The sequence below is a fragment of the Pantoea sp. RCC30.1 genome (assembly GCF_058148845.1).
Genome location: NZ_JBXUHX010000007.1, coordinates 113,882 through 171,552, shown reverse-complemented (window position 1 = coordinate 171,552; position 57,671 = coordinate 113,882). Strand labels below are relative to the sequence as shown.

The 57,671-nt window shown below is 53.0% G+C and carries 51 protein-coding genes (2 of these 51 running past the window's edge); 39 read left to right on the top strand and 12 right to left on the bottom strand.

The features are described from left to right. Positions 1-395 carry the 5' portion of a type VI secretion system baseplate subunit TssG gene (tssG, locus tag AC2LB6_RS09030; RefSeq protein ID WP_490093247.1) on the bottom strand. Its footprint begins 619 nt before the window's first position, so 395 of the gene's 1,014 nt are visible here — the first part of the coding sequence; its start codon is at positions 393-395; its stop codon lies off the left edge, out of view. Next, positions 392-2,272, bottom strand: a complete 1,881-nt coding sequence (tssF, locus tag AC2LB6_RS09025; RefSeq protein ID WP_490093246.1) for a type VI secretion system baseplate subunit TssF — start codon at positions 2,270-2,272, stop codon at positions 392-394. Before tssF ends, tssG begins: the two co-directional genes overlap by 4 nt. 356 nt (positions 2,273-2,628) lie before the next feature. On the opposite strand from tssF, the gene tssH reads away from it, so the two are divergent. The 20 genes from tssH to AC2LB6_RS08925 all read left to right on the top strand — a co-directional run bounded on the left by tssH (position 2,629) and on the right by AC2LB6_RS08925 (position 29,702). After that, positions 2,629-5,292, top strand: coding sequence for a type VI secretion system ATPase TssH (tssH, locus tag AC2LB6_RS09020; RefSeq protein ID WP_490093245.1), 2,664 nt, complete (start codon positions 2,629-2,631; stop codon positions 5,290-5,292). 103 nt (positions 5,293-5,395) lie between these two features. Continuing rightward, entirely contained in the window at positions 5,396-5,941 is a 546-nt protein-coding gene (locus tag AC2LB6_RS09015; RefSeq protein WP_490093244.1) for a fimbrial protein, read from the top strand. A 102-nt stretch (positions 5,942-6,043) separates the two neighbouring features. Beyond that, on the top strand, positions 6,044-6,811 hold the full coding sequence (locus tag AC2LB6_RS09010; protein ID WP_490093243.1) for a fimbrial biogenesis chaperone: 768 nt from the start codon (positions 6,044-6,046) through the stop codon (positions 6,809-6,811). Between the two features lie 77 nt (positions 6,812-6,888). Then, positions 6,889-9,513: a fimbria/pilus outer membrane usher protein gene (locus AC2LB6_RS09005; protein ID WP_490093242.1), complete on the top strand. Its 2,625-nt coding sequence runs from the start codon at positions 6,889-6,891 to the stop codon at positions 9,511-9,513. Beyond that, entirely contained in the window at positions 9,504-10,091 is a 588-nt protein-coding gene (locus AC2LB6_RS09000; protein ID WP_490093241.1) for a fimbrial protein, read from the top strand. Before AC2LB6_RS09005 ends, AC2LB6_RS09000 begins: the two co-directional genes overlap by 10 nt. 86 nt (positions 10,092-10,177) lie before the next feature. After that, positions 10,178-10,705 carry a type VI secretion system contractile sheath small subunit gene (tssB, locus tag AC2LB6_RS08995; protein WP_490093261.1) on the top strand — a complete coding sequence of 176 codons (528 nt, stop codon included), beginning with the start codon at positions 10,178-10,180 and terminating at the stop codon, positions 10,703-10,705. A 15-nt stretch (positions 10,706-10,720) separates the two neighbouring features. Beyond that, a complete protein-coding gene (gene tssC, locus AC2LB6_RS08990; RefSeq protein WP_490093240.1) occupies positions 10,721-12,220 on the top strand; it encodes a type VI secretion system contractile sheath large subunit in 1,500 nt (499 codons plus the stop codon). A gap of 192 nt (positions 12,221-12,412) precedes the next feature. Beyond that, positions 12,413-12,898 carry an Hcp family type VI secretion system effector gene (locus AC2LB6_RS08985; RefSeq protein ID WP_490093239.1) on the top strand — a complete coding sequence of 162 codons (486 nt, stop codon included), beginning with the start codon at positions 12,413-12,415 and terminating at the stop codon, positions 12,896-12,898. 143 nt (positions 12,899-13,041) lie between these two features. Beyond that, entirely contained in the window at positions 13,042-13,539 is a 498-nt protein-coding gene (gene tssJ, locus AC2LB6_RS08980; protein ID WP_490093238.1) for a type VI secretion system lipoprotein TssJ, read from the top strand. A 3-nt stretch (positions 13,540-13,542) separates the two neighbouring features. After that, on the top strand, positions 13,543-14,889 hold the full coding sequence (gene tssK, locus AC2LB6_RS08975; protein WP_490093237.1) for a type VI secretion system baseplate subunit TssK: 1,347 nt from the start codon (positions 13,543-13,545) through the stop codon (positions 14,887-14,889). Beyond that, positions 14,889-16,256, top strand: a complete 1,368-nt coding sequence (gene tssL, locus AC2LB6_RS08970; RefSeq protein WP_490093236.1) for a type VI secretion system protein TssL, long form — start codon at positions 14,889-14,891, stop codon at positions 16,254-16,256. The genes tssK and tssL overlap by 1 nt, the downstream gene beginning before the upstream one ends. A 47-nt stretch (positions 16,257-16,303) precedes the next feature. Further along, complete coding sequence (gene tssM, locus AC2LB6_RS08965) at positions 16,304-20,098, top strand: type VI secretion system membrane subunit TssM (RefSeq protein ID WP_490093235.1); 3,795 nt, start codon at positions 16,304-16,306, stop codon at positions 20,096-20,098. 30 nt (positions 20,099-20,128) lie between these two features. After that, positions 20,129-20,818 (top strand): T6SS protein Cts1T, encoded by a 690-nt coding sequence (locus tag AC2LB6_RS08960; protein ID WP_490093234.1) that lies wholly within the window; start codon positions 20,129-20,131, stop codon positions 20,816-20,818. Between the two features lie 59 nt (positions 20,819-20,877). Next, on the top strand, positions 20,878-23,175 hold the full coding sequence (locus AC2LB6_RS08955; RefSeq protein ID WP_490093260.1) for a type VI secretion system Vgr family protein: 2,298 nt from the start codon (positions 20,878-20,880) through the stop codon (positions 23,173-23,175). A gap of 65 nt (positions 23,176-23,240) precedes the next feature. Beyond that, on the top strand, positions 23,241-23,507 hold the full coding sequence (locus AC2LB6_RS08950; protein ID WP_031590415.1) for a PAAR domain-containing protein: 267 nt from the start codon (positions 23,241-23,243) through the stop codon (positions 23,505-23,507). Next, complete coding sequence (locus AC2LB6_RS08945; RefSeq protein WP_490093233.1) at positions 23,446-24,351, top strand: TagK domain-containing protein; 906 nt, start codon at positions 23,446-23,448, stop codon at positions 24,349-24,351. Before AC2LB6_RS08950 ends, AC2LB6_RS08945 begins: the two co-directional genes overlap by 62 nt. A gap of 17 nt (positions 24,352-24,368) precedes the next feature. After that, a complete protein-coding gene (locus AC2LB6_RS08940) occupies positions 24,369-25,166 on the top strand; it encodes a type VI secretion system accessory protein TagJ (RefSeq protein ID WP_490093232.1) in 798 nt (265 codons plus the stop codon). A 10-nt stretch (positions 25,167-25,176) separates the two neighbouring features. Continuing rightward, complete coding sequence (locus tag AC2LB6_RS08935; protein WP_490093231.1) at positions 25,177-25,656, top strand: type VI secretion system baseplate subunit TssE; 480 nt, start codon at positions 25,177-25,179, stop codon at positions 25,654-25,656. Positions 25,657-26,122: 466 nt separating this feature from the next. After that, a complete protein-coding gene (locus AC2LB6_RS08930) occupies positions 26,123-26,731 on the top strand; it encodes a helix-turn-helix domain-containing protein (RefSeq protein ID WP_490093230.1) in 609 nt (202 codons plus the stop codon). Positions 26,732-26,756: 25 nt separating this feature from the next. Then, complete coding sequence (locus AC2LB6_RS08925) at positions 26,757-29,702, top strand: autotransporter outer membrane beta-barrel domain-containing protein (protein ID WP_490093229.1); 2,946 nt, start codon at positions 26,757-26,759, stop codon at positions 29,700-29,702. A 98-nt stretch (positions 29,703-29,800) separates the two neighbouring features. Here the strand turns inward: AC2LB6_RS08925 and AC2LB6_RS08920 are convergent, their stop codons facing one another. Then, positions 29,801-31,309 (bottom strand): NCS1 family nucleobase:cation symporter-1, encoded by a 1,509-nt coding sequence (locus AC2LB6_RS08920; protein WP_490093228.1) that lies wholly within the window; start codon positions 31,307-31,309, stop codon positions 29,801-29,803. Between the two features lie 143 nt (positions 31,310-31,452). Here AC2LB6_RS08920 and AC2LB6_RS08915 point away from each other — a divergent pair, with 143 nt between their 5' ends. From AC2LB6_RS08915 to puuE, 3 genes are read left to right on the top strand one after another with little or no spacing between them, the layout of a single operon-like run. Further along, positions 31,453-32,175 (top strand): GntR family transcriptional regulator, encoded by a 723-nt coding sequence (locus AC2LB6_RS08915; RefSeq protein WP_490093227.1) that lies wholly within the window; start codon positions 31,453-31,455, stop codon positions 32,173-32,175. Next, a complete protein-coding gene (gene hpxA / locus AC2LB6_RS08910) occupies positions 32,172-32,903 on the top strand; it encodes an allantoin racemase (RefSeq protein WP_490093226.1) in 732 nt (243 codons plus the stop codon). The genes AC2LB6_RS08915 and hpxA overlap by 4 nt, the downstream gene beginning before the upstream one ends. Positions 32,904-32,935: 32 nt before the next feature. Beyond that, positions 32,936-33,889, top strand: a complete 954-nt coding sequence (gene puuE / locus AC2LB6_RS08905; RefSeq protein WP_490093225.1) for an allantoinase PuuE — start codon at positions 32,936-32,938, stop codon at positions 33,887-33,889. A 49-nt stretch (positions 33,890-33,938) separates the two neighbouring features. Here puuE and hpxZ read toward each other — a convergent pair whose 3' ends face one another. Genes hpxZ through AC2LB6_RS08885 form a run of 4 tightly spaced genes read right to left on the bottom strand, consistent with a single transcriptional unit; the run spans position 33,939 to position 37,494 of the window. Then, positions 33,939-34,319, bottom strand: a complete 381-nt coding sequence (hpxZ, locus tag AC2LB6_RS08900; protein WP_490093224.1) for an oxalurate catabolism protein HpxZ — start codon at positions 34,317-34,319, stop codon at positions 33,939-33,941. Continuing rightward, positions 34,319-35,716 (bottom strand): AtzE family amidohydrolase, encoded by a 1,398-nt coding sequence (locus tag AC2LB6_RS08895; RefSeq protein WP_490093223.1) that lies wholly within the window; start codon positions 35,714-35,716, stop codon positions 34,319-34,321. The genes hpxZ and AC2LB6_RS08895 overlap by 1 nt, the downstream gene beginning before the upstream one ends. Next, positions 35,713-35,895, bottom strand: a complete 183-nt coding sequence (gene hpxX, locus AC2LB6_RS08890; RefSeq protein ID WP_003852562.1) for an oxalurate catabolism protein HpxX — start codon at positions 35,893-35,895, stop codon at positions 35,713-35,715. The genes AC2LB6_RS08895 and hpxX overlap by 4 nt, the downstream gene beginning before the upstream one ends. Positions 35,896-35,907: 12 nt before the next feature. Further along, entirely contained in the window at positions 35,908-37,494 is a 1,587-nt protein-coding gene (locus AC2LB6_RS08885) for a gamma-glutamyltransferase family protein (protein WP_490093222.1), read from the bottom strand. Positions 37,495-37,632: 138 nt separating this feature from the next. Here AC2LB6_RS08885 and hpxU point away from each other — a divergent pair, with 138 nt between their 5' ends. From hpxU to uraH, 9 genes are all read left to right on the top strand, one after another. Continuing rightward, on the top strand, positions 37,633-38,472 hold the full coding sequence (gene hpxU, locus AC2LB6_RS08880; protein ID WP_490093221.1) for a MurR/RpiR family transcriptional regulator HpxU: 840 nt from the start codon (positions 37,633-37,635) through the stop codon (positions 38,470-38,472). Positions 38,473-38,663: 191 nt separating this feature from the next. Then, positions 38,664-39,449 carry a transporter substrate-binding domain-containing protein gene (locus AC2LB6_RS08875; RefSeq protein WP_490093220.1) on the top strand — a complete coding sequence of 262 codons (786 nt, stop codon included), beginning with the start codon at positions 38,664-38,666 and terminating at the stop codon, positions 39,447-39,449. A gap of 10 nt (positions 39,450-39,459) precedes the next feature. Continuing rightward, positions 39,460-40,128, top strand: a complete 669-nt coding sequence (locus AC2LB6_RS08870; protein WP_490093219.1) for an amino acid ABC transporter permease — start codon at positions 39,460-39,462, stop codon at positions 40,126-40,128. Continuing rightward, entirely contained in the window at positions 40,128-40,784 is a 657-nt protein-coding gene (locus AC2LB6_RS08865) for an amino acid ABC transporter permease (RefSeq protein WP_436371289.1), read from the top strand. The genes AC2LB6_RS08870 and AC2LB6_RS08865 overlap by 1 nt, the downstream gene beginning before the upstream one ends. Beyond that, a complete protein-coding gene (locus AC2LB6_RS08860; RefSeq protein WP_490093218.1) occupies positions 40,765-41,496 on the top strand; it encodes an amino acid ABC transporter ATP-binding protein in 732 nt (243 codons plus the stop codon). The genes AC2LB6_RS08865 and AC2LB6_RS08860 overlap by 20 nt, the downstream gene beginning before the upstream one ends. A 20-nt stretch (positions 41,497-41,516) precedes the next feature. Continuing rightward, positions 41,517-42,752 (top strand): pyridoxal-phosphate-dependent aminotransferase family protein, encoded by a 1,236-nt coding sequence (locus AC2LB6_RS08855; protein ID WP_490093217.1) that lies wholly within the window; start codon positions 41,517-41,519, stop codon positions 42,750-42,752. Then, positions 42,749-44,002, top strand: a complete 1,254-nt coding sequence (gene hpxK / locus AC2LB6_RS08850) for an allantoate amidohydrolase (RefSeq protein ID WP_490093216.1) — start codon at positions 42,749-42,751, stop codon at positions 44,000-44,002. The genes AC2LB6_RS08855 and hpxK overlap by 4 nt, the downstream gene beginning before the upstream one ends. A 2-nt stretch (positions 44,003-44,004) precedes the next feature. Continuing rightward, positions 44,005-44,499, top strand: a complete 495-nt coding sequence (gene uraD, locus AC2LB6_RS08845) for a 2-oxo-4-hydroxy-4-carboxy-5-ureidoimidazoline decarboxylase (protein ID WP_490093215.1) — start codon at positions 44,005-44,007, stop codon at positions 44,497-44,499. Next, on the top strand, positions 44,496-44,831 hold the full coding sequence (uraH, locus tag AC2LB6_RS08840; RefSeq protein WP_161734521.1) for a hydroxyisourate hydrolase: 336 nt from the start codon (positions 44,496-44,498) through the stop codon (positions 44,829-44,831). The genes uraD and uraH overlap by 4 nt, the downstream gene beginning before the upstream one ends. Before the next feature lie 11 nt (positions 44,832-44,842). Here uraH and AC2LB6_RS08835 read toward each other — a convergent pair whose 3' ends face one another. Together AC2LB6_RS08835 and AC2LB6_RS08830 are read right to left on the bottom strand one after the other, a co-directional pair. Continuing rightward, positions 44,843-45,610: an amidohydrolase gene (locus AC2LB6_RS08835; protein WP_490093214.1), complete on the bottom strand. Its 768-nt coding sequence runs from the start codon at positions 45,608-45,610 to the stop codon at positions 44,843-44,845. Then, positions 45,598-46,758, bottom strand: coding sequence for a pyridoxal phosphate-dependent aminotransferase (locus AC2LB6_RS08830; RefSeq protein ID WP_490093213.1), 1,161 nt, complete (start codon positions 46,756-46,758; stop codon positions 45,598-45,600). Before AC2LB6_RS08830 ends, AC2LB6_RS08835 begins: the two co-directional genes overlap by 13 nt. A gap of 180 nt (positions 46,759-46,938) precedes the next feature. Between AC2LB6_RS08830 and AC2LB6_RS08825 the strand changes: the two genes are divergently transcribed. Genes AC2LB6_RS08825 through AC2LB6_RS08815 form a run of 3 tightly spaced genes read left to right on the top strand, consistent with a single transcriptional unit; the run spans position 46,939 to position 48,777 of the window. Beyond that, entirely contained in the window at positions 46,939-47,553 is a 615-nt protein-coding gene (locus tag AC2LB6_RS08825; RefSeq protein ID WP_490093212.1) for a methylthioribulose 1-phosphate dehydratase, read from the top strand. After that, positions 47,550-48,233, top strand: coding sequence for an acireductone synthase (mtnC, locus tag AC2LB6_RS08820; protein WP_490093211.1), 684 nt, complete (start codon positions 47,550-47,552; stop codon positions 48,231-48,233). The genes AC2LB6_RS08825 and mtnC overlap by 4 nt, the downstream gene beginning before the upstream one ends. A gap of 1 nt (position 48,234) precedes the next feature. Continuing rightward, a complete protein-coding gene (locus AC2LB6_RS08815; protein ID WP_490093210.1) occupies positions 48,235-48,777 on the top strand; it encodes a 1,2-dihydroxy-3-keto-5-methylthiopentene dioxygenase in 543 nt (180 codons plus the stop codon). Between the two features lie 56 nt (positions 48,778-48,833). Here AC2LB6_RS08815 and mtnA read toward each other — a convergent pair whose 3' ends face one another. After that, positions 48,834-49,856, bottom strand: coding sequence for an S-methyl-5-thioribose-1-phosphate isomerase (gene mtnA, locus AC2LB6_RS08810; protein ID WP_490093209.1), 1,023 nt, complete (start codon positions 49,854-49,856; stop codon positions 48,834-48,836). Between the two features lie 121 nt (positions 49,857-49,977). Between mtnA and mtnK the strand changes: the two genes are divergently transcribed. Further along, on the top strand, positions 49,978-51,177 hold the full coding sequence (gene mtnK, locus AC2LB6_RS08805) for an S-methyl-5-thioribose kinase (RefSeq protein ID WP_490093208.1): 1,200 nt from the start codon (positions 49,978-49,980) through the stop codon (positions 51,175-51,177). A gap of 461 nt (positions 51,178-51,638) precedes the next feature. Here mtnK and fadE read toward each other — a convergent pair whose 3' ends face one another. After that, complete coding sequence (gene fadE, locus AC2LB6_RS08800; RefSeq protein ID WP_490093207.1) at positions 51,639-54,089, bottom strand: acyl-CoA dehydrogenase FadE; 2,451 nt, start codon at positions 54,087-54,089, stop codon at positions 51,639-51,641. A gap of 253 nt (positions 54,090-54,342) precedes the next feature. Between fadE and lpcA the strand changes: the two genes are divergently transcribed. Continuing rightward, on the top strand, positions 54,343-54,921 hold the full coding sequence (gene lpcA, locus AC2LB6_RS08795; RefSeq protein WP_031374980.1) for a D-sedoheptulose 7-phosphate isomerase: 579 nt from the start codon (positions 54,343-54,345) through the stop codon (positions 54,919-54,921). A gap of 51 nt (positions 54,922-54,972) precedes the next feature. Next, the gene (locus AC2LB6_RS08790; RefSeq protein ID WP_136197263.1) at positions 54,973-55,740 is read left to right on the top strand and encodes a class II glutamine amidotransferase; all 768 of its coding nucleotides are present in this window, start codon (positions 54,973-54,975) and stop codon (positions 55,738-55,740) included. Here the strand turns inward: AC2LB6_RS08790 and dpaA are convergent. After that, positions 55,711-56,454 carry a peptidoglycan meso-diaminopimelic acid protein amidase gene (dpaA, locus tag AC2LB6_RS08785; RefSeq protein ID WP_490093206.1) on the bottom strand — a complete coding sequence of 248 codons (744 nt, stop codon included), beginning with the start codon at positions 56,452-56,454 and terminating at the stop codon, positions 55,711-55,713. The genes AC2LB6_RS08790 and dpaA overlap by 30 nt on opposite strands. 244 nt (positions 56,455-56,698) lie before the next feature. Between dpaA and dinB the strand changes: the two genes are divergently transcribed. Further along, positions 56,699-57,671, top strand: partial view of a DNA polymerase IV gene (dinB, locus tag AC2LB6_RS08780; protein ID WP_490093205.1) — the 5' portion only. It continues 83 nt past the right edge of the window; only the first 973 of its 1,056 coding nucleotides appear in the window; it begins with the start codon at positions 56,699-56,701; its stop codon lies off the right edge, out of view.

Here is a 57,671-nt window from a genome sequence, read left to right as displayed (position 1 = left end):
TGTGATAAAAACCAGGCACGATAAAACTGGCTCAGCGCACGATGGTGAAAGATGTCGGTAAAATCAATCAACGTAGGATCGTGCTGTTCATAACGGGAATAAGCGAGCTCTGTCATATGGAGCGGCATGGCTCCCTGCGCGCCCCAGATACCCAGACCAAACAGCTGAACTTTAATTTTGTCGTCTTGCTGGCTGATTGCCGCTACCTCGCGCGGAGAGAAGGCCATGCTTGCCATCTGTCCCAGCCTGAAACGTTCCTGTGAGGGAAGCGTGGCGATGCCTGGCGGGGGTAAATCCGGCGTACGGGCAGCGATAGCCCGCATGAGACTGATAAACCCGGTTTCCCACGGTGCGTCATCATCAAACCAGACCTGTAAACCCTCAGGTATTGTCATAGTGCCCCCCGCCTGCCAGGGCGAGCCTTCCAGCGTGTAATCAGTCCGCGCTGCATGGAATGTAACTCGGTTTCAGTAAAGATATTGATAGCGGCATGACGCGCCAGATAGTTTTCCATCACCAGACCAAAGAGATAAGGACTCTTGCCGGAGAAGCCCTCTTCGTCGACGGTCAGGCTACAGTTAACCCCACGTCCATAGACCAGCAGACCTTCTTCAGAAAGCCGACGGATTACTGGTTTGGTCTGGCAACCGACCAGACTATTGATCTGTGCAACGGCATCAAGATCGGCTGCGGTCGTAAACATCCGCAGCATGTTGCGTAATGATTCGCCGCCCTGCGTATGCTCCATGTCTGAGAGAGGCAGGTAATTAAAACTCAGCTGGCGGATAAGCCGCCATGCCGACTCACCGGTATTGAACGGAGGGCGTGGTGCACTCGGCGAACTGACAAAACGAGCCCTCTCAATGGGAACCGAATCGGACATGGTAAGATCAAAACTTCCACTATTAGACAAGAGACGAGGCAAATCACGATTGGTGACCATGGCATCAACCAGCAGGTAGCGAATATGCTCTCCGTAGGGTGCCTCTTGCTGATCAACCAGCGAGATGAAGATTTCAGTGCTGGTGTAGGGTGTCCGGGTAGTATATTTACGGCTACTGTTCTCCTCCCCACGCACTTCTCGCCTGACGGAAAAATAGCGTCCGAAATTACCTCCATCTTTGTGGCGCGTTTGATAAAGCGGGTTAAACGTGAGCTCTTCGCTGGTTTCAGCCTGTAAACCAAATACCTGATTGACTGAAAATATCTCGTAATCCAGGGGGCGACTGCGATCGGGAACGATGTGGAAACTGTTGAGCGCCCTGTTAACCTCAATGCGATCAACCCGCTTTGGAAACAGGTTAATCACTGGCGTACAAAACAGGAGGAAACGCGTGGCATCGATGTGCGGAATGAGCTCCTGCGGGAGCCTGCTGAGCAGGATAATGAGCTCAACTTCATTACTGTGATTCTCCGTAAGGGCAGCAGAAAGTTGTGTGAGAGAGAAAAAGTAAAAACGCTGGCTACAGGAAATATATTCCTGAATTAAAGTATGGCCATGAAACATATTCCATTGCAGCGGCAGCAGACTTTGATCCGGGTTCAGCCCTTCAAATTTTAATGGCTGCTGGCTGATGATGATATGTTGTGACTTATCCTGCACGTGACTGCGGACTATAGTGGCAACATGATGGCCATGCAGCAGTTCAAAGATATGAGAGACAATACGTTCATCTCCCTGAATGTAAAAAGGAAGTTCATCCAGCCCCTTCAGTTCTGAAAAATTCAAATCGCCCTGCAGTTTCAGTTTGATGCGTAAAGCACCTTTCAACTGATTGTGCTTGATACGATGGTGTTCCAGATTGGGAATATCAGGTGGTACGGACGTTAAGCGGGCTTCAGTAATCTCCAGCGGCCAAAGAGTAACATTTTGATTATTTCTGAACTCGCATCGGCTCATCTCACCCGGTAATAGCCGGCTAAAGAAAGCGCTTTGTTTTGGAATGTTATAGCCGCTGGTTAAATCACCTTCATTAACATTGGGTGTCAACTGAATAACACCCATTGAAGGAATGGGTGAGTTATAGTTGGGATAAACGATATCCATTAACCGCTGAGTGAAGTTCGGGAATTCGGCATCAAGCTTAATTTGTGTTCTGGCTGATAAAAAGCAAAATGCCTCAATAAGTCGTTCCACGTAGGGATCGGCAATTTCAATTCCGTTCATACCAAGACGCCCGGCTATCTTGGGATGGCGGCTGGCAAATTCCTGTGCCATTTCTCTGATAAAGATGAGTTCCCGATTGTAGTAATCCAGAAAATTGTGTTCCACTTGGCACCCTGTTAGGTAAAAATCGACTCAGCAAGAAAAGCTAACTTCAGAATCATAAACGTTCACCAGCATAGAAATAGTAGGATTTACGCTGTGGTTATCACATCTATAGTGCCGTTATTGTAAAAGTAAATGTTGCCTGAACGGCAACCCTAATTGTCCTCGCATGACTATTTAGGAGAAAGGATCGGGCTATTTTCTTAAAAGTATTTCAAATTATAAATAAGAATATGCGTTTTTATTTTATGCGTTTAAAGTGTGTGGAAAGCAGCAGGGAAGTATAGAAATTTTCTATCAGTTTTTGTTAACCATAAATAAGATTCCAATATTCTAATTAAAACGAGATAGGTTATACCGTGGCGATATCAAGAAAGAACCTTTTCGGGAAGTTAAATAGCAATTTATTTAAAAGCGTTGAGAGTGCAACAACGCTCTGTAAGCTACGCGGTAACCACTACGTTGAACTGGTGCATTGGCTAAATCAGCTCTACCAGCAGCAAGATAGCGATTTCCGCCATGTAATTCGGCATTTTGAAATTGATGCTGAAATGCTGGAACGTGATTTTTCACAGGCATTGACCCGGCTGCCTGCTGGCGCCAGTACTATCGCTGATTTTTCTTACCATATAGAACTGGCTATTGAACGTGCATGGGTCATGGCCAGCCTGGAATGCCATGATAGAGCCATTCGCAGTGGTCATTTGTTGATGGCGCTTCTGACTACTATGGAGCTGCGTCGTGCATTATTCGCCATTTCGCCGCTCTTTGAAAAGATTCCGCTGGAACATTTAAATAAAGAGTTTGGCTATATCATTCGCGACTCGGCAGAGCAAAGCGATCTTTCCGGCGGCGCAGCTGTAACAGAAGATGCTGGTGTTCCCGGTGAGGCAAGCCATGCCCTAAGTCATCCGCAAAGCGGCGGGGGGCTAAATCAGTATTCTACTGATCTTACCGCACTTGCTCGTGAGGGTAAGCTCGACCCAGTATTAGGGCGCGACAAAGAGATCAATACCATGGTGGATATTCTGCTGCGTCGTCGTCAGAACAATCCATTGCTTACCGGGGAAGCTGGCGTAGGAAAAACGGCGGTTGTGGAAGGTTTAGCGCTGGCCATTGCTGCGGGTGAAGTACCGCCTTCGCTGCAAAAAGTGCGATTACTGACGCTTGACATCGTCGCACTCTCAGCCGGGGCCAGCATGAAAGGTGAGTTTGAGGCGCGACTTAAATCTGTGCTGGAAGAGGCTGTCAACTCTGCTGAGCCGGTCATTCTGTTCATTGATGAGATTCACACATTGGTAGGTGCTGGCGGTAATGCGGGAACCGGCGATGCCGCTAACCTGATGAAACCCATGCTTGCGCGTGGTCAGCTTCGCACGATAGGTGCCACGACCTGGAGTGAATTTAAACGTCACATAGAAAAGGATCCGGCACTCACTCGTCGCTTTCAGGTACTACAGGTTGATGAACCTTCAGAGGATCTCGCTACAGCTATGATTCGTGGCCTGATTCCCGTACTGGAAAAGCATCACAACGTCTGGATTATGGATGAAGCTGTCAGGGCTGCAGTGCGGCTTTCTCATCGATATATCCCTGCTCGTCAGCTGCCTGACAAGGCGATCAGTTTATTAGATACGGCCTGTGCCAGGGTTGCTGTTGCACAGTACGCACCACCGACAGAGCTGCAAATATTAAATTTCCGCAGGCAGTCTGCTCAGGCTGAGCTGACAGAACTCGAAAAGGCGATCGGCTTCGGCAAAGCGGACAACAAGCAACTTGGCCCGGTGCAGGATGCTATTGCAAGCCATACAGAGGAAGCTGAGATCCTTGATCATCAGTGGGCGAAAGAGTGCAAGCTGGTTGCGGATATTATTGAGACGCGACAGCAACTGCAGGCCGCTACGCGAGAGAAAACGGATACGGCGAGTTTGCAGCATCATTTAAATGAACTGGACGCGACGCTGAGTGAGCTTCGTGGTGAACAGCCTCTGGTTCAGGCTGAGGTCAATGCCGCGGTAATCGCCTCAATTGTGGCGAACTGGACAGGTATACCGGTAGGCCAGGTGCTTAAGGATGACGTTAGCGCGGTGATGGAACTACCGCAACGCCTTTCAGAGCGAGTGATTGGGCAGGAGTATGCACTGACCTGTCTGAGCCAGAATATTCAGACTGCACGCGCGGGGCTTGCTGATCCGCAAAAACCTCATGGCGTCTTTATGCTGGCAGGGCCATCAGGGGTAGGCAAAACAGAGACGGCGCTTGCCATCGCAAGTCAGCTATATGGCGGTGAGCAGAATCTGATCACCATAAATATGAGTGAGTATCAGGAAGCACATACCGTTTCATCGTTGAAAGGGTCACCACCGGGCTATGTTGGTTACGGTGAGGGCGGCGTGTTAACGGAAGCGGTGCGCCGTAAACCTTACAGCGTGATTTTACTGGATGAAATTGAAAAAGCGCATCCGGATGTTCACGAGCTTTTCTTCCAGGTTTTCGATAAGGGATCAATGGAGGATGGTGAGGGCCGGCATATTGACTTCAGAAATACGATTATTTTACTGACCAGTAACACCGGCAGTGAAATTATCAGCATGGCCTGTGCTGATCAGGAAACAATGCCTGATGAAGAGGGGCTGCTGAAAATATTACAGCCTGCGCTGCTGAAAGTATTCCCGGCTGCATTTTTGGGGCGTGTCACTGTTATTCCCTATTTGCCGCTAACACCATCGTCGTTGCAGTATATTGTCAGGATTCACTTAAATCGTATTGCCAAACGCGCTAAGGCGAATTACGGCATTACATTAGATTTCAGTGATGAATTAGTTCAGCACATTGTTGAACAGTGCCCTGTGGCTGAAACAGGGGCAAGGATGCTTATCCGGTTTATTGAGAAAAACATTCTGCCAAAACTGGGTGTGACAGTAATGAATATGACGGCCAATCCGGATGAGTCTGGTGAGCTGACAACGTTATATGTAAGTTTGTCGCAGGAAAAAACGATTGAAGTTTCTGCGATTAAGTAAGGTAGTAAGGAAGTGTTTTTATCCAGGGATTTGGATAAAGAAGTTAGTGTAATAATATTGGAAATGTTAAAAACTTATAAATGGAAACTAAGAGGTTTATTTTATGCGTAATCTAAAAATGTCGCTCTGCGCGATCGCGATGACCATTGCTTCAGGTTCAGCATTAGCAGCTGTAGGACAAGGTACCGTAACCTTTAACGGCAAACTGATCGATGAAACCTGTACTATTGCCAGCGATTCTCTTGATGTTCAGGTCACCCTGCCGACAGTGTCTACTCAGACGCTGACTACAGAGGGTGAAACTGCGGGTTCAAAAGGTTTCGACCTGAATGTTACAGATTGCCCAACTACCATCACTCAGGTTGCCGCGCATTTTGAAGCGATCGGCAGCTCTGGTGTGGACAGCACCACTGGTAACCTGACCAACCAGTTCGTCGGTACGACTGAACTTCCGGCAGCAACAAATGTGCAGGTTCGTCTGTATAACTCTGACGAGCAGCCGCTGAAACTGGGCGAAACGGGTTCTGCCGTGGCAGTGACTGCTGCTGGTACCGCCTCTATGCGCTACTACGGTGGCTACTACGCAACCGCACAAACCGGTGCGGGTACGGTCTATGCTCAGGCTGCTTATACGCTGGCCTACCCATAACAGATCGGTTTTTTTAATCTGCTAAAGGGCGAGAAATCGCCCTTTTAAAAAATGAATTTTTGCGATGTAAGTGAACGAAATGCCAGAAGCGCAGGGCGTAATATGAAATATCAACGTGCAAAATTTTTTACAATAACGACGGCTTTCCTTTCTTTGTTTATCGCACAGAGTGCCTTTGCCGGGATGACGATATCCGGAACGCGTGTTGTGTTTCCGGGAAATGAACGTGAGCATTCAGTACGGACCAATAATAAAAGCAACTCTCCATTACTGGTGCAGGTCTGGGTTGATGACGGTACGACCAATGGCGATATCAACAAATTGCAGGTGCCTTTCACTGTTACGCCGCCGGTTTACCGTGTTGAACCAGGTAAAGGTCAGAGTGTACGTCTTATCTATAATGGGATGACATTGCCTCAGGATCGTGAATCCGTTTTCTGGTTTAACATGCTGGAAATTCCACCGGTTAACGAATCAGCGGCTAAAACAGATCGCCTCGAGCTGGCATTCAGAACGCGGATTAAAATATTTTATCGCCCGAGCGTGTTGAAAAAAAGTGCGCTGGGGGAATTTGACAGCATAAAATGGCAGCTTATCAGTCCGGCGAAAGGCGTCAAAGTGACGAATCCAACGCCTTATTATATCTCTTTTGATTCTGCTTACATTATTTCAGGTAACACTAAATCGCAGCTGAAAAGCGATATGATTCCACCTTTCAGTACAAAAGATATGTTGTTAGATCCTAAAGCACCACGACCCTCATCAGTGGATAGTGTTACGGTTCGGATTATTAATGATTTTGGTAACGCCGTAGATTATCACCTGGTAAAGAGTGGCGGGAATAACCTGTCAGTCAAAGCTGATAAATAACAATGATGTTTTTAAGCTGAAAGGGTGTTTTTTTTATTTGAATTCATAAAGCACATATTGTCATCGGGAGCAGGGAAGTGAAACCGAGAACTAAGAGAAGATATGTTCGGCGAATCATACTCGAATCAAAAATTGCATTTGCAGTTCGTCATGCACTAATAATTTTAGGTGCCGGTTTACCTCTGTTTGCCATCAGCAGCGTTAACACTTTGCCATCTGCTGCCCTTTCCAGTGAGGGGACGAAAAGTGTCAGGTTCAACAGTAATTTTATTCATGGTGCCGGCGTAGATGTTTCGCGGTTTTACCAGGGTAACCCAGCGCCTGAGGGCGAATATGTCATACAGGTTTCAGTCAATGGAAAACGCCGGGGTATGCATAAAGTCGTCTTCAATACCGTCGAAGGGAGTATAGGTGCGCAGCCCTGCTTTACTGAAAAAGAGTTAAGCAGTCTGGGAATTAAACGCCCTGAGCGCGCTCTGCTGGCTAACGACGCTAATAAACAGGCTGAATACAGAACCATTGATCAATGGATTGAGGGGGCAATTGCGAACTATTCCACCGGAGATTTTTTTCTTGAAATAACGGTGCCTCAGGCGAGCCTGTTTCAGTACCCACGCGGCTATACCGACCCCAATACCTGGGATTCCGGAGAGACAGCTGCACTGATTGACTACAACAGCAATATTTATGTCCAGCAAAATTCCAATTTGTTCGACAGTAATGGCCAGCACAGCGCTAGCGGCAATCTCGGGTTGCTAGCGGGATTGAATTTCTATGACTGGCGTTTACGCAAGCGGTTAAATACCAACTGGAGCCGGAGCAATTCAACACACACGCAATCTATTTCTACTTATCTTCAGCGCGATGTTCCGGTACTGAAAAGTGAGTTAACGCTAGGTGATACAACAACCTCAGGCGATTTGTTCGACAGCATGACCGTTCGGGGTATTCAGTTAGCGTCGGAGGATCGCATGCTTCCTGATGGCCTGCGTAACTACAGTCCGCAAGTGGCAGGTATCGCTGAGTCGAACGCCAGAGTTCAGGTCACGCAGCGTGGTCGGATACTTTATGAAACCACGGTGCCACCGGGGCCGTTTGAAATCAATGATATTGGTGGAATGGGCTATGGTGGCGATTTACAGGTAACCGTTATTGAGGCTGACGGTCGCCAGCGTACGCAGATCGTCCCCTTCTCTGCGCCACCAATGTTGCTGCACGAGGGCGTTTCTCGCTTCGGCATCACCGTTGGCAAGCTTCAGGACGACTCACTGAGGGAAAAACCGAACCTGGCTCAGGCTTTTTATCAGTATGGGCTCGGGAATATGTACACGTTATATGGCGGAGGTCAGTTTTCTCCGGACTATGCTGCGGCAGGGATTGGTAACGCCTTCAATACCGCTCTGGGGGGCATATCGATGGACGTTACGCATGCCAGAAGCGATCTGGGCAATGGAAAATCGTCATCTGGTAACAGCGTTAATCTGGGATTCAGTAAGTATCTGGAAACGACACGAACGGATGTCACCCTTGCTGCCTGGCGCTACTCTTCAGATGGCTTCTATAGTCTGAGAGACGCCGCGCTGGAGCGCTATGGCGCAAAAAATGACAATTACAGGGTGGATTATCGCACCCGCCAGCGTTTCACTGTCAGCCTGGGTCAACCATTGTGGAATGATGCCCGGTTGAACCTCTCCGGCAGTTTTTATGACTATTGGAATGCGCGCTCATCCAGCAGCCAGTACATGCTGACTTACAGTAAATCTGAGCGCGATTTTTATTGGTCTGTTTCGGCTTCGCGCGCCTATAACGGTTCCGGAAAGAATGTGAATAGCCTGATGTTTTCCATCAATATTCCGCTGGGGCGCGGCAGTATTACCTCTGATAAGCCGCTGTTTACGTCAGTTTATTCGACGGTTTCTCATGACAATAACGGAAGCAGCATAGTGCAGGCTAACGCGATAGGTAATCAGGGCGAACAGAACGAACTGAGTTATGGCGTTGGAACAATGGTGAGCAGAACGCAGAGTAGCAGCACGCGAAATGCTGTAACTGGCAATGTTAACTACAACTCCTCTGTCGGGCAGTTTGGCTCAACCGCATCGCTGGGTAATCAGTCAAACCAATTGTCGATATCCGCGAATGGAAGTCTGGTCGCGCACCGTGGCGGTATTACTGCTGGCCCAAGGCTGGGTGATTCACCTTTTGCGCTGGTGGAGGCTCCTGGGGCGAAAGGCGCAAGAATGCTGAACGGTTATGGTTCGGAGATTGATGCGAATGGCTTCGCTATCGTGCCATCACTGACACCCTATCGTGAAAATACCGTGGCGGTTAATACAAACGGCCTCCCGGATATCGTTGATGTGCTGGAGAATGAAAGCACAGTCACTCCACGAATGGGTGCAATGGTTAAAGTTAATGTGAAAACACTGATCGGTGAACCGATCATCTTAAAGATTAAAGATAAAGACGGCACTCCATTACCCATTGGTATGGATATTTATGACGATAAAGATAAAAGCCTTAGCATTATTGGTCAGGGTGGAATGGCATTTATAAGAGGATGGCAGGCGGAAAAAAGTAATCTTCATGTGAACCGTTCGAATGGTAAACGTCTGTGCACCATTAATTCAGATGCTGCTATTGCCCGGCAGATGAAAAATGCGCATGGAACCATTACGCAGGTGGAGGTGATATGTCATTAATCAGACTTACAAAAAACAGTGGCGGATGTCTGCGAGCAAAATTACCAGGGGTGTTGGCAGGCATGCTGTTTACCTCTGTTGCGTGGGGGTGCACCACTGATTGTGCCATTACGGTTAATTTTACCGGTGTATATAACGACGAAACCTGTAACGTGCTCATCAATAATGCCAGTGACAATGAAACTGTGACGCTGCCAAAAATATCAACCACAGCCTTGCAGGGTAATGGCAGTGAAGCGGGCAGCGTGCCCTTTGATATTACGCTAAAGGATTGCCCAGCGAGCCGTACAATTACAGTTTCTTTTAATAGTAGCGTTAATGCTGCAGATACAACAACGGGTAATTTGGTCAATGCAACCGGTGAAAACTACAGCAATAATGTACAGATTCGTCTGAGGAAGGAAGATGGTTCTCAGGTAAGTATCGACGACAGTACCTCAGGGCAAAATTATGTCATTCCATCCTCGGCGGAGCAGGTAACACATGGATTTACTGCAAGCTATTATGCGATGGGAAACGCAACTGTTACCGCAGGGTTGGTAATGGCAATAGCCAGCATTGAGCTTGTTTATAAATAAAGGGGGAAAGAGGCTGGCTGAGTATCGAACGTTAACGACACGAGAATAATAGTTTATTCACAAACGCTTATTAAAGAGTATTCATTATTATGAGTAAAAGTAATTCACAAAAATTTATCGCACGAAATCGTGCGCCACGTGTGCAAATTGAGTATGACGTGGAAATTTACGGTAGTGAAAAGAAAATTGAGCTGCCTTTCGTTATGGGTGTTCTGGCTGATCTTTCAGGTAAAGCACTGGAACCATTACCCCCGGTTGCGGACCGGAAGTTTCTCAGCATTGATATTGATAACTTTGATGAACGTATGAAAGCAATGCGTCCACGCGTGGCTTTCGCCGTGCCGAATACCTTAACGGGTGAAGGCCAGCTCATGGTCGATATGACCTTTGACAGTATGGATGATTTTTCACCAGATGCTATCGCCCGCAAGGTCGATTCACTGGCACAGCTGCTTGAAGCCCGAACTCAGCTGGCTAACCTCCAGACCTATATGGATGGTAAAGCCGGGGCAGAGAATCTGGTCATGAAAGTACTGAACGATAAATCGCTGCTGAATACGTTGGCTTCGTCGCCGAAGCCAAAACAGGCTGATGAAGCCGCGTCCCAAAAGTGATGCAGAGAGATAACTATGTCTACCCAACAAGTAACATCTAAACAGGCTGGCGCAAATACCGCCACACAGAACGATTTTAATGCGTTATTAACGCGTGAATTTAAACCGAAGTCTCAACAGGCAAAATCAGCGGTTCAGGCAGCGGTGAAAACGCTAGCTGAGCAGGCGCTGAGTACGTCAATCACCATGGCTGATGACGCCTATAAAAACATCGCGTCCATCATTGCTGAGATCGATCTGAAGCTCTCTGAGCAGGTTAATCTGATCCTGCATCATGAAGAGTTCCAGCAGCTGGAAAGTGCATGGCGTGGTCTTCATTATCTGGTCTATAACACCGAGACGGATGAAAAGCTGAAACTGCGGTTTATGGATATCTCTAAAGACGATCTTCGCCGCAATATGAAGCGCTATAAAGGCATTGCCTGGGATCAAAGTCCGTTATTCAAGCAGATTTATGAAGAAGAGTATGGTCAGTTGGGCGGCGAGCCTTACGGCTGTCTGGTAGCGGATTACCACTTTGACCACAGTCCAGCCGACGTGGATCTGCTTTCCTCGATCGGTAAGGTGGCCGCTTCTTCGCATATGCCATTTATTACCGGTGCGTCACCTTCTGTAATGCAGATGGAGTCATGGCAGGAACTGGCAAATCCACGTGATCTGACCAAAATCTTTACCCAAAACCTGGAATATGCCGCATGGAACTCACTGCGTCAGTCTGAAGACTCTCGTTATATTGGTCTGGCCATGCCGCGTTTCCTGGCTCGTCTTCCCTATGGAATTAACAGCAATCCGGTTGATAACTTCAACTTTGAAGAAACAACAGACGGTGCGGATCACAGTAAATTTGTCTGGGCAAACGCCGCGTATGCGATGGCGGTAAATATTAACCGTTCATTCAAACACTATGGCTGGTGCACCATGATCCGCGGTGTTGAAAGCGGTGGTGTGGTAGAAAATCTGCCTTGCCATACTTTCCCGACCGATGACGGCGGTGTGGACATGAAGTGTCCAACCGAGATCGCGATTTCTGATCGTCGTGAAGCTGAACTGGCTAAAAATGGTTTTATTCCGCTGGTGCATCGCAAGAACACGGATTATGCCGCGTTTATTGGTGCGCAGTCGCTTCAGAAGCCAACGGAATATTACGATCCGGACGCGACCGCGAATGCCAATTTGTCAGCACGCTTACCTTATTTGTTTGCCTGCTCGCGCTTTGCTCATTATCTGAAGTGTATCGTACGCGATAAGATCGGCTCTTTTAAAGAGCGTGAGGATATGCAGCGCTGGCTAAACAACTGGGTAATGAATTACGTGGATGGTGATCCCGCTAACTCTTCTCAGGAAACGAAAGCGCGACGCCCGTTGGCAGCAGCTGAAGTGGTTGTGGAAGATGTTGAAGGTAATCCTGGTTACTACCAGGCGAAATTTTTCCTGCGACCACATTTTCAGTTAGAAGGATTAACCGTATCTTTGCGTATGGTTGCTAAATTACCTTCTTTAAAAGGAGTTGCCTGATCAGGAAATTAACTTTTATTGCCTGATTGAGACAATAAAAAAAGAATGATCATTTTATTCTTGTGGTTTTAATTTATTTTTACATTTAATCTGTTGGATATCATTTCCCACGAATGGGGAGGTGTTTCTGGCTAATCATTGCCGTTACAAAACATGTAACGTTTTTCGTTAAGAGCTGATAAAGGAGATATTATGGCTCAGGATATGTTCATTAAAATTAATGGTATCGAAGGCGAGTCACTGGATGCCACGCATAAGAATGAGATCGAAGTGCTTTCATGGAACTGGGCCACTGCTCAGCATTCTAATATGCACAGTGGTTCTGGCGGCGGTTCCGGTAAGGCAACGGTAGATGATTTCTGCTTTGAGCATTACATCGACAAAGCAAGTACTAATTTACTTAGCTACTGCCTTTCGGGTAAACACATCAAAGATGTTGAGTTTGTGGTGCGTAAGGCCGGTGGTGATCCACTGGAATATCTGACTATCAAATTTACTGATGTCATTATTACCCGGGTTGAAACAGCTGGCTCCAGCGTTGATGAAACGCGTCCACGTGAGCGTATAACTTTCGCCTTTACCAAAGTGACTCAGGATTATGTCATGCAGAATGCTGAAGGCGCTAAATCTGGCGTCATTTCTACCAGCTATGATGTGAAAGCAAACCTGCGCAGTTAATCCTCCTGGTGAGCAATAAGTTTTGCCGCCTCGGCGGCAAAACTTTTATCCAACCGGGTGGTAGTGTCATTGAATTCTAAAAAGTCGACAATGTAGGTAGATTCATGTTTTGCAGATCAGATATAAAAAATAATCAACAGAAAATGCGAAATACATTAGCACTCATTTTGCTGACTCTTTTTTTGATCTCCTGCAGCAATAAAAAAGACAGGGTGCCTGAAGACGGTGAGATAAAAATAAATCTGATTGCAGATAAAGATATCAACCCAAACGAGAAGAGCCATCCTGCTCCGCTGAACATATTCATTTATAACGTTCGCGATACGGATGTTTTTAGTAATGCCGATTTTTTTGAAATCATTGAAGGTAGCAATAAACCTTTAGCATCATCTTCATCAAAAATGTACGAAGCAATATTAAAACCCGGCGAGAAGAGGTCGATTTTCCTGTCGCCAGAAAGTAAAACCCAGGCATTAGGGTTCATTGGAGCATATCGGGATCTTAACGATGCGGTCTGGCTGAAAATTTATGAGTTGCCGCCACCAGTCAGCTCCTGGTGGAAAAGAATGTTTAGCGATGATGCTATTGCGTTGAATGTAAATTTTAAGAAGTCAGCAATAACTATTAGAAAAATGGATTAAACCATGAGAACAAATAAGGTCGTCTGGAGTGAAGGACTGTTTCTTCGCCCGCAACTATTTCAACAGCAAGAGCGTTATTTTGAATATTACGCACATAAGCGGGCAGCCACGCTGAGTCCTTTTTATTGGGGGTTCTCACAATATGAAATTGACCGTGAAGCGCTGACCTACGGCAAACTGGTCCTTCGAAGTGCCCGGGGCGTGCTTCAGGACGGTACGCCTTTTGATGTGCCCGATCACGCCGATCTGCCTGAGCCGCTGACGATACTGCCAGAGCATCTGGACAAGATGATTTATCTGGCGGTGCCGTTACGCCTTGATAATAGCGACGAGACGATTTTCAGCCAGAATGACTCCAGTTCGCTGGCGCGTTTCCGGGCTGAAGAGGCTGAGCTCTGCGACACTAATTCAATCAGGCAGGGACCTAAGCCGGTTCAGCTGGCGATGCTTCGATTGAAACTGGTATCACAAGCTGAGATGACCGAGTCATGGATTGGCCTGCCGCTTACCCGGGTAAAAGCTATTCAGCCAGACGGCAGCGTTCTGTTACATGTGGATGATTATATTCCTCCGGTAACCGGCTATGCCGCAAATCCATTACTTAAAGAGTGGCTGACGCACCTGAATGGTCTGGTCAAAATACGCGCTGAGATGCTGGCTGCGCGTCTTTCAACTTCCGACGGTAAGGCAAGCGCCAGCGCCGAGGTTGTGGATTACCTGCTGCTGCAAATCTTCAATAAATATGAACCCATTCTTGATCATTTGCGGCACATACCTGAACTGCCGCCGATTGTTTTGTATGAAGAGCTGGCAAAACTAGCGGGGGAACTCTCCACCTTTATTCGTGTTAAGACCCGACGTCCGAAAGCGGCGCCGGGATATGATCATTCAGGACTCTATTCCTCTATCCGGCCGTTGGTTGAAGAGGTTAACGATCTCATGAATCAAATTCTGGTACGAGCAGGGCAGCTTATTGATCTCCGCGCGAAAGGTAACGGTGTCTGGTCAGCATCGGTGCTGCCGGGTGAACTGCAGTCATTCTCAAATATTGTCCTGGCCGTCAACGCTCAATTGCCAATGGACGTTTTGCAGCAGCAATTTCATGCTCAGGCCAAAATCAGTGCGCCGCAACAGTTGCACGAACTGGTTCGTTCACACTTGCCTGGACTTACGTTGCAGAGTTTGCCGGTTCCACCGCGGCAGATCCCCTATAGCGCTGGCTATGTCTACTTCGAGCTGCTTAAGAACGGATCTTTTTGGGACAAAATATCGACGACCGGCGCACTGGCGCTACACATCGCGGGTGAATTTCCTGGGCTTAAGATGGAACTGTGGGGTATCAGGAGTTGATGAAAGACGATACCAATTCTCCGGACGCGCGTTCACCAGATCGCGAAGTCGGCGAGAGTCGTTCGCCGCAGGCACTGGGTAAGTTTCTTCTTGATGAGCAGGGCGACTGGATCGAGCAGCCGGAAGCGCCACATGAAAGTCATAACGAAGGGACCAGAAAAGGCGGGCAGGCTTCCAGACAAGAGCGTATGCCAGGAAGTGAGAGCGTACAGCAACGTATTCTGAAGGTCAGAGCTGCGGATAATCCTTTGCTGGAGGCAGCTCAGCCTCTGTTACGGGCGCTGGGCGATATGCCTGACTACGTCAGTGACATGACGCATGTTGAGATACTGAAAAATACGCTTAAGAACCAGATAAATTTATTCAGTGTCGTCTGTGACGAAGTGAATATACCCTGGAAAAAAATGGCGATTGTACGCTATTGCCTCTGTACTGCGCTTGACGAATTTGCGCACACCACAACGTGGGGACTGGCCGCGGGCTGGTCGCAGAGCAACCTGCTAAACCACTTTGAAGGAGATAACGACGGCGGTAATAAGTTTTTCTTACTGGTTGGCCGCTTGTCGATGAACCCCTCCGAATTTGTCGATGTACTGGAGATACTGCTGCGCATTCTCGGCCTTGGTTTTGAAGGCCGTTACAGCATTATTGAGGATGGCGATCGACAGCTGACTAAAATTCGGCAGCGACTGCTGACATTAATTCAGAGTGCACGTAATACGACTCCGCCAGCCCTCTCACCGCATGGTTTATTGCCTGGCGGGCCGATACAGCGTGAAAAGAATATTCTGCCTGTCCGGCTTACGGCTCTGTGCGTAGGTGTGCTAGTCGCCTCAGCGTTTATCGGTTCGAAATACATGTTGCTGACCCGGCTCGACGGCATCACAAGTGATATCAATGCCATGCACAACATCAATGTTGTCATGCCGCAGACTAAAACCCGTCTCAGACTGGCCATTTTGCTGCGTAACGAAATCCAGAAGCAGCTGCTCAGCGTAGATGAAACTCAAACTCAGAGCAAAGTTGTGCTCAAAGGCGACTCGTTGTTCCGTTCAGGTTCCACGTCGCTTGAGCCCGACATGGTCAAAGTTATCCAGCGCATTGCTCGTGAGGTTCAGCGTGTGAAAGGGGAGGTGCTGATTGTCGGTCACACGGATGCGACACCAATCAACCGTCCTTTATTGCCGAATAACGACGTGTTGTCGGAAAAACGTGCGGCAGAAGTTGGCCGCTATTTTATTGCAGCAGGTTTGCCTGGTAACAAAGTAAAAGTCAAAGGTGTAGGCAGCAGCCAGCCGTTGGCTTCCGACGCCACTGCTCAGGGTCGATCAAAGAATCGCCGTGTAGAATTTTTTGTCACGTATTAACGAGAGCAACAATGTCTTATTTAAATAGAGTCTTCGCGGCGCGGTTTATGAAGACGCTGCTAATTGTGTGTTGTATCGGATTGCTCATTGCAGCGATCTGGTTTCTGGGACCTTTTTTTGGTTTTGGCGTGTCACGTCCATTGCAGAGCATTGAGTCACGCGTGATCTTTACTTTGCTGGCCGCACTTTGCCTGGTCTGCTTCTGGTTACGCTGGCCGTTGTTTATCGCGTTAACTGCAACGTTGTGTGTCTTGATCTGGGTCTTTGGCCCCTTTCTGCTGGTGGGCGAAAAATATCCTCTGAATGCTGTGGGTGTCAGGCTGGCGATCATCGGAATAATGCTGGTCTGCGCATTGTTGTATGGTCTTTGGTTACTGCTACTGGCCCTGAAGGATAATCCGGCACTGCTGGATAAATTTACCCAAAACAAAAGTGCAACGAAAGAAAGTGATACATCCGAAATCTCAGCGGCCATTGCTCGTGCAGTTGATTACGTCAACAAACGCCACGGTAATCTCTCTTTTTTCCAGCGTGTCATTCTGGCGCGAAAACCGCTGGACCGATTGCCCTGGTACATGGTTCTGGGTACTCAGAATGCAGGTAAAACTTCAGCTATCCTCGCATCCGGACAAGATTTTCCGCTACCTGATCAGCTTAATCAGGTCAGTAAGCCCGCCAGTGCCACCGAGAATTGCGAATGCTGGCTGGCCAATGATGCTATCTATGTTGATACCGCAGGCAAATATGTCAGCGATCCCGATTCCACTATTAACGAATGGCGAGCGGTCCTTAAGACCCTAAAGAAATATCGCCCGGTTAAAGCGCTGAACGGCGTGATTATTGCCGTCTCCGCGGCAGATTTAGTGGGTCGCAGCCAGGCTGAACTCTTTGAGCTGGCGGCAAGCCTGCGCGCCAGAATTGACGACATTCGTCAAACACTGGGCGTGCGTTTTCCTGTTTATGTGCTGGTCACAAAACTCGATCAACTGCCAGGCTTTGCTGAATACTTCAGAATGCTGACGGAGCAGGAACGGGAGCAGGTATGGGGAGTCACCTTCCCCTATGGCGATACCAACACCCTGGCAGCATCGGGGCTGCAGAGCCAGATAAAAGCAGAGTTTGCGCTGCTTCAGGAGCGTATCGAGCGCGATATTATCGTCCGTCAGCAGGAGGAGTACGCTAATCGCGATCGAAAAAAAATGTACGGATTGCCACAGGATTTTCATCTCTTGTCAGAGCATGTCGCAGAAGTGGTGCACAACATTGTATTCGCTTCCCGCTACGATGAGTCGCAGAACTACACCCTGTTACGTGGTATCTATTTCTGCAGCAGTCATCAGCCCGTTGGGTTCAGCTTACTGAACAATCAGAGCATCATCCGCCAGTGGCAGAACTATGTTGAGAATACATCACCCACGGTGTCAGCTTCACTGACCGCACAGCCTCAGGAGCGTGATTTTCTGGTGGGCGATGTCTCCTACGGGCGTCAGTATTTCCTCAGAGAGCTCTTTAGCGAGGTCATTGTTAAAGATCGCGGCCTGGCGCGCCATAACCTGGCCAATGAATCAAAGTTCCGCCTGCAGCGTTTTCTGGGGCATACCCTTTCCCTCGTGCTGGCTGTGGTTCTGCTGAACGGTTTGTGGCACAGCTATCATCATAATAGTGACTACCTCAGTGTTGTGGAGGAGAAGGTCAGCACACTTGATACAGAAGTAAGAAACTTCGTCAAAAAGCCGACCGATAGTCTGCTTCCTCGTCTGTTAACACTTTCACAATATCTGCCGGAATATGGCTCGCTGGCGTTATTTAATCCACCGCTTGAGTGGCGCTATGGGCTTTATACCGGTGGCGAAGTTGTGGAGTCTTCCGACTCACTCTATCAGTTCTTTTTACAGCGTTTGCTTCTGCCGCAGATAGAGCAGCAAGTTAGCCTTGCTCTTCAGAACGCCATTGATAACGGTCAGTCCGAACCCATTTTCCGCTTACTGAAACTCTACTTGCAGGTTCACGGACAAGGGACGTTCGACAAGCCGTATATGGTCGCTGCCATTACCCGTCTGTGGGAAAGCACCGGAAAGCTACAGCCTTATGAGGAACGCCGGATTTTTGTGGCCCACCTGAATCGACTTTTTGACTCGTCTGAATGGCGACGTTATGGGCAGAGTCTGGATGACGGTCTGGTTAAATATGCGCGAGCAATGCTTGAGCGTGACGACCTGGCAAGCCGACTCTATGAACGCATCAAAGATTCGGTTATGCAGGATGCGCCAGCCGATCTGACATTAAACGCGATGACGAAGTCTCGCGGCAGTGAATTGTTCACGCTCATTGACGAAAGCGGTGTGACAGCTATTCCCGGACTGTTTACCCGTGCTGGCTACTACGACATGTTTAAAAAAAAAATGGAACCCGGTTTGATCTGGCTGCAACGTGAGGATGCCTGGGTATTAGGTAAAGCTGAGCAGAGCGGGTCAGAGGAGCAGAACAGATTAACCCCCAGTACGGTGCTGGTTAATCCCGTACAGCAGCAAATTCTAAAGCGCTATCTGGATGAATATGCACGCTACTGGCAGGGCTTTCTGGGCAATATTCGTCTTAAAACCGACCTGTTGCAGCTGGGTGATGCCTATACGGGGACGGGCATGGCGGGCGACATTTATATGCTGCGCGTGCTCAGTGCGTCTGATTCGCCACTGGCAAACCTGCTGTCCCGCGCAGTGAGCGAAACCACGCTGGTCGGCAAAGAGAATACATCGTTGTTTGAGAAGGTCAGTAACAAGGGGCAAATCCTGAGCGCCGCGACCAAAGTGAGCCTTGCGTATGCTGCGATAGAAAAAAAATTGCTTCAGGAGCAAGTTGATAATCAGTTTGCGCCATTACGTGAATTTGTAACCGGTAAACGCGAGCTGGCAGCAGAAATGCCGCCGTTGAGTGGCGAAGCGGGGTTGAGCAAATTACTGGGTTCCCTTAACGAGCAATACACTCTGTTTGTGGTTTACGAAGATGCATTGAAAAACGGCAATGCGATGGCGCTTTCCAGTTCGGCGAAGCAGCTGGGTGCTGAGGCTCAAACCTGGCCGGCCCCGCTCCCCGTTGTTATTGCTCCGTTGCTTGAAGGTGCATGGCATCGTGCTCACCGGGAGGCCATTGCTAAAAGTAACGAAGGTATCGAAGACAACATTGGGCAGGTTTGCCGTGCGACATTGCAGGGACGCTATCCTTTCGCTCAAAGCCAGCGTGAAGTTAAAGTTGCCGATTTTGAACGCTTCTTTGCTGCAGGTGGCGTAGTGGATGATTACTTCAAAACGAATCTGGCAGACAAAGTGGACACGTCAACGCGCCCCTGGCGTTATAAAGGCGACAGTGAAGAAAATGAAAGTACATTGGCTTTGTTTGAAAAAGCGGCCGAGATTCGTCATCTCTTTTTTCAGGAAGAGGGCGGTCGACGCCTTTCGCTGCTCTTTGATGTGTCAGTACCCTATTTAGATCCGTCTATTACTCAACTCAATATGAACTTTGACGGCAAGCAGGTGAATTATGCCCACTGGCCGGTTTCACCGGTTTCCGTTCTCTGGCCAGCTTCGCGTATGACCTCAAAAGTGACGATCAACGCCATGCCACGTGTCGCCTCGGGTACGTCGTCGATGAGCTTTTCCGGTCCGTGGGCCCTGTTTCGCTGGATGGATCACGCCAGTGATATGCTGGTTACACAGGCCGGCGAGATGCAATGGGTCTATGAACTCGATTCCCGACGGGCGAATATTGGCATCTCTGGTCTGACTTATAAGGACCGATCATTAGTGGCGCTGTTGAGAGATTTTCATTGTCCTGGCGACTATTAAGAATCAGCGGCCATTACGCCAGAGGATATTATGTCGATACGCATGTTTTTATTGATCGATGGATTACGTCCAGGCCTGTTCAGGCGCTCAGGAAAAATCCATCGTGAAGTGCGATCAATTATTACCCAGCAGGTATTGCCAAATATCTGTTCCGGCATGCCTGAGGAGTTATCGATAGAGCATTATCCCTGGTGCTTTATTATTTCGGGGCCGTCGCTGCCAAAGCAGCGATATTGCGCAGGTGCATTTAGTCTGACGTCAGGAAAAGAGGGGGAGAAACAACTCTTTGTTATATGCAGCGTTGTTTCTGCTTCGTGGTTGCAAAAAAATATGCACACTAAATACCCGCTGACTTTTTGGGCGGCGAGAATTTTAAACCTTGCAGGTGAAAAGGATATGGCATCAAAGAGCTGGCAACCACTATATCAATGGTTCAGAGCACTTCGATGGGCATATTCTCCCTGGAGGCAGTTTTTACTCAAGCCAACATGGCGCTTTGAAAATCAATCAAAAATGCTATTCAGGGAGGGATCGCAACAGGATTATCGCATAGCGGAGGGTGATGGCGTCGGCGTTATGCCATGGAAGAACTGGCCTGACTGCCTTCAGCGCGAGGCTGGGATCTGGATTTGGCAACAAAGCCGACACCGAATGGTTCTGGATTCGCAAAGAATTTCATTACGGCATGAAAAGACTAACCCGGCTGACGGGTCTTTTTAAAAATTCATAACGCATCAGGTGATTATATGTCACGAACAATTGGATTAAGTAGTCCTGCTATGCCCTTGCTACTTGGGGAACCTGCTTTAGTCATCTCTAAGCTGGTTGGTGAGGAGGCACTTTCCTTACTTTATTCATACCTGGTGACTGCAAAGACACCTGTGAACCCGTTTATTCCCTGGCAGGCAGCATCGAATGTTGATTTAAAAGCGTTAATCGGCAAAGAGATGACCGTTGAAATTGAACTGGATGGCAATGGGCTTGGGGATATTCTCAATATAGGTAAAAACGTCCGTGAAATATCCGGGATTGTGCAGAAAGCTCGCTATGTCGGGCGTGACGGTAATCAGGCGTTATATGAAATCTGCCTTCGTCCCTGGCTTCATCTCGCAGAGTTAACCGCGGATTATAAGATTTTTCAGCAAAAATCCGTAGTTGATATTATTGATGAGGTGCTGGCGGATTATAGTTTCACTTATGAAAAACGGCTGGCGGGAAGTTATCCTCTACTCGATTTTCAGGTTCAGTATGGTGAAACTGATTTCGATTTCATTGAACGCTTAATGGAAGAATGGGGGATTTACTGGTTTTTCGAACACAGTGAAAAAAGCCACAAGCTGATTCTGGTAGATAACGTAGGTACGCATAAGCGTTTCACCAGCGAGGCTTACCATGTCATTCAGTATGCGCCTGATCGTCCAAAAATGGACCAGGAATATATTAGTCAGTTCCATTTTGAAGAAACTATTACCTCCGGTAAATGGGTCACGAACGATTATGATTTTACTAAATCGCGCGCGGACATTATGGCGATAGACAGTAAGCCGCGTAAGACCAGTTTCAATCAGATGGAGATTTTCCACTGGCCAGGTGATTACGAGCAACCCGCGATTGGCGAGCAACTGGCACGTGTGCGAATGGAAGAACGCGGCGCACTCGGTTCCCGCTGCAATGGTTCCGGTGAGTTACGTGGTATCGCCTGCGGCTGCGTATTTGAACTGGTTAACTACCCGGTAGAAAAGGCGAATCGTGAATATATGATTCTGCGCAGTAAGCTTGAAGTTGAAGAGATCGCCCAGCTTACATCAACGGATGAGTTTCGTTACACATGTCACTTCACTGTGCAGCCGACCACTAAGATTTACCGTCATCCGATGATCATCGAAAAGCCAAAGACCAGTGGCCCTCAGACGGCAATTGTCGTTGGTCCGGAAGGTGAAGATATCTGGACTGATGAGTATGGTCGCGTAAAAGTACGTTTTTTATGGGACCGCTATGGTCAAAACCGTGAGTCAGACTCCTGCTGGATGCGGGTGAGTCAGGCCTGGGCAGGCAATAACTTTGGCGGTATTTATATTCCGCGAGTGGGACATGAAGTGATTGTTGACTTCATTAATGGCGATCCAGACAGACCACTGATAACCGGAAATCTCTATAACAATGTCACCATGCCGCCCTGGGAGCTGCCGGTCAACGCAACGCAAAGTGGTCTTATCAGCCGTACGGTTGGCGGGGGACGCAGCAACTACAATGGCATTCGCTTTGAAGATAAGCCCGGGCAGGAAGAGTATTGGGAGCAGGCTGAGCGGAATATGACCCGCTTAACAAAGCAAAACGAAGAACAAACCATAGGGCTAAATTCCAGTGTCAATGTAGGAGTATCACGCAACCTGTTCGTGGGCGGCAACTACATGTCTGACGTAATTGGTAATAGTAGTGCGCTGGTGGGTGCTTCGCTTGGCATTCAGGTCGGTGGCAGTCAGTCAGACAGCGTCGGCGGCGCAAAAGGGATCAATGTCGGAGGTGCCTTCATGACAAATGTTGGTGGTTACCACTCTGTTTCTGTCGGTGGGGCCAGTGCAATGGTTGCTGGTGGCGCATTGATGCAGACGGCTGGTGGCGCGATGACACTGACCGCAGGCGGTGAACTGGTGATTTCAGCGAAGAAAATAAAAATCATTGGATCCAGCCAGGTGATAATTCAGGGTGGGGAAGTTGATATTAACCCGGGAGATAGTTGCTGCGACAGTTGTGGGGGAGGCGGAGGCGGAGGCGGTGCCATGGTGGGGCTGCCAGGATTGCCAATGATTAGGTCGTTGATGGGCGTGACTATTCCGCTTCCGGATTTACCTATTCCAACTGATGAACCGACACCGGAACCGACATCGACATCGACACCGGCACCAACACCGGCACCAACACCGGCACCAACACCGGCACCAACACCGGCCCCAACACCGGCACCAACACCGGCCCCAACACCGGCACCAACACCGGCCCCAACACCGGCACCAACACCGGCACCAACGCCGGCACCAACACCAACACCGACAGGTAGCCAGGAGATTGAACCCTAAGTATTCAGTTAACTAAGAGTAAAACACGGTTCTCTTTTTTATGATTCTGAACAGGAGAAATAACGATGCAAAATGCAGCAAGAATAGGTGACGCCACCGCACATGGCGGCGTTTTATGTTCCGGTTCGGGCAATGTTTTTATCAACGGCCAGCCTGCTGCAATGGCTGGAGCAAGCGTAGCACCATGTGCTATTGGCCATGGTGCTGCTCCCGTGGCATCGGGGTCGGGCACGGTTTTCATTAACGGTATGCCGGCAGCGCGATTAGGCGATGTCACGGGCTGCGGTGCGGTGGTTGTTTGCGGCTCACCCAGCGTATTTATTGGCAGTTAATATTGTGAACATTCATTTTGAATGGCCGTCACGACGGCAGCCGGTCTCGCTTGTCCGCAACCTCATCCAGGGCAATGCTGCGACGTTTGATGTGATCGCTGGCGCATTTGATGTACACAGTGCTCATGCTGGCCACGACGCTATCATGTTTTACTGGCACATGACCCGGCTGGTGATGATGAATTTGTGTTCGCGTTGCGTCTGCCGTCTGGATGATGTTGAGGTCGCCTATGGAAGTATTCATCCATTACGCGAATCAAGTCGAATTCAGGCTGGACACTTCAAAATGAGCGTGATCAGCGACACTCAGTTAGCGCATAACGAGCCACTAACATATGGTTCTTATTCAAGCGATAGCCGGGGAGCTGGTAGTCCGATTCATGACGTTGAAGAGATCCTGCCTAATAAAGGTAACTATATTAATGATGTTCGTTACCTTAATAACGTCATTCTGGCGCAGGATAAAGAGATCGACATTCTGAAAATGCTGGCGGTGGAATATAAGCGATTCCTGATCTGGCAGGAACAGGATAATGGAGGCGTTATTGAAATTCACCCTCAGAAAACGCGCATCATCAGAACGGACGCCCATTTCGAACATATCCGGGAGACAATAAAAGAGAAAACGTTGACCGAATGTATCGTGGATAGTGATTCATTGATTGAAAAAGCGTTATCGGAACTGGGAATGGACGAACAGTGGAACGAACTCTTTATCGAAGAGGAAAAAACCGATCTGCTTCACGCACTCTCACCGGAAGTTAGCCTTATGCAAGGCAGAGAGAATGTATCCGAATTGGTGTTTCAGGATTTGCGGAAAATAGGCCTGGACACGCATTATTAATTTAAGGAATTAACATCATGCAAGATTTTACCTCATTGACTCAGGCGCTTAAAACAGCCCCGCTTGATGAAATACTTACCAGGGTTTCAGCGCAGGTTAAATCCCATCCTCAGGATCTGAAAGCCCGTGACATTCTGTTCAAACTCTACTGTATTGATGGGGCGTGGGATAAAGCACTGATGCAGTTGCAGACGATGGCGCTGCTGGATAGCGAACTGACAAAACAGACTGAACTCTACAAGAATCTGGTGTTTAGTGAAGTGCAGCGACAACAGGTACTAACTGGCGAACGTCAGGCCGCAACCCTGAAAGGCGAAATGCCTGACTGGATGTTAAAAATTCATCAGGCGAATCTGGAACACTATCAGGGTGAGACTGAACAGGCTCTGACGTTGCGTGAGGAGGGGTTTGAGCGAGCGCCGGAAAACGCCGGCAGGAGCGAAACGCTGGGCGAATTCTCCTGGATAGCGGATAGCGACAGCCGACTGGGACCGGTATGTGAATTTATTTGTGCAGGTGGATACCGCTGGGTACCCTACGCCGGGATCCAGCGTCTGAATCTCCGTCAGCCTGAAGATCTTCTGGACCTGCTCTGGCTACCCGCCGAGGTTAACGTAGAAGGAGAAACCTACTACGGTTATGTTCCAGCACGCTATCCGGTGGCGAAAAACGACTCACAGGAAATCAAGCTTGGCTTGAAAACGGAATTAGAAAAGTTGTCTGAAATGGTGTTAGCGGGAAGTGGAAGGAAAGTACTGCTGACAGACCTTAGCGAACAGGCGATAACGGAAGCTGGCGACATTGTTTTCAAATAAGAATAGCGACATGCTGCTACGTTATCCACCGACTTTGCTGGAGCGTCTTCAGGATGATGAACCTAAAAGTGCTCACGATCGTCTCAAGCCCGTTGATATGAGAACAATGCGAAGCATTGTGCAAAAAGATCTTACCGATCTGATTAATCACAGCAATATGGAGGCGAAATTACACGAAAATAAACATGGTCCTATTATTAAATCTGTCCTCAACTACGGCATCTCAGCACTGATGGGGTCGCAGGAAAATAGCCATAGCTGGGGCGTTATTGAGCAAAAGATTCGAAAAGCCATTCTCTATTTCGAACCAAGGATAATTCCTGAGACGCTGGTTATCCGATCCTTACAGAAAGGGGATGACATGGTCAGGCATGCTGTCATTGCTGTGGAAATTCGGGGGCTAATACACTGGAAACCTAAGCCGATCGATTTGTGTATGAGTGGAAGATATGACTTTGAATCTGAAAAGGTTGACCTCAGCGTTTTATGATAAAGATGTGTCTGTTATCGTTGCGTTAGATTATAAATAGCTGAATTTAACAAGCGTTGGCATATGAGATTATTGCAGCCAGGCGATCATTTTTTTGAACGCCTGGCTTAAATTCATTCTCATTTTGTTATGGTGTGGCAGGGCTTATTTTCCATTTTGTAGAGTAAAGCACCAGTTAGAATTTATTTATTTGTTTTTAACGCTGCCTTTTTTGTTTTTTATGGTTTTTAAATCCAGTTATTGTCTTTATTGTGACGTATTTGAACGTGGCTTTCATTGCGGATACACTCTCTTCGTTATCAATTTATAAAAAAATGAAGGAATTAGTGAGACGCTTTAAAGTGTTCAAAAGTTAATTTTTTTGATTAATCTTTATTTGCCGGTTTTATCCTCTTTGTAGTGGGTATGTTGTGCTGTCTCATAATCTATATGGTCTTATGATAAATGTTAAGCATGGGTGTTGAATATGTTAAATATATTATTAGTGGATTATGATTTTTATCACCGGAAGGGTCTTAGCACGTTGATTTATAATCAACTGGCTAAAAAAGGGAAAGAGTGTGTTTGTTTTTTATTACCCTCACAGAATGATAATCAGGGGGTTGCCGATATTATTTTCCGAAATGATATGGTCACCATTTATATAGAAAACAAAAATAAGAGATGTGCCACAGCGGAAACGTTAGAACAATCACCAGGTAAGATTACTATCCATATCCCATTTACACTAAGAAATCAGCCGATTAATGTTGTATCTCAGAAGATAAAAAAGATAGTTGAGATCGCCAGTTCTGACTACAGCGAACTGGCCAACAAAGAAGATGTGTGCTGGAGGCTTGGCCTGAAGCAGCATACGCAGCTTTCTGATACTGAAAATCACGTGATGGTTATGATCGGTCATGGTTATGACAGTAATCATATATCTAAAATAATGAAACGTTCGAAAAAAACAATCAGTACTCACTATCGTAACGCGAGTCGTAAAATCGGCATGTCAAATAGGGCTGAGTTTTATCGATTTGCTTCGTTTATTGCAAGTTGTCGGAGAGAGGAAAGAAACACAATTTGTTTGTAACGTGAACCATCAAAAGGGATTAGTGATGAAAAAAATAGCGAAGGGCAAATGGAAGACAGAATTACCATTTAAGAAAAAAATTCATTTCCTGTCAGTCAGTCTGTTTATGTGTGGCAATGCATTTGCCACGAATACAGACTCCATCATTGCGAATGGGACTGAACGTACGATTCAGGAATCAACGTTTGAAAATGGAACAAACGGTGCTTATATCATTCAGGCCAAAAAAGGGGCTGTTATCACGGCCCGTCAGGTTGAGTTGAATAGCTCCAGCACGCTCGGTGGCGGCCTCTGGATAGAGAATAGCCAGCTCACCGCTCAGGATCTCACTATCAACGTGGCTGGCAGTTCGGGTACCGGGCTCTATCTGGCGAATGACAGCACAGCAATCCTTACTAACTTCAATGTTTATGGGACCAGCAGTGCTATCGGTATGGTGCTTGACGGCACCTGGTCAGTGCCTCAGGGACATGTATCGGCAGAGATAACGGACGGAACCGTGGCGACCAACGAGGGTGACGCTTTTCGTATTACGGCGGGCGAACTGACACTGAAGGATATCACGGCCACTACCCTGGGCAGCAGCAGTTATGCCGTTAACGCCAATGCCAGTGCCAATGTAAAGATTGATGGCGGAAGTTTTACGACTCAGGGTTTATACAGTGATGCGATTTGGGTCGCCTCAGCGGATTCTTCAGTAACACTGAATAATGCCAGTGTTTCTACTGCGGGTAACCGCGCCAGCGCTATTAATGCCCAGCTAGGAAATGCCTATGCCACAAACAGCATTTTAAAGACGCAGGGGGAAAATGCTTACGGACTTTATACCCAAAAGTTCATTCAGGGTGATGGACTGACGATAACGACTGCGGGTACAGGCAGTGTGGGTCTGTTTACCGCATTGGGCGGCCAGGGAGTCTTGAATAATAGTATGATCACCACCGATGGCGAGCTGGCTGCGGGTCTTGCTGTCTGGCCGGGTTCAGCTATTACGGCAGATAATGTCCAGATTGAAACGACGGGTATGCAGGGATTTGGTTTATGGGCACGCGCTGGTTCACTGGCTGTCAGCAACAGTGAGATCTCTACATCAGGTGAGGCAGCCAGCGGTCTCTATGCCGATGGATACTCTTCTTCGCTGAAAAGCACGGTATTGCTTGATAACGTTATGCTGACTGCCAGTCAGGCCCCGGCCATTCAGGCAGAAACCACGAATTTATCTTTGGTCGCCAAAGATTCAACGCTGACCGGTGGAAATGGCCAGTTACTGCGTGTTTCAAACTATGTGGATACCCTCGATCCCGCCAGCAATCTATACAGTAATGTGACGTTCGAGGCGATCAATAGCAGGCTAAATGGCAATGTCGATGTAACTGATCCTCTGAATACGGTAGCGGTTAGCCTCTTTTCCGGGACTGTTCTGACTGGTGCCGTAAACAATGCGACGTCACTGTCTCTGGATAGCACCAGCCAATGGAATATCAGTAATAGCTCAAACATTGGCCAGCTAACAAATAACGGAACGGTCATTTTTTCCAACACTGACAGCTTCAATAGCCTCACCATCACCGGCGATTATGCGGGTGATGGCGGCCTGCTGGTCATGAATAGCGTATTGGGAGATGACGCATCTCCGACCAATACGCTAATAGTGGGCGGTGACGTTCTTGAAGGAACGACCAGCGTCACTATCAATAATCTGGGGGGATATGGTGCGCAAACTGTCGAAGGCATTGAAATTGTTGATGTAGCCGGTACATCTATGGGCCGCTTTATCAAATCAGGGCGTATCGTTGCCGGCGCTTACGATTATGACCTGATTAAGAAAGGCGAAAGCTGGTATCTGACCAGCCAGTCCACGGCGGCAGAAGCTGATGCAAATCTCACAGTGCCAGAAGAGAGTATCGATGTGTCTTCATCGCCTGAGTCACAAGAGACAGCCGTTGTTCGCCCCGAGGCGGGAAGTGATACAACAAAATCGTCAGCCGTTGTCCGTCCCGAAGCGGGAAGTTACACAGCAAACCTGGCGGCAGCGAATACAATGTTTATGATGACGTTGCATGATCGATTAGGAGATACTCAATTTATTAATGCAATTACTGGCCAGCCGGAAGTCACCAGCCTGTGGTTACGTCAGATTGGCGGTCACAACAAATGGCGGGACGGCAGCGGCCAGCTGAAAACACAGAGTAACCGCTATATGACTCAGATAGGGGGGGATGTGGCACGCTGGAGTACAAGCGGTGCAGATCGCTGGCACCTCGGTTTCATGGCAGGTTATGGCAATAACAAAAGTGCAACAGAAAGTCAGGCAAGTCGCTACCGTTCAAGGGGTGATATTAAAGGTTACAGCATCGGTAGTTATGCGACCTGGTACGCCAATCAGGACGATCATACAGGTGCCTGGCTTGATAGCTGGCTGCTGTATAGCTGGTTTGATAATGAAGTGAAAGGGCAAAATCTGGCAGCTGAGACGTATAAATCCCATGGTTTTACAGCCTCGCTGGAAAGCGGTTACGCATGGAAGGTGAGTGAGTTTCAGGGAAGTCAGGGGTCTGTCGGTCAATGGTTTATTGAGCCTCAGGTACAGGCTGTGTGGATGGGGGTTCGGGCCGACAATCACCGCGAGGAGAATGGCACACGTATTCGCGGGAAAGGTGATGGCAACTGGATGACCCGACTTGGCGTCAGGACCTGGCTTAAAGGCCATCACGCAAGCGACGAAGGCCGGCAGCGTGAGTTCCAGCCCTATCTTGCGTTAAACTGGCTGCACAATAGCCGTAATTTCTCCACGGATATGGATGAGGTTCGGGTGAGCCAGAAAGGGGCGAAAAACCTTGGAGAAGTTAAAGTCGGTCTGGAGGGACAACTCAATCCGCGACTGAATCTTTGGGGTAATATTGGCGTTCAGGTTGGTGATGAGGGGTACAATGATGCCGCCGCGCTAATCGGGTTGAAATACAATTTCTAAGCGTAGTTAAAAAGTTGTTTCAGCTTATTTTGGCCGATTAGAATCAATCGGCCTTTTATATTTTTGTTTACCGTTTTCTGTATTCAATGCGCTTTGATTCAGAGACCCCCGCGTGAATCTTTCTGTACAGTCATCTTTCCGCGCCAGATGCCCGCTTGCACCTCCTCACGATCTTCACGGGCAATAAAGCGATAACAACTTGCAGCCAAACCGGCACCAATAAACCAGCTGAAGTTCGCCACCTGATGCAGAGAAGGGATAAAGCTTATCACCAGGCAAATTGCCACCGACGGCAGCAGCGCGCCAATCGCTTTAGGGTTAAAGCCACCGCGATACCAGTAACGACCGGATGGCGTGTCATTAAACAGATCGTCGACGGAGATACGTCCACGTTTTATGAGATAGAAATCGGTCAGCAGAATCCCGAACAGCGGCCCGATAAATGATCCCAGCACATCCAGGGTGTAGTGAATCAATTCAGGCGACTGGAACAGGTTCCATGGCGTTAACAATACTGAGCCCACCGCGGCGATCATCCCGCCGGTACGGAAGCTGATCTTCTGCGGTGAGCAATTTGAGAAGTCAAAAGCGGGTGAAACAAAGTTCGCTACGATGTTGATACCAATGGTGGCGGTAATCATGGTCAGCAATCCAATCGCGACCGCCAGATCGTTGCCGACCATGCTCACGGTTTCGATGGGATCGGTAATCATTTTGCCAAACAGCGACTGGGTGCCCGACACAATCACCACCGTCACCACAGAAAACAGCAGGAAGTTAAACGGGAGTCCCCAGCGGTTGCCACGACGAATCTCGGACATGCTTTTGCCGTAGCGTGAGAAGTCACCAAAGTTCAGCAGCGGCCCGGAGAAGTAAGAGACCACCAGCGCCGTCGCCGTAATCATCTGCCAGGTCTGTTCACCTGCGGTCAGCGATTTGCTGGCGAGGGTAAAGGAGATGCCGTCGAAGCCTGTCTTGTATACAATCCAGCCCGCCAGCGCCACCATCACCACATAGACCGCCGGTCCAGCAACATCAATAAACCGCTTAATCGCGTTCATGCCATGCCAGAACACCATCGCCTGCAGTAACCACATAATGCCGAAACAGCACCAGCCCAGCAACGACAAGCCCAGCCAGTGCGGTACGGTCATCGACGTCAGCGAAGGCGCAAACTTCAGCAGCACCAGCATCAGGGCATTTGCCGCCAGATAGGTCTGAATGCCATACCAGGCGAACGCGATCAGACCGCGAATTACCGCCGGAATATTGGCACCAAATACGCCAAACGCCTGACGACAAATTACCGCATAAGGCACGCCTGCCATCTGGCTCGGTTTGGCCACCAGATTTGCACAGATTTGTACGATGCAGATCCCGGCGAGCAGGCAGAGCAGTACCTGCCAGCTGGCTAATCCCAGGGTGAAGAAACTGGCGGCCACCACATAGCCGCCCATGCTGTGCACATCTGACATCCAGAAGGAAAAAATGTTGTACCACGACCAGTTCTGATCGCGAGTCGGTGCCAGGTCGTCGTTACAAAGCCGTGGGCTATAACGGGCGTTGGCTTCAGAGGCCGTGCTGGCCACCGTTGATTGATTTGGCATGAAACCTGCTCCTGTACCTGAAAGTGGAATGAATAATCTGGTAAGACGGTATTGCAGGATTCAGGCCAGATCTGTTTTCTTGTATACAATATTTAATTTTCACGTATACGATAGTGGCACACAGCGAGCGACCGGAGCAGGTAATGACGAGTAAAACAGGCCAGCGAGACGCCCCCCATCTGCAGGACAAAGATGAAGGGATTTACCAGGCGGTGATGAACGCTATTGTTGAGCACCAGCTGCCGCCGGGCAGTAAATTGCCGGAAGAGGCCCTTTCCGGGGTCTTTGGGGTGAGTCGCACCGGCATCCGCAAAGTGCTGCAACGCCTCGCGGCGGTGCAGATGGTCACCCTGACGCCCAAACGTGGTGCGCAGGTGGCGACACCCGGTGTTGAAGAGGCACGTGACATTTTCTCAACCCGCAGTTTAATGGAGTGCGCCAATCTGCCTGCGGTAATGGCGCACCTGCAGCCTCCGCATCTGGTGGCGCTAGAGCAGCTCATCGCACAGGAGAACCAGGCGCACGCCGATCATGATGGCCCGGCAGCTATCCGGCTCTCCGCGGCGTTTCATATTCAGTTACAGGCCATCTCCGGTAATCAGGTGCTCACTGGCATGGTGACCAGCCTGACGCAGCGCTCCTCGCTGGTGATCGCTGCCTACGGCGCGCCCTGGCAGCGCGGCTGCCGCTGTGACGATCATGCGAATCTGCTGAAATTACTGCGCGCACGTGCGCTGGAACCGCTGACGCACGCGCTACAGCATCACTTTGAGCATATCGTCTCCAGCCTGCACTTTGAGCGCAGCGGAGAAACGCTGCCCGATTTCTCCCGACTGTTTGCCGCAGGCTCTGGAGCCGCCTCATGAGCCTGATTCAGATCATTAACCCCAACACCAGCCTGTCGATGACCGAAACTATCGCTCAGGCCGCGCGTGCCGTCGCCGCGCCGGGCACCGAAATTCTGGCGGTTTCGCCGTCGCAGGGCGTGCCCTCCATTGAAGGCCACTTCGATGAGGCGATCGCCGCCATCGGCGTGCTGGAGCAGATCAAGCTCGGCAGGGAGCAAGGCGTCAGCGGCCACGTGATTGCGTGCTTTGGCGATCCGGGTTTACTGGCAGCACGCGAGCTGGCCAGCGGACCGGTAATTGGCATTGCGGAAGCGGCGATGCACACCGCTACGCTGCTGGCGACGCGTTTCTCCATTGTCACCACGCTGCCGCGCACGCTGGTGATTGCGCGTCATCTGTTGCAGCAGTATGGCTTTACTCATCACTGTGCCGCGCTGCACGCCATTGATCTGCCGGTACTGGCGCTGGAAGATGGCAGCGGCCTGGCGCAGGAAAAAGTGCGGCAGCGCTGCATTCAGGCGAAACGGGAAGATGGCAGCGGGGCGATTGTGCTGGGCTGTGGCGGGATGGCGACGCTGGCTGCCTCGCTGACTCAGGAGCTGGGCCTGCCAGTAATCGATGGCGTCAGTGCGGCGGTAAAAATGGTCGAGTCGCTGGTGGCGCTTGGCTTTGGCACCAGCAAACATGGCGATCTGGCCTGGCCTTTGCAGAAACCTCTCTCAGGTGCGTTTCAGCATCTAAACTAACGGAACTTTCCCGAATCAAAACAGGTGGAGTCATGACTGACGCTGCAGAGAAGAAAGAGTACAGCTTTAACAAAAACTATCCGCGCGATTTAATCGGTTATGGCGCTAATCCGCCGCACGCCGCCTGGCCCAACAACGCCCGTGTGGCGGTGCAATTTGTTCTGAACTACGAAGAGGGCGCAGAAAACAGCGTGTTGCATGGCGATGCTGGCTCAGAGCAATTCCTCTCCGACATCATCGGTGCAGCCAGCTATGCCGATCGGCACATGTCGATGGAGTCTTTGTATGAGTACGGCTCCCGCGCCGGGTTCTGGCGCATCCACAATGAATTCCAGAAACGCGGTCTGCCGCTAACCGTGTTTGGCGTAGCGATGGCGCTGGCGCGTCATCCGGAAGTCGTCGAGGCGATCAAGCAGGCGGATTATGATGTGGTCAGCCACGGCTGGCGCTGGATCCACTATCAGGGCATGGATGCAAAAACCGAACGTCAGCATATGCAGCAGGCGGTCGATGTGCTGGTGGATCTGTTTGGTAAAGCGCCGACCGGTTGGTACACCGGCCGCGACAGTCCTAACACCCGTCGGCTGGTGGTAGAGCAGGGCGGTTTCAGCTACGACAGTGACTACTACGGCGACGATCTGCCGTTCTGGACCCAGGTCACCTGTCAGGATGGCACGGTGAAACCGCACCTGATTATCCCCTACACTCTGGAGTGCAACGACATGCGCTTTGCCTCTCCGCAGGGCTTTAACACCGCCGAGCAGTTCTTTACCTATCTGCGCGACAGCTTCGATGTGCTGTACGAAGAGGGAGAAACGGCGCCGAAGATGATGTCGATCGGCATGCATTGCCGCCTGCTGGGGCGTCCTGGCAAATTCCGCGCGCTGCAGAACTTCCTCGATCACATCCAGCAGCACGACGACGTCTGGATCTGTACCCGCCAGCAGATTGCTGACCACTGGATCGCTACCCACCCGGCACCGTAAGCCGGTTCCGGCGCTTGCCCCACTCAACCGGGCGAAGCGCCGGATGCCGTCAGCTCATCAGACTGACCTGCGCCGCCACGATGCACCAGCCGTGGGGCATTCGCACCCAGGTTTGCTGCTGACGGCCAATCTTATCGCTGCCGGTGCGGGTAAATTCAGTGCTGCAGACCGCATAATCCTCACCAAAAGTGGTAATCACGGTGTTTCGCAGCGCCCGGTTCAACCCGGCTGAAGGACGCGCGGCACGGAAGGCCCGAATCTCATCAATGCCATACAGATTCTCACCCGCGCCGAGACGAACGGTTCGCGCGTCATGCCAGAACAGCGCATCCAGTTCATCCACGTCATTGCTGACGAGCGCCTGCTCGTAGCGATAAAACTGCGCCGTCACCTCGGTGAGCACCTGCGGTAAATTAATCTCTCTGTTCATCAGGCTCCTGCCATATTCATTTGCGGTATCGTAACGCCTTGTTGTTCCAGTGCCCAGGCGGCGCGTAACACCGCCTCTTCGTTAAACGGACGGGCGATAAGCTGTAATCCAATCGGCAGGCCACTTCGGGTGGCCAGTGGCACGGTACAGACCGGCAATCCCAGGAAGGAGATCGGCTGCGTCAGCATCCCCATGCTTGCTTTAGCAGGCAGCGATTCACCCTGAATCGTCAGAGTTTGCTGACCGATGGTGATCGCGCTGCAGGGGGTCGCCGGAGCGATCAGCACATCGAAGCGATCAAACAGCGGTAACACCTGCTGCTGGAAATGGCGACGGAAACGCTGCGCCTGTACATACCAGGCACCTGGCATCATGGCACCCGCCAGCAGACGCTCGCGTGAGTTCGGTTCAAACTGCTCCGGCATCTGACGCAGGGCGGGCAGATAGTGATTGCCGCCCTCTGCGGCGGTCATGATAAACGCAGCCGAGCGGGCCAGCTCCGCGTCCGGCATCAGTACCTCTTCCTGTGCCCCAAGCGCTGCCGCAACCACCGCGACGGCAGCGCGGGCATCCTCATCACACCAGCGGGCAAAAAAACCGCCCAGCACGCCGCAGCGTAATCCTTCGCTGCCCTGTGACAGCCCCGGTAGCGTGGTGGCCAAAGGATGAACGGCCTGAAACGCATCGGCGTGGTCTGCGCCCTGTAACAGGTCATAAACCAGTGCCAGGTCTTCAACCCGCCGTGCCAGCGGACCGATATGGTCAAGACTGGCGACAAACGGATGACTGCCGCTGCGTGACAGACGGCCAAAGGTGGGCTTAAGACCAAAAATACCGCACAGCGACGCGGGCACCCGAATCGAGCCGTTAGTATCGGTGCCAAGCGAAAAGTGGACCAGCCCGGCGGCGACGGCAGCCGCCGAACCGCCTGAGGAGCCGCCCGCCACGCGGCTCAGATCGCGCGGATTGTGTGTCGCACCATAGTGGCTGTTTTCGGTGGTAAAACCATAGGCGTAAGCATCCATATTCAGCATGCCCGACAGCAGTGCGCCAGCGTGACGCAGTTTCCCGATGGCAAATGCATCTGCCGATGCCGCAGGGCGATCGCGGAACAAGCTGGCACCGGCCAGCGTGCTGTGACCCGCCACATCAAACAGGTTTTTCACCGCATACGGGATGCCCGCCAGCGGTGGCAGGGTTTCGCCGCGTTGCCGCTGCGCATCAATCGCGCTGGCCTCTTTTAACATGCGCGGTCCGGTCACTTCCGTCCAGGCATTCAGCGCCGGATTATGCTGCTCTACCGCCTGCAGCGTGCTCTTCGCCACCTCCAGCGCGCTGACGTCACCCTGCTGGATCGCCCGTTGCAGGATCTGAATCGAAATGTCACCTAATCTCATGCCTGGTATACTCCTGCTACTTCCAGACGGTCGTCCAGCGGAAACGCCATCAGCGGCGCGGCCATCTCCGCGATACGCGATAGCTGGATCAGCAGTTCAGCGCGGCGGGCGTCATCCAGTTCCAGTTGCAGGATCTGCTCCATATGGCCGATGTAGCTGGCCCAGTCGTGTTGATTCATGATTCGCTCCTGTTAAAAACCGGCGGCGCTGCCGTTACTGCGTGGATCGCTTGCGCCCTCAAACATGCCGTTGCTGTGGCGCACAATGGCGCCCGCATGGCCCACGGATTCGCTGAAGTCCGGCAGCAGCTCCACCTCATGTCCCCACAGACGCAGCATCAATACCGTTTCGTCGTCAAAACGGCCTTCCAGTTTCAGCGAGTCTGATGATTGCCCCCAGGTCCGGCCCAGCAGCCAGCGCGGCGCACTGACCGCCTGTTGTAACGGCAGGCCCTGAATCACATGGCGGGTAAAAATCGCCGCCTGAGTCTGCGGCTGTCCATCTCCGCCCATTGCGCCATACACCATTGTCCGGCCATCTTTCAGCCGTGCGGCGGCAGGATTCAGGGTATGGAACGGCTGCTTGCCGGGCACCAGCGCCAGCAAATGTTCAGGATCGAGGCTGAACGCCGCGCCACGGTTCTGCCAGGTAATGCCCGTGCCGGGCAGTACCACACCGCTGCCAAACTCGTGGTAGATGCTCTGAATAAAGGAGACGGCAAGACCGCTGCTGTCCATCACGCCCATCCAGACCGTATCGCCCGGTCCGCGTCCATTTCCCCAGGCTGCCGCCTCACCATCGGTGATCTGACTGGCGAGCGTGGCAAGGTGATCGCTGTCCAACAGCGCCTGCAAATCTTCGGTGACGTGACGCGGATCGGTGATGTGTTTGTCGCGCAGCACAAAGGCTTTCTTGGTGGCTTCTACGATACGGTGCACCGTCTGCGCACTGTCAGCCTCCGCCATCTCCAGACGATCGGTGATGCCGAGGATCGCCAGCGACACCATGCCCTGCGTCGGTGGGGTGATATTCCAGATGTCGCCTTCGCTGTGGGAGAGATGCAGCGGCGTCGTACGGCGGGCGCGGTGCTGCTGCAGATCGGCTAGCGTGACCGGCATGCCGAGCGTGGCCATCTCATCGGCCATATGGTGAGCCAGCGGGCCACGATAAAAACTGTCGAGTCCCTCTTCGGTGAGCTGGCTCAGGGTATTCGCCAGTGCGGGCTGGGTAAAACGGCTGCCCGGCTGCGGCACATCGCCATCGGGCATAAAATTGGCGCTGAAGCCGGGCTGATGCTGCAACTCACTGCGGAACGTCGCGGTGGCGGCGCTCTGTGAAGCGGTCACCGGAATGCCGTCGGCGGCGTAGCGAATCGCATCACGCAGCAGACGAGCCAGCGGCAGTGGCGGGGTGCCCATCTCCGCAGAGAGCGTCAGTGCCTCCTGCCAGCCGCTGACCGTTCCGGCCACGGTCAGCGCTGCTTTCGGCCCGCGATGCGGGATCTTCGGATGATCGGCGTAGACATCGCGGTGAGCCAGCGAACCGGCTGCACCGCTGGCGTCGATCGCGACGGGATCGCCGCCAGGCGGCAGAATCAGCCAGAAACCGTCGCCGCCCAGTCCATTCATGTGCGGGTAGACCACGGCGATAGTCGCGGCAGCGGCGACCATCGCTTCAATGGCATTACCGCCGTCACGCAGCACCGCGAGTGCGCTTTCACTCGCCAGATGGTGTGGCGTCACCGCCATCCCCTGCGGGGCCATGTTGCTTTGAATCATCTTTTTCTCGTTATCCGGGTGACAGAATCCATAACAAAGCAAGAGCCGTTCCAGTTTTCACCCCGGGCTGACAAAGCGCCGATTAACCTGGCGTAAATTGTGCTAGCTTCTGCTGAAACAAAAGTTACAGGACGCCTTATGAAACAGCTTGATGAACGACTCAGAAGTCACTATCCCCAGCTCTCTCCGCAGGAGCAGCGTATTGCCGACTTCGTGTTTGACCACTTCGATGACCTGATCAGCTACAACAGCGCCGAGCTGGCGCGGCTCAGTGGCGTGTCGAAAGCCACGGTCAGTCGGCTGTTTAAGCGACTGGGCTACGAAAAGTACAAGGATATGCGTGATGAGTTACGCATCCTGCGCCAGAGCGGTATGCCGCTGACCGATAATCGTGATGCGGTGCAGGGCAATACGCTGCTGGCGCGCCACTACAAGCAGGAGATGGCAAATCTGACGCAGTGGGTAAACAGCCTGGATGCCCGGCACTTTAACGAGGTTATCCAGCAGCTGGCGCAGGCAAAACGCATCTTTATCATCGGCATGCGCAACGCCTATCCGGTAGCGCTGCATCTGCGCCAGCAACTGGTGCAGGCGCGTGCGCAGGTGCATATCCTGCCGCAGCCGGGCCAGACGCTGGCTGAGGAGCTGGTGGATATCACGTCGGATGACATGGTGATTGTGATGGCCTTTCGTCGTCGTGCGCGCATCATTCGTCCGCTGATGCAGCAGCTGCAGGCTGCCGGTGTCCCAATGCTGGCGCTATGTGAGCCGCAGGCGCAGACGGTAATTGCGCTGGCGCGCTGGCAGCTCTGTACGCCGCTGGACAGCGTTTCCGCCTTTGACAGTTACAGTGCGGCCATGAGTCTGGTTAACCTGATCGCCAATGCCCTGCTGCATGAAATGCTGGCTCAGGGACGTCAGCGTATTCATCAGATCGCCGACCTTTATCAGCAGTTCGACGAGCTGGAGCACCGTTAACAGGCACCCTTTTGGTGCTTTGCCCCATTTCAGAACACCGCCTCTTCGGCGTAGTCGCCCCGATTACGCCCGAATTCTGCTGAACTCTCTGCCGTTTAAGCCTTTTTTTGTTACCGCCCGGGTTGGCACATTAGTTGCAGATTGCATGTCAAAGAATCTTTTGTTTCACGTTAATCTCACCGGGGTGCATAATGAAAAAAGTTTTAATGGCGGTTGCGACAGCGGCATTACTGATGGCACAAGCGGGAAGCGCGCTGGCCGATCAACTGCAGGACATCCAGAAACGTGGCGTCATCCGCGTCGCCGTGCCGCAGGACTTCCCGCCGTTTGGCTCGGTCGGCACTGACCTGCAGCCACAGGGTTATGACATCGACACGGCAAAATATCTGGCAAAGCAGATGAAACTTAAGTTGCAGTTGGTGCCTGTCAGCAGTGCCAACCGCGTGCCTTATCTGCAAACCGACAAGGTCGATCTGGTTATCTCCAGCATGGGTAAAAATGCCGAGCGTGAGAAAGTGATCGACTTCACCCGCGCCTATGCGCCGTTTTTCCTGGGCGTATTTGGTCCGAAAGGCGATGAGATCAAAGCGGCGTCGGCTCTGAGCGGCAAGTCGATTGGCGTCACACGCGGTGCGGTAGAAGATATGGTGCTCAGCGAAGTCGCCCCGAAAGATGCGCAGGTGAAACGCTACGAAGATAACAATACTACGTTGTCTGCGTATCTCTCTGGTCAGGTGCAGTATGTCGCAACCGGTAACCTGGTCGTCGCCGCTATTGCGCGCCAGAATCCGGCCAAAGCGCCCGTCGCGCAGTTTATGCTGAAAGATTCACCCTGCTTTATCGGACTGAAGAAAGATGAGCCTGCGCTGAAAGCGAAAGTGAATGAGCTGATTGAGCAGGGCATCAAAGATGGCACCCTGAATAAACTGTCAGAAGAGTGGCTGAAAGCGCCGCTGCCCACCAACCTCGGCGCCTGAGGACGGATTCATGACCGGGCAACTTAACTTTCCCGCCCTGTGGCCCTACTGGCCGGAGCTGCTCTCCGGTCTGTGGGTCACCATCCAGCTGACGGTGCTGGCGACGACCGGTGGTGTGGCGCTGGGCATTGCGGGCGCGGCTCTGCGCAGCGGCAAACCTGGCTGGATGAGCCGCCTGTGGGGCATCTATGTCGAGCTGATCCGCAATACGCCGTTCGTGGTGCAACTGTTCTTTATCGTTTTCGGTCTGCCTGCGCTGGGGATGAAACTCACCGCTGGCGAGGCGGCGCTGCTGGCGATGCTGATCAACCTCGGGGCCTACAGCACCGAGATTATCCGTGCCGGGATCCAGGTCACACCTAAAGGGCAGTGGGAAGCAGGCCGGGTGCTGGGATTAACCCGCAGCCAGACGTTTCTGCGGGTCGTGCTGCCGCCTGCTTTACAGCGCATTTATCCAGCGCTGGTGAGTCAGTGCATCATCGTGATGCTGGGGTCATCGGTGGTGTCGCAGGTCTCCTATGAGGAGCTGACCTTCGCCGCTAACCTGATCCAGTCGCGCACCTTCTTAAGTTTTGAGGTCTATCTGGTGACCACGCTGATCTACCTGGCGTTGTCGATTGCGATGCGCCATCTGCTGCTGGCGATTGGCCGTAAATGGTTTGGAGTGCAGCCATCATGATGACGACCTTTACCGACTGGGACATCCTGCGCAACCTGCTGCTGGCGGCGCGCTGGACCCTGTTGCTGTCGCTGGTGGCCTTTGTCGGCGGAACGCTGGTGACGCTGCCGCTGCTGTTTCTGCGTCTGCTGCAACGTAAGTGGCTGACGCGCGTAATACGCGGTTACACCGCGCTGTTTCAGGGCACGCCGCTGCTGATGCAGCTGTTCCTGGCGTTTTTCGGCGTCGGGCTGTTCGGCATTGATGTCGCGCCCTGGACCGCAGCCTCGCTGGCGCTGACCTTCTACACCAGCGCCTTTCTGATCGATATCTGGTACGGCAGCATCCGCGCCCTGCCGAAAGGGCAATGGGAAGCGTCACGCTGCCTCGGCCTGACCTTTGGTCAGACGCTGTGGCGGGTGGTTGCGCCGCAGGCGATCCGCATCGGTATCGCGCCGACGGTGGGATTTGCTGTACAGGTCATCAAGGGCACAGCGCTGGCGTCAATTATCGGGTTCATCGAGTTGACTAAAGCGGGCACCATTCTGAACAACGTGACCTATCAGCCGTTTAAAGTCTTTGGGCTGGTGGCGCTGGGCTACTTCCTGATGTGTTATCCGCTGTCTCGCTACAGCCAGTATCTGGAGAAAAAATTCAATGCCGCTCATCACCATTAATCAGGTGCAAAAATATTACGGCGATAACCATGTGTTGAAAGGCGTGGATCTGGATATCGACATGGGCGAGGTGATCTCGATCATTGGGCGCAGCGGATCGGGCAAAAGCACACTCTTGCGCTGCATGAACGGGCTGGAGGGCTATCAGGAGGGCAGCATCAAGCTCGGCGGGATGACGATTACCGATCGCGACTCGCAGGCACGTGAAATCAGCCGCTCGGTCGGGATGGTGTTCCAGAGCTTCAACCTCTTCCCGCACATGACGGCGCTGGAGAACGTCATGCTGGCGCCGCGCCGCGTGCTGAAGAAAAGTGACGCCGAGTGCCGGGCGCTGGCGGCGCAGATGCTGGAGAAGGTCGGGCTGGGCGAACGTCTTAACTACTATCCTGCCAGCCTCTCCGGCGGTCAGCAGCAGCGCGTGGCGATTGCCCGTGCGCTGGCGATGACACCGAAAGTTTTACTCTGTGATGAGATCACCTCCGCGCTCGATCCTGAACTGGTGGGCGAAGTGCTCAAAGTTCTGGAGCAGCTGGCGGCAGAAGGAATGACCCTGATCCTCGTCACGCATGAAATGAGCTTCGCCCGCGACGTGGGCGATCGTGTGGTCTTTATGCATCAGGGGCGCGTCTGGGAACAGGGCGACAGTAAAACGCTGTTTGCCCAGCCACAGACGCCGGAGCTGAAGCAGTTTATCTCTTCGGTTCGTCTCTGATTCTGAAAAAGGAAATTACGATGGATATCAATCACTACCCGCAACTCAATCCGCCACAGCGTCTGCTGATGGGACCGGGACCGATCAATGCCGATCCCCGCGTGCTGCGCGCCATGTCGAGTCAGCTGCTGGGTCAGTACGATCCCGCGATGACACACTACATGAATGAAGTGATGGCGCTCTATCGCGGCGTGTTCCGCACCGAGAACCGCTGGACGCTGCTGATTGATGGCACCTCTCGTGCCGGTATCGAAGCGATTCTGCTCTCTTCTATCCGCCCTGGCGATAAAGTGCTGGTGCCGGTATTTGGCCGCTTCGGTCATCTTTTGTGCGAAATTGCCCGGCGCTGTCGTGCGGACGTTCACACCATTGAAGTGCCGTGGGGCGAAGTCTTTACCCCCGACCAGATCGAAGATGCAATCAAAAAAGTGAGGCCGCGCCTGCTGCTCACGGTGCAGGGCGACACCTCGACCACCATGCTGCAGCCGCTGGAGCAGCTGGGGGCGATCTGCAAACAGTATGGCGTGCTGTTCTACTGCGATGCCACTGCGTCACTGGCGGGCAACCCGCTGGAAACGGACGCTTGGGGGCTGGATGCGGTGTCGGCGGGAATGCAGAAATGCCTGGGCGGTCCATCCGGCACCTCGCCGATCACCCTGAGCGCAGAGATGGCAGCGGTGATCCGCAAACGTAAATGCGTTGAGCAGGGGATCCGCACCGAGGCGCATCAGGATGGCGAGGAGGAGATGATCTACTCCAACTATTTTGATTTGGGCATGATCATGGATTACTGGGGGCCGGAGCGGCTTAACCATCACACCGAAGCCACCAGTGCGCTGTTTGGCGCGCGTGAGTGTGCCCGTCTGATCCTGCAGGAGGGCCTGGACAACGGCATCGCCCGTCACAAACTGCATGGTGAAGCGATGCTAAAAGGTATTCAGGGGATGGGGCTGGAGACCTTCGGCGACCTGAAAAACAAGATGAACAATGTGCTGGGCGTGATGATCCCGTCGGGCGTGAATGGCGATCAGGTGCGCAAGCTGATGCTGGAAGATTTCGGCATTGAAATTGGTACTTCGTTTGGCCCGCTGCATGGCAAGGTCTGGCGCATCGGCACCATGGGTTATAACGCGCGCAAGGATTGCGTGATGCAGACGCTGTCGGCACTGGAAACGGTGCTGACTTATGTTGGTTATCGCACGCCGCAGGGCGCTGGCGCGCAGGCCGCCTGGAATCACTACGGGAGCCAGGCATGATGATGAGCGCCAGCGAAGCCCAGGCCGCTGCACAGCGCGTGATGGCGCGCTGCGATGCGCTGGCAGCGATCAGCGAAACGGCAGAGGGGCTGACCCGCGTCTACCTCTCGCCAGAACATCTGCGCGCTAACGCCTGCGTCGGTGAGTGGATGCAGGCGGCGGGGATGCAGGTGTGGCAGGATGAAGTTGGCAATATCTGTGGGCGCTATGAGGCGGCCGAAGCGGGCGCACCTGCGTTACTGCTGGGTTCACATCTCGACACGGTGCGCAACGCCGGGCGCTACGACGGGATGCTGGGCGTGCTCAGCGCCATTGAAACCGTGCAGTGGCTTAATGAACATCAGCGCCGCTTACCGCTGGCGATTGAGGTGATTGGCTTTGGCGACGAAGAGGGCACCCGATTTGGCATTACGCTGCTCGGCAGTCGCGGTATTACCGGCAGCTGGCCGCAAAGCTGGGTGACGCATCCGGACGGCAACGGCATCACCGTGGCGCAGGCGATGGCGGATGTCGGGCTCGACAGCGAGCAGATCCAGGCGGCTACGCGGCGGGTTGAGGATATCGTCGGATATCTTGAGCTGCACATTGAGCAGGGCCCGTGCCTGGAGCAGGAGGATCTGGCGCTGGGCGTGGTCACGGCCATCAACGGTGCACGCCGCCTTAATTGCCGTTTCACCGGAGAAGCGGGCCATGCGGGCACGGTGCCGATGACGCATCGCAAAGATGCGCTGGCCGCCGCCGCCGAGTGGATGGTGTTTATCGAGCAGACTACCCGTGAGCAGGATCCGCAGCTGGTGGCTACCGTCGGTACGATTCACTGCGCGCCGGGCGCAGTGAATGTGATTCCTGGCGAGGTGTCCCTGTCGCTGGATGTGCGCGGTCCGCTGGATAATCCGCTGGAGATGCTGCTCTCCAGCCTGTTAACTCAGGCTGAGGCGATTGCGCTGCGCCGTGGGATTCGCTTCGAGTCGAACGAATATTATCGCATCGGTGCCACTGCCTGTGACTCCGCGCTGCAACAGGCGCTGAGCCATGCGGTGGAAACGGTGCAGGGTCGCAGCCTGTCGCTGCCAAGTGGTGCCGGGCATGACGCCATCGCCATCGCTGAACGCTGGCCGGTCGGCATGTTATTTGTGCGTAACCATCGCGGCATCAGTCACCATCCGGCAGAGTCGGTGGCGGTTGACGATGTGGCACCTGCGCTGCAGGCTTATTTACAGGCGGTCTCGCTGATTGCTGAACGGAGCTGAATATGGAGTTAGCCGCATTTAATCAGCTATCTGCTGACGAGGCGCAAGCAGCCATCCGGCACTGTGTGGCAATCCCGCACTGGCAGCAGTCGCTGGTAGCGGCACGGCCTTTTGCCACCACCGGGGCGCTGCTGGCAACCGCCGATGCGCTGGCTCGCCAGTGGCAGCAGCCCGAGCTGGAGTCGGCACTGGCGGCGCATCCCCGCATCGGCGAACGCGCGAATGGCGCGGATAAAGAGTCTGTGCTGTCGCGCGGCGAGCAGTCCGCGATGCAGCAGGCCGATAACGCTCTGCAACAGGCGATGCAAAAGGGGAATCGGGCATACGAAGCGCGTTTTGGCCGGGTATTTCTGATTCGCGCTAAAGGGCGCAGCGGCGAGCAGATGCTGGCAGAGTTGCAGCGTAGGTTGCAGAATAGTGAGGTTAACGAGCAGCAGGAAGCGCTGGATCAGCTGCGTGAAATTACCCTGTTACGCCTTAAGGAGACGATTCAATGAGTACCGTAACTACCCATATTCTCGATACAGCGCTGGGCAAACCGGCGAGCGGCGTGGCGATTTCACTGGAGCAGAACAGCCCGGAAGGCTGGTTTCCGATTTCACAGGGTGAAACGGACAGCGACGGGCGTCTGAAAGATCTGACGCCTGAGCCGCTGACACCTGGCCATTACCGTTTGACGGCGGAAATTGGCGACTATTTTGCCGTCGCCGGTCGGGATGCGCTCTACGTCAGCGCGCAGATCGATTTTGTCATTGCCGAGGCGGGCAGCCACTTCCACCTGCCGTTTCTGATTTCGCCCTGGTCGTGGTCAACCTATCGCGGCAGCTAACCGGTGGCGGTTTACAGCGAAAATCGGTCCGCATCCTGCCATGCCGGGAAACGCTCGCGGTAAGCATTGAGCGCGTCCAGTGACAGCTCGGCATCCAGACGGGCGCGCTGATGCGGCTCGGCCGCGCTGAGGATCTCGCCGCAGGGCGAAATAATCTGACTGTCGCCACTGTATTGATGCTGATTGCCGTCACTGCCAACGCGGTTACAGCCTGCGACATAAGCCTGATTTTCAATCGCCCGCGCTAACAGCAGCGCCTGCCAATGCAGCGCGCGTGGCGCTGGCCAGTTGGCGACATAGAGCGCCAGATCGTAATCATTGCGGTTGCGCGAGAAGACCGGGAAGCGCAGGTCGTAACAGATTTGCGGCAGAATGCGCCAGCCGCGCCACTCAAACACCTGCCGCTGTTCGCCAGGCAGATAGTGGTGATGCTCGTCCGCCATGCGGAACAGGTGACGCTTGTCATACTGATGCAGCGTGCCGTCGGGCTCGACCAACAGGAAACGATTTACCGCGCCGTGTTCTGTCTGGATCGCCGCACTGCCGCCGACCAGGGCATCGGTGCGGCGGGCATGCTGATGCAGCCACTCCACTACCTGCGCCTGAGGCAGCGAGCTTTTCGCCGCTTCCATTGCAAAGCCGGTGGTAAACATCTCCGGCAGTAAAATCAGATCGCGTCCGGTGAGTCCGGCCAGTTGCTCGTCAAAATGGCGCAGGTTGGCCTCGCCATCCATCCAGTTCAGCGTCTCCTGCAATAGCGTGATTTTCAAAGCTGACATAAGCGCTCCGCGGCGGCATCTAATGTCGCCGGCTGTTTGGCAAAACAGAGGCGTATCAGTTTATAGGGGAAAGCATCGGCGCAGAACACCGACAGTGGAATCGCGGCGACGCCGACTTCACGGGTCAGCCACTGGCAGAAACTGACATCATCCAGATCGGAGATGGCGCTGTAATCGACCAGTAAAAAGTAGGTGCCTTCGCAGGGCAGCACCTTAAAGCGGCTGTTGCTCAGCGCCGTCGCCAGCCGATCGCGGCGATCGCGATAAAACGCTGGCAGCTCAAGATAGTGTTCCGGATGCTCACGCAGCATATCGGCGATCGCCAGCTGCGCCGGGGTATTTACCGAGAAGGTCAGGTACTGATGCACTTTGCGCAGTTCAGCACTGATTGCCGCAGGGGCAATGCAATAGCCCACTTTCCAGCCGGTCATGTGGAAAGTCTTGCCGAACGACGACACCGCGATGGCGCGCTGGCGTAGTTCGGTATGTGCCAGCACGCTGGCGTGGCCTGCATCATCGAAGCAGATGTGCTCATAGACTTCGTCGCTCAGCACATAGACCGGCCGCGCAGCAATCGCCTGCCACAGCGCAGCGAAATCGGGCTGCTGCCAGACGGTGGCGGAGGGATTATGCGGCGTATTCAGGATCACCAGCCGGGTTTTATCACTCAGCAGCGCAGCAAACGCCTGCCAGTCCACCCGGAAAGCGGGCGGCTGCAGCGTAATGCGTTTCATCACGCCGCCCGACAACTCTACCGCAGGCGCATAACTGTCGTAGCTGGGATCAAAGCAGATCACCTCATCGCCCGGCCGCACCAGCGCGGTAATCGCCGCATAAAGCGCTTCGGTTGCGCCCGCCGTCACCGTAATCTCTGTTTCGACATCAGGACGATAATCATAAAGCCGCGCGGTTTTCTCTGCTATCGCCTCACGTAACGGCAGCGCACCGGTCATCGGCGCATACTGGTTCGCGCCCTGGCTGACGTGATATGCCAGTCGCTGCTGCAGATAGTCCGGGCCGCTAAAATCGGGAAAGCCCTGAGAGAGGTTGATGGCGTTATGCTGCTGCGCCAGCGCACTCATCTGGCTGAAAATGGTGGTGCCGAGCAAAGGGAGTTTACTCTCGGGGATCAGGTTGTGCTGCGTCATGATGTCAGGCCTTAAGCGTGAAGATTGATGCGGTGTCACCCGGTGTTTGTGCCACTATAAACAGGATGGTAGTATTTGGCAATCAAGACGCTTAGATGGCTAAATGCGTTATATTCCGCGCGTCAGCGGCGTTGGCTGCGCGTGGTTACCCGGGATCACCTTTTATCGCAAGGAACCTTTATGTCGCAGAGTCTTCCGTTAGATCAGCTGGTCGTCGCCTGTCACTGGATTGGCGCAAAAGGCTGGGCACCGGCCACCGGCGGGAATATGTCCGTACGCCGCGATGAGCACGTCTGTCTGCTGAGCGAATCAGGCAAAGATAAAGGCACGCTGACGCGGGATGACTTTATCGAGGTCGATATTGCCACCAGCCAGTCGCTTTCTGGCCGTAAGCCGTCGGCAGAAACCGGGCTGCACACGATGATCTATCGCCTCTTCCCCGAGGCGGGCGCGGTGCTGCATACCCACACGGTGAATTCGACCGTGCTGTCGCGGGTAGAGCAGGGTGCGGCGCTGCTGCTTCACGGCTATGAGATGCAGAAATCATTAACTGGCCAGCACACCCATCTGGATACGCTGGCAATTCCCGTGTTCGACAACAGCCAGGACATCGCGGCGCTGGCGTCAGAAATCGAAGATTACGCCGCCCGCTTTCCGCTGCGTTACGGCTTCCTGCTGCGCGGCCACGGCTTAACCTGCTGGGGCCGGGATGTCAGCGAAGCGCGTCGTCATCTGGAAGGTCTGGAATTTTTATTTGAATGTGAACGTCAACGCCGCCTGCTGGAGAAAGCATGATTCGCGCCATTGTTACTGATATCGAAGGCACTACCAGCGATATCCGCTTTGTACATAACATCCTGTTTCCCTATGCCCGTCAGCATCTGCCGGACTTCCTGCGTGACAATGCGCACCAGCCTGAGGTCGCCGCAGCACTGCAGTCGGTGCGTGAGGAGGCCGGTCAGCCGCAGGCCGACCTGAATGCGGTGACAGAGATTCTGCTCGGGTTTATGGACCAGGATCGCAAATCAACCGGTCTGAAAGCACTGCAGGGCATGATCTGGCGCGATGGCTATGTTAATGGCAGCTTTACCGGTCATCTCTATCCCGACGTCCTGCCTGCACTGAGGCGCTGGAAGGCGCAGGGCATTGAACTCTATGTATATTCCTCCGGCTCGGTTGCGGCGCAGAAATTGTTATTTGGCTACAGCGACGAAGGTGATATTACTGACCTCTTCAGCGGCTATTTTGATACGCACGTGGGTGCCAAACGCGAAGTCGCAGCCTATCGCGCTATCGCCGCTGAAATTGGTCAGCCAGCGGAGCAGCTGCTGTTTCTCTCCGATATTCATCAGGAGCTGGATGCCGCCGCTGAGGCGGGCTGGCAGACGCTGCAACTACTGCGTGGCGATGCGGACGGCGAGAGCCGCCATCGTCAGGTGACGGATTTTTCCCAGATTAACCCGGAGTCGATTTAGGATGAGCGCACTGACTATTTTTACCGACCACGAAGCCAGCCAGCCGGTGTGGCACAGCACCGACGCGGAAGAAATTCGTGAACGCCTGAGCCCCAAAGGCGTCCGTTTTGAGCGTTGGGAAGCCGATCGCGATCTGGGTCAAAACCCGGATCCCGAAACGGTAATCAACGCCTATCAGCATGCGATCGATCGGCTGGTGGCGGAGAAGGGCTATCAGAGCTGGGACGTGATCAGTATGCGTGCCGATAATCCGCAGAAAACCGTGCTGCGTGAGAAGTTTCTCTCTGAACATACGCACGGCGAAGATGAGGTGCGTTTTTTTGTTGAGGGGGCCGGGCTGTTCTGCCTGCATCTGGATGGCGAGATCCTGCAGATCCTTTGCGAAAAAAACGATCTGATTTCGGTGCCGGCGGGAACGCCGCACTGGTTTGATATGGGATCGTCACCGCACTTCACGGCGATCCGGATTTTCGATAATCAGGAAGGCTGGGTAGCGAACTTTACCGGCGATAAGATCGCGGATGCCTATCCGCGTCTGGCGTAAATGGTCAGCCGATGATGTGAGGCGTTTGCTATAAGCGGCAAACGCCTCGCAGAGCGTTACTGCGGCTGGAAAATTCCGTTCTGCACCTGGTCAGGCGTGACTACCCCGGTGTCCAGAACCCAGCCGCTGATCAGGGCGGCGGGCGTGACATCAAATGCCGGGTTGTAGACTTTCGCCGCTTCCGGTGCCCACTGTAGGCTGCCAAAACTGCCGGCAACGCCCGTCACTTCGCTGGCGGCGCGCTGCTCAATGGGAATCGATGCGCCGTCCGGACAGCTGCGATCCAGTGTGGTATGCGGGGCCGCGACGTAAAACGGGATCTGATGATAATGGGCCAGCACCGCCAGACTGTAGGTGCCGATCTTATTCGCGACATCGCCGTTGGCGGCAATGCGGTCAGCGCCGACCCACACAGCATCTACCTCTCCACGGGCCATCAGGCTGGCGGCCATGGAGTCGGTAATCAGGGTGTAAGGAACCGCCAGCTCGCCCAGTTCCCAGGCGGTTAAGCGACCACCCTGTAACAGCGGACGGGTCTCATCCACCCAGACATTCTTAATCAGCCCCAGCTGATGAGCGCGGGCAATGACGCCCAGCGCGGTGCCCACGCCAGCGGTTGCCAGCCCACCTGTATTGCAGTGAGTCAGCAGCTGGCTGTTGGGTTTCACCAGCGTGCAACCGGCATCAGCGATAGCGTCACACAGTTGCTTATCTTCCTGAACCAGCCGCCAGGCTTCCTGAGCCAGCGCGGGGGCAAAGTCCGGCTTAGCCAGCGCCACTTTCATCCGGTCGAGATTGTTCATCAGGTTGACGGCGGTAGGGCGCGCAGCGCGCAGGGTTTCCAGCGCCTGCACCAGTTCAGGATGCGTCTGTCCCTGTTCTGCCAGCAGCGCCAGCAGCAGCGAGGCGGAAAGGCCGATAAGCGGCGCACCGCGCACCCGTAGCGCATGAATATGTTCAATCAGCTGAGGCACGCTGTGCGCGGGTAGCCAGTTCTTCTGCTGCGGCAGGGCCTGCTGATCCAGAATCCAGAGCTGATTGTCACGAACCTGTAAGCTGGTGGTTTGAAGTGTCTGCATTGTGGGTGAAATCCATGTTGCGTTAATGATGCGTATTGTGCCAACATGCTGAACGGATGTATAGACGTCTGAACGGCTTATTACACCTGAATTACCCCCTTCGAATGATGAGGAACAGGCAATGTCGCAATACCGTACCTTTACTGCTGCTGATGCTGTGGAATATGCCCGACAATTTGGGGGCGTGGACAATCCTGCCGCGCTGAGCAGCGCAGAAGAGATTGGTGATGGCAACCTCAACCTGGTGTTTAAGATTTATGACGATCAGGACATCAGTCGCGTCATCGTTAAGCAGGCACTGCCTTATGTGCGCTGCGTGGGGGAGTCCTGGCCGCTGACGCTGGATCGGGCGCGGCTGGAAGCGCAGACGCTGGTCGAGCACTACAAATATTGTCCGCAGCACACGGTGAAGATCACGCATTACGATGCGGATCTGGCGGTAATGGTGATGGAAGATCTCTCCAGCCATCGCATCTGGCGCGGTGAGCTGGTGAAAGGTGCTTATTACCCGGAAGCCGCTCAGCAGTTAGGCGACTATCTGGCACAAACCCTGTTCCATACTTCCGATTTCATCCTGCATCCGCATCAGAAAAAAACGGAAGTGGCGCGTTTCATTAATCCGGAAATGTGTGAGATCACCGAAGATCTTTTCTTCAACGACCCCTACACGAATCATGAGCGCAACAGTTATCCCGAAGCACTTGAACCGCTGGTCGCCAGCCTGCGCAATGACGATGCGCTGCGCATTGCGGTGGGCGGTCTTAAGCATCGTTTCTTTGCCCATGCCGAAGCGCTACTGCATGGGGATATTCACAGCGGCTCGATTTTCGTTGCTGATGGCAGCCTGAAGGCGATTGATGCAGAATTTGGTTATTTTGGTCCCATCGGGTTTGATGTCGGTACTGCGGTAGGCAACCTGCTGATTAACTACTGCGGCCTGCCGGGTTTGCTGGCACCGCGTGAGGCTGCCGATGCACGCGAGCAGCGCCTCAGCGATGTGCATAAGGTCTGGACGACCTTTGCTTCAGGCTTCCTGGCGCTGGCGGCAGAGAAAACCCGCGATGAGGCGCTGGCTTATCCAGGTTATGCGGAAGCGTTTCTGCGGAAAGTATGGGCTGATACCATCGGTTACTGCGGGACAGAACTGATTCGCCGCACTGTGGGGATGTCACATGTGGCGGATATGAAGCTGATTGCCGATCCGGCAATGCGTACCAACTGCATCCGTAATGCAATTAATCTGGGACGCACGCTGATTCTGGCGGCCGATCATGTAGAGGATGTGGATGCGCTGATTGCCCGCATCCGTCAGGCAGGATAAAAAAAGCCGACATGATGTCGGCTTTCAGGTAAAGCAAAGGCCAGCTGTGAGGGCGTGCCCGCGCCGGAAAAAGGGTCAGATCGGAAAGTCGCTAAAGCCATCCCTGGCTCGCTCGGCCCGCGTCGTCCTGACGCGGGACGCTTTCCTCTTCTGACCCTGTCCCCTGCGCTTTGGGCTTAATTATTGCGGTCAGATTTCCCCTGATTTGGCATAGTGCCGCCCTACTGATGAAGAGCGCTGAACTTCAAGCGATGGGAGCATACGCCTGGAGTAAAGCATCGCGGGCCATGGACAAAAACGCCGGGAGCGTTTTTGAACAACGCAACGCGTTGGCCCGGCAACGGGCGCACCTCAGGGATGAGGTGCGTAATCGTGCGGGCCGAGCATGCCATGGATGGCGTTTTTGCGTCTTTACGGAAGGCGTATGCTCCCTGAGCCAGTGCTGCAGAGCAACGCTAAACCTAGGCTGCCTCACTCGTCCGTGACGCAGGCTGAGGCGCTTTCTCTGGCACAGGTACTGCCAGTGCCTCCGGCTCAAACTCATCGACGTTAATCGAACGCAGACGACTGGCTTCAGCACGCTGCAACACGTCAGCCTCTTTAGCATCAATCCAGCCCTGATCCAGTGCACGCTTCGCCAGCGCGTCCAGCCGGGTAAAGGAGAGGTGCTGCTTCGTCTGTTTGCACAGCCTGTCATGAATCACTTCTGCCGCCATCACATCCTGCAACGCCTGTTCCAGCTGGCCGGCAGGGTTATGCTCGCTTGGCGTCAGGTACATGCCACGGCCCAGACGGCTGCGGGTGGCTGACGGCTGCTGCAGCATTTTTGCCAGTTGATGATCCAGACGGTCAGATGGAGCAGGGCAGTGATGACCGCCTGCAAAAATCGTCATCCGCAATGCGCCCGCCACCAGACGATTCGGGAAGTTGCGGAGCAGATCGTCGATGGCCACTTCCGCCTGATGCAGCGCATCCTGCACGCCCCAGTGAACCAGCGGCATATCAGCTTCGTGACGGCCTTCATCGTCATAGCGTTTCAGCGTCGCCGAGGCGAGATAGAGCTGGCTCAGCACATCGCCCAGACGCGCCGAGATACGCTCGCGACGTTTCAGGCTGCCGCCCAGTACCGCCATCGACACATCAGAGAGCAACGCCAGGTTGGCACTGATGCGGTTCAGGTGCTGGTAATAACGGCGGGTGCCATCGCGGGTCGGGCTGGCACTGGTACGTCCGGCAGTTAAGCCCAGCCACAAGCTGCGCATGGTGCTGCTACCCACGTGACCGATATGGCTGAACAGCGCCTGATCAAAGGCGTTAACATCGTTGCTGGCTGCTGCTGCCATCTCCTGCAGAACATAAGGATGACAGCGAATCGCGCCCTGTCCGAAGATAATCATGCTACGCGTCAGAATGTTCGCGCCTTCCACGGTAATAGCGATAGGTGCACCCTGATAGGCACGGGCCAGGAAGTTGCTGTTGCCGAGCATAATGCCTTTACCACCGGCAATATCCATGGCATCGATAATGGCGCGCTGACCGCGATGGGTGCAGTGATATTTAACAATCGCCGACAGCACCGCCGGTTTTTCACCCTGCATAATACCGGCCGTAATCAGCGTGGCCGCCGCATCCATCACGTAAGCGTTACCGGCAATGCGCGCCAGTGGCTCTTCAATCCCTTCCATCTTACCGATAGAGACGCGGAACTGACGCCGGATATGGGCATACGCACCTGTCGCCAGCGCCACGCTTTTCAGGCTGCCGGTCGAGTTCGATGGCAGCGTAATACCTCGACCCACTGACAGACATTCCACCAGCATCCGCCAGCCCTGACCGGCCATTTCCGGACCGCCGATAATATAGTCAATCGGCACAAAGATATCGCTGCCGCGCGTCGGTCCATTCTGGAACGGCACGTTAAGCGGGAAGTGGCGATGGCCGATTTCCACGCCGGGGGTATTCGTTGGTATCAGCGCACAGGTAATGCCAGGATTCTCGTTGTCGCTGAGCAGATGATCGGGGTCGGAGAGTTTAAATGCCAGGCCCAGCACGGTGGCGATCGGTGCCAGCGTAATGTAGCGTTTGTTCCAGGTCAGGCGCATGCCGAGCACCTGCTGACCCTTCCATTCGCCCATGCAGACGACGCCGGTATCGGGGATCGCCCCGGCATCTGAACCCGCTTCCGGGCTGGTCAGCGCAAAGCAGGGGATCTCGTCGCCGCGTGCCAGCCGGGGTAAATAGTGATTTTTCTGCTCTTCGGTGCCGTAGTGCTGCAGCAGTTCGCCCGGACCCAGTGAGTTAGGCACACCCACGGTAATCGCCAGAATCCCGGAGACGCCCGACAGTTTTTGCAGCACGCAAGCCTGCGCATAGGCGGAGAAATCCAGTCCGCCATACTCTTTCTTGATGATCATTGCGAAGAAACGATGCTCTTTCAGGTAAGCCCAGAGTTCCGGCGGCATATCGGCCAGCTCATGGGTGATCTGGAAATCGTTGGCCATGCGGCACGCTTCTTCAACCGGGCCATCGAGAAAAGCCTGCTCTTCAGCCGTCAGGCGCGGCTGCGGATAGTTGTGCAGCTTCTGCCAGTCCGGTTTGCCCTGGAACAGATCGCCTTCCCACCAGGTGGTGCCCGCCTCAATGGCTTCTTTCTCAGTGCGCGACATCGGCGGCATCACCTTCTGGAAGCGCTGAAAGATCGGCGTTGAAAACAGGCTGCGACGCAGCGACGGCAGGTTAAACGGCAGCAGGATGATCGCCAGCGGCAGCAGTAGCCACGGCGTCCAGAGATGAGCAACAGCCATCGCCGCAGTCCACAGCAACAGGATTGCGCTGCTGAGCCGTAACGACAGGCGGTGATAGAACAGGGCGGCAATCAGCGCCACCGTGGCAAGTATCGAGACAACCATCATAATGAACCGCTCCAAGTAGTAAGAGGTCTGACCTGTTATGTAGAGAGGTTTAGAGTAGTTGGCCGGATTTATCAATTTGTTTACATCGCAATTACAACCTGCCTCACAAAAACCGTTTTTAGCCCATTTTTGCATCACCTGCGGCAGTGGTAATTACCGTCACTACCTGGCCCTGCGTGGCATGACGCTTTGCGCTTACCGGCCATTCCGTTAAACTTGCTGCGATTAACCTCTCCCAAAAAAGGACATCCCTATGTACCAGGACATCATCCGCTCTGAGCTTAATGAAGCTGCTGATACGCTGAATAAATTCCTCAGCGACGACGCCAATATCCATGCGATCCAACGTGCTGCGGTGCTGCTGGCTGACAGCTTTAAGGCCGGCGGCAAGGTGCTTTCCTGTGGTAATGGCGGTTCACATTGCGATGCGATGCATTTCGCCGAAGAGCTGACCGGTCGCTACCGTGAAAATCGTCCTGGCTATCCGGCGATTGCCATCTCTGATGTCAGCCATCTCTCCTGCGTCAGTAATGACTTTGGTTATGACTATGTCTTCTCACGTTATGTGGAAGCGGTCGGGCGTCCGGGCGATGTACTGCTGGGCCTCTCAACCTCCGGTAACTCTGCCAACATCATTAAAGCGATTGAGGCCGCCCGTGCGCAGGGGATGAAAGTGATCACCCTGACCGGTAAAGATGGCGGTAAGATGGCAGGGAGTGCCGACATTGAAATCCGGGTGCCACACTTTGGTTATGCCGATCGCATCCAGGAGATCCACATTAAAGTGATCCATATCCTGATGCTGCTGATCGAAAAAGAGATGGTGAAATAACAGCGCTGGCCTCCTGCCTGACGGGAGGCCGCAAAATCATAGGCGGTGGCTATGTGCGAATTGCTCGGGATGAGCGCCAATGTTCCCACGGATATCTGTTTCAGCTTTACCGGACTGGTTCAGCGTGGCGGTGGAACCGGGCCTCACAAAGATGGCTGGGGCATTACCTTTTACGAAGATAAAGGTTGTCGTACGTTTAAAGATCCGCTGCCGAGCTTTAACTCGCCGATCGCGCGTCTGGTGCAGGAGTATCCGATCAAATCGCATTCGGTGGTGGCGCATATCCGCCAGGCGAATCGCGGTCAGGTATCGCTGGAAAATACTCACCCGTTTACCCGCGAGCTGTGGGGCCGTAACTGGACCTATGCGCACAACGGTCAGCTCAAGGGTTATCGTCAGCTGGAGACCGGCACATTCCGGCCGGTAGGCGAAACGGACAGCGAGAAGGCGTTTTGCTGGATCCTGCATCAGCTGGCGACACGCTATCCGCGCACGCCGGGCAACTGGCCTGCGGTGTTTCGTTTTATCGGTGAGCTGGCTGTAACGTTGCGGCAGAAGGGCGTGTTTAACATGCTGCTGTCAGATGGCCGGTATCTGATGGCCTTCTGCTCCACCAACCTGTTCTGGATCACCCGCCGCGCACCGTTTGGCCGGGCGCAGTTACTGGATCAGGATGTGGAGGTCGATTTTCAGCAGCACACCACGCCGCATGACGTGGTGACGGTGATTGCTACGCAGCCACTGACGGCCAATGAAACCTGGCAGCGGATTGCGCCAGGTGAATGGGCGTTATTCTGCCTTGGAGAGCGCCAGGAATGAACGGGAAGCCGCTTCGGGACTGGCTAAAACCGGTGCCGGGCTGCTGTTCATCACATATTTACCGCTGGCGACATTAACCATCGGCGGCTGGTGATATTTAGCAAAGTAAGCGTATCCTGGCTGTAACTGCTGCCAGAAACTGGCATCGCTGGAGTAGCGGTGACGCTGCATGTTGCTGTCGGTCATGCGGAACGGATAGATGCTGATGCTGACATCCTGCTGGCCATTACGCAGCGCCGCGTTCACATAAGTAAAAATCTCATCCATGTAGGCGTTAGTCATTGCATAGCAGCCAATCGACTTACAGTCGCCATGAATCATCAGATAGTTGCCGCTGTAGCCCTGATTCCGATCGAACTGATTCGGGAAGCCAATGTTGATGGCGCGATAAAAGCGGCTATCTGGCTTCAGCTGACTCAGTTTCACGTTGTAAAAACCTTCCGGGCTTTTGAAATCGCCTTCACGGCGTTTCGGGCCGAGGCCACCAGAAAAGTTACAGATGCGGTAGGTATCCAGCAGGCGGTATTCGTTACCGATTTTGCCGTAGAGTTCGAGTGTGCGTTCTTCCTTGAAGATCTGGATATAGACCGGGGTGCCGAGTAACTGCTTCTTTAATTCTTTGCTGACCGGTGCCGTTGAGACGGGTTCGGGTGTCATTGCCATGCTGAGGGCTGGCAGTAAAATCATCGCAAACAGGAGTGCGATTTTGCCCATGCTGTGTATACCTTGAGGTGAAGAGAACATGACGCAAATTGTGCGTCTCTGTTTGCATTATCGGAACTGTCCGCTACCGCAGCGCAACATTAAACATTGTCTGTTTTTTTAGCAAGACGGCGTCAGCCAAATTCGCGATTTACTGAAAGATATTCGGCCACAAATTTGTAAACTTTAATTGTGGACGCGACAAATATTGCAGTTACCCCTGCCAACTGTATACTTATCCAGTGCCGGAGGGGGTATGCGTAAAATCATTCATGTCGATATGGACTGCTTCTATGCCGCGGTGGAGATGCGTGATAATCCCCAGCTGCGCGACATCCCGATCGCTATTGGTGGCAGCCGTGAACGTCGTGGCGTGATCAGTACAGCCAACTATCCGGCCCGCAAATTTGGCGTGCGCAGCGCAATGCCAACCGGCATGGCCCTGAAGTTATGCCCGCATCTGCGTCTGCTGCCCGGACGCTTCGACGCCTATAAAGAAGCCTCCACACAAATCCGCGACATCTTTACCCGCTACACCCCGCTGATCGAACCGCTCTCCCTTGATGAAGCGTATCTGGATGTCACCGACAGCCCGCACTGTCACGGCTCTGCCACGCTGATGGCGCAGGAGATCCGCGCCACCATCTACCGTGAAACCGGGCTGACCGCTTCAGCGGGCATCGCCCCGATCAAGTTTCTGGCAAAGATCGCCTCTGATCTGAATAAGCCGGACGGACAGTTCGTCATTACCCCGCCGGAGATGGCCGGTTTTCTGCTGACGCTGCCGCTGGCGAAGATCCCCGGCGTCGGCAAGGTCTCGGCCAAAAAGCTGGAAGAGATGGGACTGGTAACCTGCGGCGACGTGCAGAAGGCCGATCTGGCGCTGTTGCTGAAGCGCTTTGGTAAGTTTGGCCGGGTGCTGTGGGAGCGCAGCAATGGCATTGATGACCGCAGCGTCATCGTGGAGCGTGAGCGAAAATCGCTGGGAGTAGAACGCACGCTGGCGGAAGATATCAGCGACTGGGATGCCTGCCTGGAGATTATCGATTTTCTCTATGCCGAACTGGATCGCCGGCTGACGCAGATCCGACCCGACAAGCAGGTGGCGCGTCAGGGCGTCAAACTCAAGTTCAGTGATTTTCAGCAGACGACCCAGGAGCATATCTGGCCGGTACTGAATAAAGAGGACATGATTGCCATCGCCCGGAAAACCTGGGATGAGCGTCGTG

Coding starts and splice junctions, on each gene's coding strand:
- AC2LB6_RS09015 (WP_490093244.1), top strand. CDS start 5,396: ATGCGTAATCTAAAAATGTCGCTCTGCGCGATCGCGATGACCATTGCT.
- AC2LB6_RS09010 (WP_490093243.1), top strand. CDS start 6,044: ATGAAATATCAACGTGCAAAATTTTTTACAATAACGACGGCTTTCCTT.
- AC2LB6_RS09000 (WP_490093241.1), top strand. CDS start 9,504: ATGTCATTAATCAGACTTACAAAAAACAGTGGCGGATGTCTGCGAGCA.
- tssC (WP_490093240.1), top strand. CDS start 10,721: ATGTCTACCCAACAAGTAACATCTAAACAGGCTGGCGCAAATACCGCC.
- AC2LB6_RS08985 (WP_490093239.1), top strand. CDS start 12,413: ATGGCTCAGGATATGTTCATTAAAATTAATGGTATCGAAGGCGAGTCA.
- tssJ (WP_490093238.1), top strand. CDS start 13,042: ATGCGAAATACATTAGCACTCATTTTGCTGACTCTTTTTTTGATCTCC.
- tssK (WP_490093237.1), top strand. CDS start 13,543: ATGAGAACAAATAAGGTCGTCTGGAGTGAAGGACTGTTTCTTCGCCCG.
- tssL (WP_490093236.1), top strand. CDS start 14,889: ATGAAAGACGATACCAATTCTCCGGACGCGCGTTCACCAGATCGCGAA.
- tssM (WP_490093235.1), top strand. CDS start 16,304: ATGAAGACGCTGCTAATTGTGTGTTGTATCGGATTGCTCATTGCAGCG.
- AC2LB6_RS08960 (WP_490093234.1), top strand. CDS start 20,129: ATGTCGATACGCATGTTTTTATTGATCGATGGATTACGTCCAGGCCTG.
- AC2LB6_RS08955 (WP_490093260.1), top strand. CDS start 20,878: ATGCCCTTGCTACTTGGGGAACCTGCTTTAGTCATCTCTAAGCTGGTT.
- AC2LB6_RS08950 (WP_031590415.1), top strand. CDS start 23,241: ATGCAAAATGCAGCAAGAATAGGTGACGCCACCGCACATGGCGGCGTT.
- AC2LB6_RS08945 (WP_490093233.1), top strand. CDS start 23,446: ATGTCACGGGCTGCGGTGCGGTGGTTGTTTGCGGCTCACCCAGCGTAT.
- AC2LB6_RS08940 (WP_490093232.1), top strand. CDS start 24,369: ATGCAAGATTTTACCTCATTGACTCAGGCGCTTAAAACAGCCCCGCTT.
- AC2LB6_RS08935 (WP_490093231.1), top strand. CDS start 25,177: ATGCTGCTACGTTATCCACCGACTTTGCTGGAGCGTCTTCAGGATGAT.
- AC2LB6_RS08930 (WP_490093230.1), top strand. CDS start 26,123: ATGTTAAATATATTATTAGTGGATTATGATTTTTATCACCGGAAGGGT.
- AC2LB6_RS08925 (WP_490093229.1), top strand. CDS start 26,757: ATGAAAAAAATAGCGAAGGGCAAATGGAAGACAGAATTACCATTTAAG.
- AC2LB6_RS08920 (WP_490093228.1), bottom strand. CDS start 31,309: ATGCCAAATCAATCAACGGTGGCCAGCACGGCCTCTGAAGCCAACGCC.
- AC2LB6_RS08915 (WP_490093227.1), top strand. CDS start 31,453: ATGACGAGTAAAACAGGCCAGCGAGACGCCCCCCATCTGCAGGACAAA.
- hpxA (WP_490093226.1), top strand. CDS start 32,172: ATGAGCCTGATTCAGATCATTAACCCCAACACCAGCCTGTCGATGACC.
- puuE (WP_490093225.1), top strand. CDS start 32,936: ATGACTGACGCTGCAGAGAAGAAAGAGTACAGCTTTAACAAAAACTAT.
- hpxZ (WP_490093224.1), bottom strand. CDS start 34,319: ATGAACAGAGAGATTAATTTACCGCAGGTGCTCACCGAGGTGACGGCG.
- AC2LB6_RS08895 (WP_490093223.1), bottom strand. CDS start 35,716: ATGAGATTAGGTGACATTTCGATTCAGATCCTGCAACGGGCGATCCAG.
- hpxX (WP_003852562.1), bottom strand. CDS start 35,895: ATGAATCAACACGACTGGGCCAGCTACATCGGCCATATGGAGCAGATC.
- AC2LB6_RS08885 (WP_490093222.1), bottom strand. CDS start 37,494: ATGATTCAAAGCAACATGGCCCCGCAGGGGATGGCGGTGACGCCACAC.
- hpxU (WP_490093221.1), top strand. CDS start 37,633: ATGAAACAGCTTGATGAACGACTCAGAAGTCACTATCCCCAGCTCTCT.
- AC2LB6_RS08875 (WP_490093220.1), top strand. CDS start 38,664: ATGAAAAAAGTTTTAATGGCGGTTGCGACAGCGGCATTACTGATGGCA.
- AC2LB6_RS08870 (WP_490093219.1), top strand. CDS start 39,460: ATGACCGGGCAACTTAACTTTCCCGCCCTGTGGCCCTACTGGCCGGAG.
- AC2LB6_RS08865 (WP_436371289.1), top strand. CDS start 40,128: ATGACGACCTTTACCGACTGGGACATCCTGCGCAACCTGCTGCTGGCG.
- AC2LB6_RS08860 (WP_490093218.1), top strand. CDS start 40,765: ATGCCGCTCATCACCATTAATCAGGTGCAAAAATATTACGGCGATAAC.
- AC2LB6_RS08855 (WP_490093217.1), top strand. CDS start 41,517: ATGGATATCAATCACTACCCGCAACTCAATCCGCCACAGCGTCTGCTG.
- hpxK (WP_490093216.1), top strand. CDS start 42,749: ATGATGATGAGCGCCAGCGAAGCCCAGGCCGCTGCACAGCGCGTGATG.
- uraD (WP_490093215.1), top strand. CDS start 44,005: ATGGAGTTAGCCGCATTTAATCAGCTATCTGCTGACGAGGCGCAAGCA.
- uraH (WP_161734521.1), top strand. CDS start 44,496: ATGAGTACCGTAACTACCCATATTCTCGATACAGCGCTGGGCAAACCG.
- AC2LB6_RS08835 (WP_490093214.1), bottom strand. CDS start 45,610: ATGTCAGCTTTGAAAATCACGCTATTGCAGGAGACGCTGAACTGGATG.
- AC2LB6_RS08830 (WP_490093213.1), bottom strand. CDS start 46,758: ATGACGCAGCACAACCTGATCCCCGAGAGTAAACTCCCTTTGCTCGGC.
- AC2LB6_RS08825 (WP_490093212.1), top strand. CDS start 46,939: ATGTCGCAGAGTCTTCCGTTAGATCAGCTGGTCGTCGCCTGTCACTGG.
- mtnC (WP_490093211.1), top strand. CDS start 47,550: ATGATTCGCGCCATTGTTACTGATATCGAAGGCACTACCAGCGATATC.
- AC2LB6_RS08815 (WP_490093210.1), top strand. CDS start 48,235: ATGAGCGCACTGACTATTTTTACCGACCACGAAGCCAGCCAGCCGGTG.
- mtnA (WP_490093209.1), bottom strand. CDS start 49,856: ATGCAGACACTTCAAACCACCAGCTTACAGGTTCGTGACAATCAGCTC.
- mtnK (WP_490093208.1), top strand. CDS start 49,978: ATGTCGCAATACCGTACCTTTACTGCTGCTGATGCTGTGGAATATGCC.
- fadE (WP_490093207.1), bottom strand. CDS start 54,089: ATGATGGTTGTCTCGATACTTGCCACGGTGGCGCTGATTGCCGCCCTG.
- lpcA (WP_031374980.1), top strand. CDS start 54,343: ATGTACCAGGACATCATCCGCTCTGAGCTTAATGAAGCTGCTGATACG.
- AC2LB6_RS08790 (WP_136197263.1), top strand. CDS start 54,973: ATGTGCGAATTGCTCGGGATGAGCGCCAATGTTCCCACGGATATCTGT.
- dpaA (WP_490093206.1), bottom strand. CDS start 56,454: ATGGGCAAAATCGCACTCCTGTTTGCGATGATTTTACTGCCAGCCCTC.